This window comes from Streptomyces sp. NPDC111628, from assembly GCF_055635195.1.
In genome coordinates this window covers 202,517-258,556 of the sequence record NZ_JBVKBZ010000001.1, presented here as the reverse complement: position 1 = coordinate 258,556, position 56,040 = coordinate 202,517, and the positions used below count along the sequence as shown (strand labels likewise).

Below are 56,040 nucleotides of genomic sequence, written 5' to 3'. Positions count from 1 at the left end.
CGTACATCGCGTCCGGCCGCTCGAAGGCGCTGCGGCCCGCGCCGCGCAGGAACGTGACGACGCCCAGGGTCCGGCCGCGGCTGCGCAGCACCGCGCACAGGCCGTGCACCGTGTCCTCCGGCCACTGGCGGGCCGTGGCCCACCGGCGCACCTGCTCGGCCGGGACCGCCCGCACACCGGCGCTGGCCCGGACCGAGCCCGCCCGCTCCACGCACTGCACGGCGGGGTGGCCCTCGCCGTAGCGCACCGGCATCCCGGACGTCCCGGACGGCACGCTGGGCCCGGGCGCGCCGGACGGTGTGGCCGCGACCCGGACCAGCCGCACCTGCTCCGCGGCGTCGGTGTCCGACGTCGCGCCGCCCACCACGCGGTCGATGAGGGCGTGGTCGGCGAACCCGGCCAGCGCGAAGTCCAGGTGGACGATCGCGGCCTCGGCCGGGTCCTCGCACTCGGCCGCGGCGCGCGCCGCCCGGTGCAGCTGGTTGGCCCGGAAGCGCAGCAGCGCCGCCTCCTGCTCGCCCTGCTTCGACTCCGTGACGTCCTGGAACAGCCAGCCGACGCCCAGCGGCACCGGCTCCTCCGCGAGCGGCGAGGCCAGCCGCACGAACCCGCTGCGCCAGCACCGGCGCCGCTCCCCCTCGGGGGTGCGCAGGCTCACCCACACCTCGGCGGGTGCGGGTGGCGCGCCCTCGGCCAGGACGTGCGTCAGCGCGTTCTCCAGCTCCTCGACGCCCTGGGCGAGCAGGTCGCCGAGCGGCCGCCCCAGCACGGACGTGCGTCCGGCCCCGAGCGCGTGTGCCGCGTGCGCGTTGACCACGGCGGGGCGCAGGTCCGCGTCCACCAGGACGACACCCCAGCTCGCGTCCTCCAGCAGGGCCTCGCTCAGCGCGATGGACCGCTCCAGGTCGATCTGCGCGTGCACCTCGCTGAACGCGCAGTACACCCCCGCGGGGCGCCCGTCGGGGCCGCGCACCGCCGCGGACTGGGTGCGCACCAGCACCCGGCCGCCGTCCTTGGTCAGCAGTGCGAACTCGTTCACCTGGCGGCCCGGCGCCCGCATGGCGGACAGCAGCCGGTCCTCGACCTCCCCGGCGTCCGCGCTGCGCACGGCCCACCCCGCGAAGCCCTGCCGTCCCACGGCCTCGGCCGCGCTCCAGCCGAGGATCCGCTCCGCCTCGCGGTTCCAATGGGTCACGATCCCGTCCGCGTCGAAGGCGCACAGGGCCGCGTCCATGCCGTCGAGAAGCGCGGCCAACAGGTCCGCGCCGTCCCGCTCGGGCTGCTCCGGCTCGTCCGGCCCCAGCTCGTCGGTGGTCCCACTACGCCGGGAAGCACTCACCTGGACCCCCTGCAGGCTGCGTCCGCCGTACGGTACGTCGGTTCGCTCACTGGCCTTCATTCAACTCGAACGTGATGCAGCACACACCGAGTTCCCGCAAGTTCGCGGAAATCGTTGTACTGCGGAAACTCGGCATACGCCCCCGTCATGACGGGGCATGGCGGGGGCATGACGGATCAGGCCGGAGGGGCGGCGAGCGTCAGATCGACCCACTCGTCGTGCTCGCCGTCGAGCACGTACCGCTCCTTCTCCACGAACCCGCGCGCCCCGGCGAACCGCAACCCGTCGCTGTTGGCGGCCAGCACCACGGTCTCCACCGCTCGGGCACCCAGCACGCGCGCGTGTGTCAGCCCTTCCTCGTAGAGCGCCGTGCCGATCCCGCGTCCCCGGTACGCGGGCAGCGTCCGTGCGATCACGGTGGCGACCCGCTCCTCGTCCCCGGGCGGCCGCACGGTGGAGCAGCCGACGAGCGTGTCCCCGAGGTAGGCGTTGGCCAGGCGGTTGCGTCCGGCGCGTTCCCGCGCCTCGTCGTGGGTCATGGCGGCCGGCGGCACGATCACGTTGTGCACGTGCCGCCACTCCTCGACCATGGCGTCCCCGGCCACCGGCTCGATCCGCAGCGCCGCGCCCGCTCCGGTCGCGACCGTTCCCCGGCGCGCGTACACCTCGACCTCGATCCGCATCCGCTCGTCGGCGAGGCCGCACACCATCATCGTCGCGGCCGGCCGCACCTGTCCGAACGCCCGGCGCAGCACGGGCCAGCACGGTTCGAAGTCCTCCCGCGCGGGCAGCAGGTACCGCACCCGCACCACGTCCGCGAACGTGCATCCCGCTTCTGCGAGCGCGGACCCGATGTTCCGCAGGCACTGTTCGGCCTGCTCCACCACGTCCCCGGAGATCGTCATCGTCGCGTAGTCGAAGCCGGTCGTCCCGGACACGTGGACCCAGTCCCCGTCGACGACGGCGCGGGCGTACCCGATCCGCTCCTCGAACGTCGACCCGCTGGCTATCGCCCGCCTGACCGGCGGCTCCCCCAGTCGTTTCGTCATGAGCGAAACCGTAGGTGACCAGCGAAGACGCGTCCATGGGAGATCAACGACGAATCGGCCCGGAAATTCGATTGATCGGCGGCCGACCGGTTCTTAGGGTGGTGCGTACACAGAAGGGAGGTGGTTCGGCAAATGTATGACATCCGGACGCGTGAGGTGGCTGCGGGCTAGCGGCCCGGCACCACACGGAGTGCGGCGCCGGACCAGCGCGTGACAGACGCGTGCAGCCGGCCCAATCCCAAGCAGTCACCCGACCCGCGAGTCGCCGGTACGTCCGGCCGGCTCCTCCACGGAGGAACCAGACTCGCGGGTCGCCTGCGTTTCAGGGGCGGTCAGCCCGCGATGTCGGCGTAGCCCTCGATCTCGCGCGGGTCGCGGGTGCCCGGGCCCACGTAGCGGGCGGAGGGGCGGACCAGGCGGCCGGTGCGCTTCTGTTCCAGGATGTGCGCGGACCAGCCGGCGGTGCGGGCGCAGGTGAACATCGAGGTGAACATGGGGGCCGGGACCTCCGCGAAGTCCAGCATGATGGCGGCCCAGAACTCGACGTTGGTGGCCAGCACCCGGTCGGGGCGGCGGGCGTGCAGCTCGGCGAGGGCGGCCTTTTCCAGGGCCTCGGCGACCTCGTAGCGGGGGGCGCCCAGTTCGCGGGCGGTGCGGCGCAGGACGCGGGCCCGCGGGTCCTCGGCGCGGTAGACGCGGTGGCCGAAGCCCATGAGGCGTTCGCCCGCGTCGAGGGTCTTCTTGACGTAGGCCTCGGCGTCGCCGGTGCGCTCGATCTCCTCGATCATGTGCAGGACGCGGGACGGGGCGCCGCCGTGCAGCGGTCCTGACATGGCGCCCACGGCCCCGGAGAGGGCGGCGGCCACGTCCGCGCCGGTGGAGGCGATGACGCGGGCGGTGAAGGTGGAGGCGTTCATGCCGTGCTCGGCGGCGGAGGTCCAGTAGGCGTCGACGGCGGCGACGTGCTTGGGGTCGGGTTCGCCGCGCCAGCGGATCATGAAGCGTTCGACCACGGACTGGGCCTTGTCGATCTCGCGCTGCGGGACCATGGGCAGGCTCTGGCCGCGCGCGGACTGGGCGACGTAGGACAGGGCCATGACGGCGGCGCGGGCGAGGTCGTCGCGGGCCTGGGCGGCGTCGATGTCGAGCAGGGGTTTGAGGCCCCAGGCGGGGGCGAGCATGGCGAGGGCGGACTGGACGTCGACCCTGATGTCGCCGGAGTGCACGGGGATGGGGAAGGGCTCGGCGGGCGGCAGGCCGGGGTTGAAGGCCCCGTCGACGAGCAGGCCCCAGACGTTGCCGAAGGAGACGTGCCCGACGAGGTCCTCGATGTCGACGCCGCGGTAGCGAAGGGCACCGCCCTCCTTGTCGGGTTCGGCGATCTCCGTCTCGAAGGCGACGACTCCCTCTAGCCCGGGTACGAAGTCGGACATCAGGCGGCTCCTCGTGATCAGTGGTGTACGGCGACCTGTGCGGAGACGGTGCGGCGCCTCCATGGATCCACGGTCGTGTGGCCGACTCGCGGTCCCGGCGGTCACCCCTGTGATGCCCCGTACGGCGGTCGGTCATCCGGCCGGAGCGGGACCAAGCACCATATCCCCGGGTGCCCCGTTTGGGGAGTGCCTGCGGCACTGAGTGCCACCGGCTGCCCGCACCGTGCCGCCGGTGACCGGACGACCGGCGGCCGGGCGACCGGCGGCAGGGCGACCGGCGGCCGGGCGACCGGACGGATACGGCAGGATGGGCGCCGTGACCGATCGCGAAGCCGATTCCGCCGTCCCCGCCGCCGACCAAGTCCCCTTCGATCTCGCCTCGATGCGCAAGCAGTACCGGGCCGAGGGGCTGTCCGAGACCGAGCTGGCGGCGACGCCCGTCGAGCAGTTCGCGCGCTGGTTCAAGCAGGCGGCGACGGACGGCGGGTTGTTCGAGCCGAACGCCATGGTCGTCTCCACGGCGGACGCCGAGGGGCGGCCCAGCTCCCGCACGGTGCTGCTGAAGCACTTCGACGAGCAGGGCTTCGTGTTCTACACCAACTACGACTCCCGCAAGGCGCGCGAGCTGGACGCGAACCCGCACGTGTCGCTGCTGTTCCCCTGGCATCCGATGGCCCGGCAGGTCGTGGTCACGGGCGTCGCGCGGCGCACCGGGCGGGACGAGACCGCCGCCTACTTCCGGACCCGACCGCACGGCTCCCAGCTGGGTGCCTGGGCCAGCGCGCAGTCCACGGTGGTGGCCGGGCGGCGGGCCCTGGACACGGCGTACGCCGAACTGGCGGCGCGGTATCCGGAGGGCGAGCAGGTGCCGGTGCCGCCGCACTGGGGCGGGTTCCGGGTGGTGCCGGCGGCGGTGGAGTTCTGGCAGGGCCGGGAGAACCGGCTGCACGACCGGCTGCGGTACGCGGCGGAGGTCGGCGGGGGCTGGCGGGTGGAGCGGCTCAGCCCGTGACGGGCCCCGGCGCCGCGTCTAGAACCTGCCCCAGAGATACGTGGTGCGGTGGCCGTCGAGGCGGGCGGCGACGCGGGCCCGGAAGTCGTCGGTGAGGTCGGGCCAGTTCCAGAACTCGAAGCCGAGGTGGCCGAGAGCGAGCGGCGCCTCGTCCCAGGCCCAGTCCTGGACGGGGACCGGCGCGGCGCAGGCCGGGCAGTCCACCGCCGCCGCGCCCGTGTCGTGCCAGGCCTGCATCGCGGTGCTGAAGATCTGCCAGGCGGCCGCGTCGTCGAGGGCGACGGACGCCGCACACCGGGGGCACAGGGCCGCGCCCGGCAGGTCCGCGCCGCTGGTGAAGCCGGTGCGCCGGGTGTGGACGGCGAGGCCGTCCGAGGGTGGGAAGTCCCAGTCGTCGGTCACCGCCCGCTCCCAGTGCGGGCCGGGCGGGTGCCCCAGGGGCTGACCCGGGACGCAGGGGGTGCGCTCGCCGAGGACGACGCCCTCGGCCACGAGCCACTCCCGCACGCGCCGGGCGAGCGGCCCGGCCTCGCTGTCGTCCGCGTCGAGGTCGACGATCACCTGGAACCGGTCCCCCACGGCGTCAGCCCGCCTCCCCGTCCAACTCCTGCTCCAGCAGCCGCGCCCACTGCTCCACCACCCGTTCCCGCCGGGCCCCGTCGTCGGTGAGGAGGTTGGCCAGGCCCAGGCCGCGGGCCATGTCGAGGAGGCCCTGGACGGTTTCGCGGGCGCCGGGGCGGGTCTCGTCGGCGCCGAGGAGGTCGACGGCGATGCGGTGGCTCTCGCGGCCGACGCGGGCCTCCAGCTCGGTGACCCGGCCGCGCAGCTGCTCCTCGTTGGAGGCGGCCACCCACAGGTGCAGGGCGGCGCGGAAGAGCGGGCCGGTGTAGAGGTCGACGAGGGCGGCGACCACCGCGCGCCGGTCGTCGGCGGCGGCTCCCTCGGGGAACAGGGCGCGCAGCGCGACGGAACGTTCCTCGGCGACGTACTCCACGGCCGCGGTGAAGAGGTCCTCGCGGGTCGGGAAGTGGTGCTGGGCGGCGCCGCGGGAGACCCCGGCGTGCTCGGCGACGACGGAGACCGTGGAGCCGGCCCAGCCGCGTGCGGCGAGGCAGGCCACGGCGGCTTCCAGGAGCCGTTGCCGGGTGGCCCGGCTGCGGTCCTGTTTGGGCACGCGCTCGGCGCGGTCGGCCGCGTTCACGGCGCCGCTCACACCACCCATTCCGGATCCCGTCGTTCGAGGAAGGCCGTCATCCCCTCGCGGGCCTGCGGGGAGGCGAACAGCCGGGCCGAGAGCGCGGTGAGGTGGGCCGCGTCCCGGTCGAAGGCCTCCAGCACCCTAGCCGTGAGCAGCCGTTTCGTCTCGGCCAGGCCCTGCGGTGAGGCACGGCGCACACCGTCGAGTACGGGTTCGAGTACGGCGTCCACGTCGTCGCCCGCCGCGGTGACCAGGCCGGTGCGGGCGGCCTCGGCGGCGTCGAAGCGCTCGCCGGTGAGGTAGTAGCGGGCGAGGGCGCGGGGGTCGGCGCGGGGCAGCAGGGTCAGGGAGATGACGGCGGGTGCCACGCCGATGCGGACCTCGGTGAAGGCGAAGGTGGACTCCGTGGACGCCGCCGCGATGTCGCAGGCGGCGACCAGGCCGAGCCCGCCCGCGCGGACGTGCCCGGCGACCCGGGCGATCACCGGTTTCGGCGCCTCGGCGATCAGCCGGAACAGGCCGACCAGGGCGTCCGGGTCGGGCGGGTCGCGCAGGTCGGCACCGGCGCTGAAGGTGTTGCCGGTGTGGGTGAGGACGACGGCGCGGACGCCGGGGTCCTCGCCCGCCTGCGTGAGGGCGTCGCCGAGGTCCCCGACGAGGGCGGCGGACAGGGCGTTGCGGTTGTGCGGGGAGTCGAGGGTGAGGGTCTCGACGCCCCGCGCGCGCGTGCGGTCGACGCGGGCGGTCGGGGTCACTGCCGCTCCCTCAGCTCGCGGCGGAGGATCTTGCCGGACGCGGCACGCGGGACGGCGTCGACGAAGGTGACCTTGCGGACGCGTTTGTAGGGGGCGACGCGTTCGGCGACGTACATCATGATCTCGCCCTCCGCGAGGTCGGGTGCGGCCGGCTGGCGGACGACGAAGGCGTGCGGTACTTCGTTGCCGTCGTCGTTGTACTCGCCGATGACGGCCGTGTCGGCGACGCCGGGGTGGGTGAGCAGGAGGGCCTCCAGTTCGGCGGGGGCCACCTGGAAGCCCTTGTACTTGATCAGTTCCTTGACGCGGTCGACGACGAACAGCCAGCCGTCGCTGTCGGCGTGTCCGACGTCGCCGGTGTGCAGCCAGCCGTCGGTGTCGATCATGGCGGCGGTGGCGTCGGGACGGCCGAGGTAGCCCTTCATGATCTGGGGGCCCCGGATGAGGATCTCCCCGGACTCGCCCGCGGGCAGGTCCTTGCCGGGGTCGGTGAGGGAGACGATGCGCATCTCGGTCCCGGCGATGAGCCTGCCGACGGTGCCGGGCGGCGCGTCGGCCATGGCGTCGAGGGGCACGACGTGGGTGCCCGGGGACAGTTCCGTCATGCCGTAGGCCTGGCCGACGGGCGGCAGGCCGAGCCGCCGGGAGCAGGCGGCGGCGAGGCGGGCGTCCAGCGGGGCGGCGGCGCTGACGATGTACTTCAGCGAGGAGAGGTCGTAGTCGGCGACCAGGGGGTGCTTGGCGAGGGCCAGGACGATCGGCGGGGCGACGTACAGGCTGGTGATGCGGTGGTTCTGGATGGCGGCGAGGAACTGCTCCAGGTCGAAGCGGGGCAGGACGACGACGGTGGCGCCGAGGCGCAGCGGGGCGTTCATCAGGGCGGTCAGGCCGTAGATGTGGAAGAACGGCAGCACGGCGAGGACGCGGTCGCCGGGCGCGGACGGCATCGACGGTTCGAGCTGGGCGAGGTTGGTGGCGATCTGCCGGTGGGTGAGCATGACGCCCTTGGGGGTGCCGGTGGTGCCCGAGGAGTACGGCAGGGCGGCGACGTCCTCGGCCGGGTCGATCGCGACGGACGGTTCGGGCGCGGTCGAGGCCAGCATGTCGACGAGTGAGCGGTGGCCGGGCGCGCTGTCGCAGACCAGGATCTCCTGGACGCCGCCCGCGAGTTCGGCGGCCCGGCGGGCGGTGGACAGGAGCGGTGAGACGGTGACGATCCAGCGGGCCGCGCTGTCCTTCAGCTGCTTGGCGAACTCCTCGGCGGTGGCGAGCGGGTGCACCGTGGTGACGGAGGCGCCCGCGCGGGTGGCGGCGTAGAAGGCCAGCGGGAAGGCGACGGTGTTGGGGCTGTGCAGGGCCAGGACGTCGCCCTTGCGCACGCCGGTCTCGGCGAGGGCGGCGGCGACGCGCCGGTGGAACCGGTCCACCTGCTCGTAGGTGAGGGTGGTGCCGTCGGTGCCGTCGATCAGCGCCGGGGTGCTCCCGAAGGCGGCGGCCCCGCCGAGCACGGCGTCGTGGATGGGCAGGTCGACGGGCGGGACGTCTGCGTACTCGCTGCGGAACACGGTTCCTCCAACGCGGGCTGGATACGGCCTCGTACGGGCCTAGTACGACTTGGGCAGGCCCAGGGTCTGGTGGGAGACGTAGTTGAGGATCATCTCCCGGCTCACGGGGGCGATACGGGCCACGCGCGAGGCCGTTATCAGCCGGGCGAGCCCGAACTCGCGGGTGAGGCCGTTGCCGCCCAGGGTGTGCACGGCCTGGTCGACGGCCTTCACACAGGCCTCACCGGCCGCGTACTTGGCCATGTTGGCGGCCTCGCCCGCGCCGACGTCGTCGCCCGCGTCGTACAGGTGGGCCGCCTTCTGCATCATCAGGCGGGCGAGTTCGAGGTCGATGTGCGCCTGGGCGAGGGGGTGGGCGATGGCCTGGTGGGCGCCGATGGGGGTCTTCCACACGGTGCGCTCACGGGCGTACTCGACGGCCTTCGCGAGCGCGTGGCGGCCCATGCCGATCGCGAAGGCGGCCGTCATCACGCGCTCGGGGTTGAGGCCCGCGAAGAGCTGGAGGAGCCCCGCGTCCTCGTCGCCGACCAGGGCGTCGGCGGGCAGCCGTACGTCGTCGAGGGTCAGCTCGAACTGCCGCTCCACGGCGTTGAGTTCCATCTCGATGGGGCGGCGCTCGAAGCCGGGGGCGTCGCGCGGGACGATGAACAGGCAGGGCTTGAGTTTGCCGGTGCGGGCGTCCTCGGTGCGGCCGACGATCAGGGTGGCGTCGGCGAGGTCGACGCCGGAGACGAAGACCTTGCGGCCGGTGAGGATCCAGTCGCCCGTGGCCGCGTCGCGGCGGGCGGTGGTGGTGATGCGGTGGCTGTTGGAGCCGGCGTCGGGTTCGGTGATGCCGAAGGCCATGAGGCGGGTGCCGTCGGCGAGTGGCGGGAGCCACTCGCGTTTCTGCTCGTCGGTGCCGAAGCGGGCGATGACGGTGCCGCAGATCGCCGGGGAGACGATCATCATGAGGAGGGGGTTGCCTGCGGCGCCCAGCTCTTCGAGGACGAGGGAGAGTTCGGTGATGCCGGCGCCGCCTCCGCCGTATGCCTCCGGCAGGTTGACGCCGATGTAGCCGAGCTTGGCTGCGTCCTGCCAGAGGCGTTTGTTGTCCTCGGCGTTGAGGGTGTGGGGGTGGGTTTGGGCGAATGCCGCCACCGCTTCGCGGAGGGACTTGTGCTCTTCGGATTCGATGAGGGTGGTCACTGTGCTCCTTCGGGTGCGGGTTCGTTGTGGCTGGCCGCGCAGTTCCCCGCGCCCCTACGTCTCCTGCACCACCGCCAGGAGAGAACCGACCGTCACCTGGTGGCCAGGAACGGCGTTCAGAGCCGTCAGTACTCCCGTGACCGGGGCGGTGATCCTGTGTTCCATCTTCATGGCCTCCAGCCACAGCAAGGGCTGGCCCGCCTGGACGGTGGTGCCCTCGGTCAGGCCCTCCGCGATGCGGACGACCGTGCCCGGCATGGGGGCCAGGAGGGAGCCGGGGGCGTGCTGGGTGGTGGGGTCGGGGAAGCGGGGCAGGGCGGTGAGGCGCGTGGTGTTGACGTGGATGTGGTCGCCGTAGCGGGCGATGTCGAAGGGGCGTTGTACGCCGTCCGTTTCGAGGACGACCCGGTCGGGGCCGGCGTGGACGACGCGTACGCCCTCGGCGGTGAGGCCGGTGCGGGTGTGCTCGTAGCGGACCTCGTGTTCCTCGCCCGCCACGGTGTACCGCTTGACCTGCGGTTGCGAGGGCAGGTTCCGCCAGCCGCCGAAGCGGCCCGTGCGGGTGCTCGCGTCGGCGAGGGCGGCGGCCAGCGGAGCGAGGGGGTCGGGGGCCGGCTCGGTGAGGGCGGCGAGGTGGCGGTCGTAGAAGCCCGTGTCCATGTGGCCGGAGGTGAACTCCTCGTGGCGCAGGGAGCGGACGAGCAGGTCGCGGTTGGTGACCGGGCCGTGGACCGCCGCCCGTTCCAGGGCTCCGGCGAGACGGCGGACGGCTTCCGCGCGCGTGGGTGCGTGGGCGACCGCCTTGGCGAGCATCGGGTCGTAGTGGACGCCGATGTCGTCGCCGTCGGTGTAGCCGGTGTCCAGGCGGATGCCGTCGGGCATGGTGAGGCGGTGCAGACGGCCGGTCTGCGGGGCCCAGCCGCTCGCCGGGTCCTCGGCGTAGAGGCGGGCCTCGACGGCGTGGCCACGCGCGCGCGGGGGATCGTTTTCGAGGGCGTGGCCTTCGGCGATCCGGAGCTGGAGGGCGACGAGGTCGATGCCGAAGACCGCCTCCGTGACCGGGTGTTCGACCTGGAGGCGGGTGTTCATCTCCAGGAAGTGCGCCGTGCCGTCGGCGACGAGGAACTCGACGGTGCCCGCGCCGACGTAGTCGACGGCACGGGCGGCGCGTACGGCGAGGTCGTGGAGTTCGGCGGTGAGTTCGGGTGTCAGGCCGGGTGCGGGGGCCTCCTCGATCACCTTCTGGTGGCGGCGCTGGAGGGAGCAGTCGCGGGTGCCGAGTGCCCACACCGTGCCGTGGGTGTCGGCGAGGATCTGCACCTCGACGTGGCGGCCGTTCTCCAGGTAGGGCTCGACGAAGACCTCGCCGTCGCCGAAGGCGCTCGCGGCCTCCGCGCGGGCGGCGGTCAGTGCGGCGTCGAGGTCGGCGAGGCGGCGTACGACGCGCATGCCGCGTCCGCCGCCGCCCGCCGCCGCCTTCACCAGCACCGGCAGGTCGGCCTCGGTGACGTCGGTGAGGGGCGCGAGGCCCATGAGTTCCTTGGCGCGGGTCTTGGACGCCATCGCCTCGATGGCCTCGGGCGGCGGCCCGATCCACACCAGCCCCGCGTCCCGTACGGCGCGCGCGAAGCCGGCGTTCTCGGAGAGGAAGCCGTAGCCGGGATGGACGGCGTCGGCCCCGGCGGCGACGGCGGCCTTCACGATCAGGTCGCCGCGCAGGTAGGTGTCGGCGGGGGCCGCGCCCGGCAGGCGTACGGCGGCGTCGGCCACGCGCGCGTGGAGGGCGTGCGCGTCGGCGTCCGAGTGCACGGCGACGGTGCGGATGCCCGACTCGCGGCAGGTGCGGAAGATCCGGCAGGCGATCTCGCCCCGGTTGGCGACGAGTACGGAAGTGATCACTGGTCTCTCACCCTCACATGCGGAAGACGCCGAAGCCGCCGCGCGCGCCCTCGTAGGGGGCGGTGTGGACGGCGGACAGGCACAGGCCGAGGACGGTGCGGGTGTCGCGCGGGTCGATGACGCCGTCGTCGTAGAGCCGCCCGGACAGGAACATGGGCAGCGACTCGGACTCGATCTGCTGCTCGACCATGGCGCGCAGGGCGGCGTCGCCCTCGTCGTCGTACGGCTGTCCCTTCGCGGCGGCGGACTGGCGGGCGACGATGGACAGGACGCCGGCGAGCTGCTGCGGGCCCATGACGGCGGACTTGGCGCTGGGCCAGGCGAAGAGGAAGCGGGGGTCGTAGGCGCGGCCGCACATGCCGTAGTGCCCGGCGCCGTAGGAGGCGCCCAGGAGGACGGACAGGTGGGGGACGCGGGAGTTGGAGACCGCGTTGATCATCATGGCGCCGTGCTTGATGATGCCGCCCTGTTCGTACTCCCTGCCGACCATGTAGCCGGTGGTGTTGTGGAGGAAGAGGAGCGGGATGTCGCGCTGGTTGGCGAGCTGGATGAACTGGGCGGCCTTCTGCGACTCCTCGCTGAACAGGACCCCTTGGGCGTTGGCGAGGATGCCGACCGGGTAGCCGTGCAGGCTCGCCCAGCCGGTGGTCAGGCTGGTCCCGTACAGGGGCTTGAACTCGTCGAAGTCGGAGGCGTCGACGATCCGGGCGATGACCTCGCGCGGGTCGAAGGGGGTGCGCAGGTCGCCGGGGACGATGCCGAGGAGTTCCTCGGCGTCGTACTTGGGCGGCTCGGCCAGGGGCGGGTCGGCGTACGCCTTGCGGTGGTTGAGGCGCGCGACGACGCGGCGGGCCTGGCGCAGGGCGTCCGGTTCGTCGACGGCGAAGTGGTCGGCGAGGCCGGAGGTGCGGGCGTGCATCTCGGCGCCGCCCAGCGACTCGTCGTCGCTCTCCTCGCCGGTGGCCATCTTGACCAGGGGCGGACCGCCGAGGAACACCTTGGCGCGCTCCTTGACCATGATCACGTGGTCGGACATGCCGGGGATGTAGGCGCCCCCGGCCGTGGAGTTGCCGAACACGACGGCGACGGTGGGGATTCCGGCCGCCGACAGCCGGGTGAGGTCCCGGAAGATCGCGCCGCCGGGGATGAAGATCTCCTTCTGGGAGGGCAGGTCGGCGCCGCCGGACTCGACGAGGCTGATGCAGGGCAGCCGGTTGGCGAGGGCGATGTCGTTGGCGCGCAGGGCCTTTTTCAGCGACCAGGGATTGCTGGCTCCGCCGCGCACGGTCGGGTCGTTGGCGGTGATCAGACACTCGACGCCCTCGACGACGCCGATACCGGTGACGAGGGAGGCTCCGACTGTGTATCCGGGTGCCTCGCTCCCCCAGGCCGCGAGCGGCGACAGCTCCAGGAAGGGCGTGTCCGGGTCCAGGAGCAGCTCGATGCGCTCCCGGGCGAGGAGCTTGCCGCGCTTCCGGTGCCGGGCGACGTACTTCTCGCCGCCGCCCGCGAGGGCCTTGGCGTGTTCGGCGTCCAGCTCGGCGAGCTTGGCGAGCATGGCCTCGCGGTGCGCGCGGTGGTCGGGGTCGGTGAGGTCCAGGGCGGAGGCGAGGACGGTCACGGCAGGACCTCCGGGGCGGGGGTGTACGGCGGGACGGTCACAGCAGGCTCTCCGGGATGTCCAGGTGCCGGGCGCGCAGCCATTCGCCGAGCGCCTTGGCCTGCGGGTCGAAACGGGCCTGCGCGGCGACTCCCTCGCCGAGGATGCCCTCGACGACGAAGTTGAGGGCGCGCAGGTTGGGGAGCCGGTGCCGGGCGACGGGCAGGTCGCGGGCCTCCGGGATCAGTTCGCGGAACCGGTCGGCGGTCAGCTCGTGGGCGAGCCAGCGCCAGGCGTCGTCGGTCCGCGCCCACACGCCGACGTTGGCGTTGCCGCCCTTGTCGCCGCTGCGGGCACCGGCGACGAGCCCGAGGGGGGCGCGGCGGACGGGTCCCGGCGGGAGTGGCCGCGGCAGGGGTGGCTCCGGAACATGTGCGAGTACGACGGTGTCCTCGGCCGGGGGTGGCGGCACGGTCACGCGCCGCCCGTCATCGAGGACGGCCACATGGTCGACGGCCCCATGGGGGACGTACACATCCTCGAAGACCCCATAGGGCGCGCCCTTCCCAGGTGGCGCCAGCACATGGAATCCGGGGTAGCTCGCGAGGGCCAGCTCGATCGCGGCGCCGCTCAGCGCCCGTCCCACGGCCTGCTGGTCGGCGTCCCGGACGACGAGCCGCAGCAGGGCGCCGGCCGTCTCCTCGGTGGGGGCGTCGGGCCGGTCGGTGCGGACCAGGTCCCAGCGGACGTCGGTGATCCTGCCGAGGGCGGGTTCCAGCTGCGTCCGGACCAGCTCGGCCTTGGCCTCGACGTCCAGGCCGGTGAGGACGAAGGCGACCTCGTTGCGGAAGCCGCCGAGGCGGTTCAGGCCGACCTTGAGGGTGGGTGGCGGAGCCTCGCCGCGCACGCCCTCCACGCGGACGCGGTCGGGCCCGTCCTGGCTCAGCCGTACGGTGTCCAGCCGGGCGGTGACGTCGGGTCCGGCGTACCGGGCGCCGCCCGTCTCGTACAGCAGTTGGGCGGTGACCGTGCCGACGTCGACGAAGCCGCCGGTGCCGTCGTGCTTGGTGATCACCGAGGTGCCGTCCGCGTGCAGTTCGGCGAGCGGGAAGCCGGGGCGCCGTACGTCGCCGTCCTGGAAGAAGGCGTAGTTGCCGCCGGTCGCCTGGGCCCCGCATTCCAGCAGGTGCCCGGCGACGACGGCGCCCGCGAGCCGGTCGTACTCCGTGGGCCCCCAGCCGAAGTGCGCGGCGGCGGGCCCGGTGACCAGCGCGGCGTCGGTGACCCGGCCGGTGACCACCACGTCCGCGCCGGCCCGCAGGCACGCGGCGATGCCGAAGCCGCCGAGGTAGGCGTGCGCGGCCAGCGCGCCCGGGTGGGCGGCGGTGAGGTCGTCGCCCTCGACGTGCGCGACGCGCACCGGGATGCCGAGCCGTTCGGCCAGTGCCCGTACGGCGTCGGCGAGTCCGGCCGGGTTGAGGCCGCCCGCGTTGGCGACGATCCGCACACCCCGCTCGTGGGCGAGGCCGAGGCACTCCTCCAACTGCCGCAGGAAGGTGCGGGCGTATCCGGCGCCGGGGTCCTTCAGCCGGTCCCGGCCGAGGATGAGCATGGTCAGCTCGGCGAGGTAGTCGCCGGTGAGGACGTCCAGCGGGCCGTCGGTGAGCATCTCGCGCACGGCGTCGAAGCGGTCGCCGTAGAAGCCGGAGGCGTTGCCGACGCGGAGCACGCTCACCGGGGCTCCCCCTGCGCCGGGCGTCCGGCTCCCGGCGGGCGTCCGGCTCCGGGCGGTCCGGCGAAGGCCTGGGCGATGTCCAGCCAGCGGTCGGCGTCCGGGCCCTCGGCGGTGAGGGCGAGGTCGGCGCGGTGGGCACGCTGGGTGGCCAGGAGGCAGAAGTCGAGCGCGGGGCCGGTCACGCGCTGGGGCGCGTCCTCGGGGCCGTACGCCCACACGTCCCCGCCCGGCGCGGTGAGTTCGACGCGGAACGGCTCGGCGGGCGGGGTGAGCCCGTGGGCGGCGTAGGCGAAGTCCCGGGCGTGGACGCCGATGCGGGCGACGTGGCGCAGCCGGTCGGTGGGCGGGCGGGACACTCCGAGGGTGGCCGCGATGTCCAGGCCGTGGGCCCAGGTCTCCATCAGGCGGGCGGTGGCCATGGAGGCGGTGGCCATGGGCGGGCCGTACCAGGGGAAGCGGGCGCCCGGGGCGGCGGTGCGCAGCGCCCCGTCGAGGGCGGCGCGGCCCTCCCGCCAGGCCGTCAGCAGCGTGGCGGGGTCCTGCTTCGCCCCCTCCTCGGCGCCGTCGTCGACGTACCGGTCGGGTGCGGCGAGCGCCTGCTCGACCAGTCCCCTGAACCCGTCCTCGTCGGTGACGGCGGCCAGGGCGGCGCGGTCGGTCCAGTTCAGGTGCGCGATCTGGTGGGCGATCGTCCAGCCCGGCGCCGGGGTGGCCAGGTGCCAGCTCTCGGGACTCAACTCGGCTACCAGGGCGTCGAGTTCCTCGCTCTCCTCGCGCAGGTCGTCGATCACGGGTGTCGGGTCGGACACGGTCGCTCCCCTCGGGCACGGCGGCGTGCGGCGCGGTGTGGTGAGGAGCATGGCAGGGCGGTGATTAACAATCAAGCACGCTTGCATGATTTTTCCCGGTGCAAGCGAGAGCGGCCCGACATCGATGTGTCAGGCCGCTGAACGACCGCGCGGTCTCAGTTCTGCTCCGCCGGCCAGACCGTCGTGTCCATGGTGACGAAGGCGGACTCCGGCATGGCGGTCGACTTCACCTGGACGACGAACAGGGCGATGTCTCCGTTGTCCCGCCTGACGCAGATCTCCTGTCCGGCGGACGCGGCGGCCAGCGGAAGGCGGTGGGCGTCCTGGTCGGCGGTCATCTGGCGGCACTCCTCGTAGTCGGCGCCAGGGTCACCGAACAGGATGGTGAAGACGCTGGTGTCACTCTCCAGAGCGCAGCTCGCGTTCGCGCAGTCGAAGCGGATGTCCCCCTTGCGGTCCTCGCGCATCGTGCCGTCGGTGAGGCTGATCGAGTTGTCGCCGTTCACCAGCAGGGCGCCGTGGGCGTGGGCCCGCGGCGGCGTCGTACCGGCCGCGGAGCCGCCAGACCCCCCGTCAGGCCGTCCGGCCGACGAGTCGCCCCGCGCATCGGCCCCCGGCGTGGCTTTCCCGGCCGCCGCGGACCCCTCCGCCACCGGACGGGGCGTACCGGATGCCGACGCGGACTCCGACGCCGATGCGGACTCGACCGCGTCCCGGGCCCGGTCCAGGCCGCGTCCCGCCGCGTCGAGGAGGGCCGTTCCCGCCGCGATCACCAGGCCGCACGCGACGACAGCGGCGGCCGTGATCAGGACGGCGTTTCTCCGGCGGCGCCTGCGCTCCTCCGGCCCGTCCGGCCGCCGCGGCACGAACGGGCCGCCCGGTCCGGCGGCGTTCGGCCAGGGCGGGGGGACGGTCCCCTGTAGGACATGGCCCTGCGGGACGGTCCACGGCGTGGTGTGCACGGCGGTCGGGCCCGGGGCCGCGACCGGAGCCGCGGCGGTCGCGGGCCCGGTGGCCGCGACCGGCGGCGGGACCGTCACCGGTGGCCCGGCGATCTCCCGCCACACGGCGGGTCCGGTGTCCTCCCCGCCGTCCCGGCCCAGTTCCCGGCGGCACCACTCGACGATCTCCGCCGGGGTGGCCCGCTCCTCGGGGTCGGCGGCCAGGCACCGGCCGAGCAGGGCACGCAGGCGCTCGGGCAGCGCGGACAGGTCGGGCTCGGAGTGGACGATCCGGTACAGCACGGTGGCTGCCGGACCGTCGCCGTACAGCGGCTTGCCCAGCACCGCGAACGCGGCCGTCTGCCCGAGGGAGAAGACGTCGGTCGCCGCCGTGACGTCACCCCCGGAGGCCTGCTCGGGGGCCATGTACTGGGGCGTGCCGATGGTGGTGCCCGTGGCGGTGTGCGCGGTGCTGTCGGCGGCGAGCGAGATGCCGAAGTCGATGACGCGCGGTCCGTCGGCGGCCAGCAGTACGTTGGCCGGTTTGAGGTCCCGGTGCACGATCCCCGCCGCGTGGATGGCCTGCAACGCCTCGGCGACCCCCGCCATCAGCCAGAGCACCGCGGACACCGGCAGCGGCCCGCTCCGGGCGACGGCGCCCGCCAGGGAGGGCCCGGGCACATACAGGGTGGCCAGCCAGGGCGGGGTGCCGTCCGGGTCGGCGTCGATCAGTTCGGCGGTGTAGGCGCCCTTCACCGTGCGGGCCGATGTGATCTCCCGCCCGAAGCGCCGCCGGAAGGTCGCGTCGTCGGCCAGTTCCGACCGTACGACCTTGATGGCCACGGGACGGCCGCCCCGGGTGTGCGACAGGTACACCCGGCCCATGCCGCCCGCTCCGAGCCGGGCCGCGAGCCGGTAACCGGCCACGGTGCGCGGATCGTCGTCCTGCAAGGGCTGGAAGACCTCGGCCGTGTGATTCATCGGTTCCCTCCCCATGATCCCGATGAGCTGACCAGGTACGCAGCCTATGCGTTGCGGGTGAGGGTCACGCGGGCCGGGGCCGTCACCGGGCGGTCACGTGCGCCGGGGCGGTCCCGTCGGCGCTCACGGCAGTTCGGGCAGCACCTTCGGGCGCCGCCGCCCCACCTGGGTGCGTACCGCGCCCATGCTGGCCGCGATGACCAGGGCGATGGCGGCGGACTGGGTGGCGGTCAGGGCCTGGTCGAGGATGAGGAAACCGGCCGCCGCGGCGATGGCGGGCTCCAGGCTCATGAGGATCGCGAAGGTCGGCGCGGGCAGGCGGCGCAGCGCGAGGAGTTCGAGGGTGTAGGGCAGGACGGAGGAGAGCAGGGCGACCCCGGCGCCCAGCGCGAGCGTCATCGGGTCGATCAGCTTCGACCCCGACTCCACGATGCCCAGCGGCAGGAACAGCAGCGCTCCGACCGCCATCGCCATCGCCAGCCCGTCGGCCTGCGGGAAGCGGCGTCCGGTGCGGGCGCTGAAGACGATGTACGCCGCCCACATGGCGCCCGCCGCCAGGGCGAAGGCGGCACCGGCCGGGTCGAGGCCGTCGAAGCCGCCGCCGCCCAGCAGGAAGACGCCGGCCAGGGCGAGCGCGGCCCAGACCAGGTTGACCGCGCGGCGGGAGGCGAAGACGGACAGGGCGAGCGGGCCGAGCACCTCCAGGGTGACGGCGGGGCCGAGCGGGATGCGGTCGACGGCCTGGTAGAAGAGGCCGTTCATGGCGGCCATGGCGATGCCGAAGACGACGACCGTGCCCCAGTCGGCCCGGGAGTGCCCGCGCAGCCGGGGCCGGCAGACCAGGAGCATGACGACGGCGGCCACGGCCAGCCGCAGGGTCACCACGCCGAGCGCCCCGGCCCGCGGCATCAGGCTCACCGCCAGCGCCGCACCGAACTGCACGGAGATGCCACCGGCGAGGACCAGGCCGACGGGGCCGAGGGCGCCGAACCGCCCACCCGAAGCATCACCCGGCGCACCGTCCGGCACGGACGCGTGACCGACGGCGGACGCGGCGGCGGACGCGGCGGCCGGGGACGAGGTGCCGGGGGTGGCGCTGGGGGTACTCACGGGGGCTCCGGGACGGTGTGCGGGCGGACGTCGTTCAGCATACTGCACTGCACGGTCCAGAGTAATGGACTCTGTCAGGCACGTAGCGCTTTTACGCAACTGTCAGGGCCGGGGTGTCCGGCTGTCAACGCACGTCCGCCAGGCGAGCCGGGACCGCCCCGGCCCGCCCCCGCGCCGAGCGGGTACCGTCCACCGGGTGAGACGACTCCTGACCCGCCTCTGGCGCCTGTTGCGCCCCGTCCAGAGCCGCCTGATGTGGCTGGTGAACGCCAAGTTCGTGGTCGGCGTGACCGGCGTCGTGCGGGACGACGAGGGGCGGGTCCTGATGCTGAAGCACCGGTTGTGGGCGCCGGGCCGCCAGTGGGGTCTGCCGAGCGGCTTCGCGCACAAGGGCGAGGATTTCCGGCAGACCTTCGTCCGGGAGGTCAGGGAGGAGACCGGCCTCGACGTGGAGGCCGGCCGGCTGGTCATGCTCAACAGCGGCCTGCGCACCCGCCTGGAGGTGGCGTACGAGGCCCGGCTCCTGGGCGGCGAGCTGCGCCTCGACCCCTTCGAGATCCTGGAGGCCCGCTGGTGCCGCCCGGACGAGCTCCCCGAGGACGTCCAGCCGGTCTGCCGTCCGCTGGTGCGGGGCGAGACGGTGCCCTGAGCGGCGGGCGGGTCAGCCCATGCGGCGGGCGGGTCAGCCCATGCTCTTGGCGCCGTCCAGGGACTCCCGGATGATGTCGGCGTGACCGGCATGCTGGGCGGTCTCGGCGATGACGTGCATCAGCACCCGGCGCGCCGACCACTCGGTGTCGGCCTCGAACCACGGCGCCTTCGGCAACGGCTGGGTGGCCCCCAGGTCGGGCAGAGTGGCGATCAGCTCCTCGGTCCGCCGGGCCACCTCGGCGTAGGCGTCCAGCACACCGGCCAGCGTCTCGCCGGGCAGCATCTTGAACTCGTCGGCCCGCTGGGCCCAGTCGGCCTCGGTCATGGCCGTGAAGTCGCCCATCGCCGAGGGGCCGTTCACGATGAAGGCGGTCCAGTTCCGCTCGGCCGCGGTCGTGTGCTTGATCAGGCCGCCCAGACACAGCTCACTGACGGTGGTCCGGAGCCCGGCCTGCTCGTCGGTGAGGTCACGGGTGGTGAAGCGCAGGAAGTGCCGGTGCTTGGCCAGCATCTCCAGCAGGTCGGCGCGCTCGCCGGTGATGGGCTCGGTGGTGAGCTCGGTGCTGGACTCGGTGGTGAGCTCGGTGCTGGACTCGATGGTGGTCATGGGTCTCCGCCTTCCGGTGTTCCTGCTCCGTCGTTCGAGGACCACGCTATGGCCGATCTAGGTCAATCCATGTCCTATATCGCGGGTTGGAGCGCCTAGTGGGCGATCTCCCCGCCGCCCATCAGCAGGTCCAGCCCCTCGGTGTCGTCGAAGGTGCCCTCGGTCAGCCGGGTGACGCCGGATGCGGCCGGTCCCTCGGCGGTGCCCCGCAGCAGGTACGCGACGCCCTCGACTGTGTCGCTGCCCGGCGCGGTCACCACGAGGTCGGCGCGACCGTCGCCGTCCAGGTCGGTGAGGCCCACGGCGGCGCCGAAGTCGGCGTCCCCGCCCGGGTCGGCACCGAGGTCGCGCCCGTCGAACAACCGGGCGCCCTCGCCGCCGAGCCCGTCCGGACCGCCCGCCAGGAACAGCATCTGCTCCGGCCCCGGCTCCCCGTACACGTCCCACCGGGGAGCCCCGGCCACCACGTCGGCGTACCCGTCGCCGTTGACGTCCCCGGTGTCCAGACTGGTGAGGACGGCGTCCTCGTCCTGGGGTTCCTCTCCGGGCACGCCGGGAGTGTCCCGGTCGACGGTGGTCGTACGCGGCCCCGGTCCGTCCTCCGACCCGTACACCACCGTCACGGAACTCCGGCTCGCGGCGCCGCCCCGGGGACTGAGGACCAGGTCGTCGATGCCGTCCCCGTCCACGTCGCCGATCGCCCCCTCGCCCGCGTCGGGGAGCCGGGTGTCCCCGGGCTGCGTGAAGCCGTCCCGGCCGCCCCGCAGGTAGCTCACCGGCAGGGTCCGGTCCCGCCAGGGCACCTCGGGTCCGGTGTCGGCGTCGTGGAAGCTCACCAGGTCGTCGATGCCGTCGCCGTCGAGGTCCCCGGCGAGGAGGCCGCCGTAGTTCGCGGTGTCGACGTCGGGGGCGGGCCGACGCGGGGCGGGGACGTGGCCGGTCCCGGCGGGGGTGCCGTCCCGCCCGAAGGGCCCCTTGAGCAGCCCCTTGTCGGAGCCGAGCCCGAAGACCAGGTCGGAGTGCCCGTCCCCGTCGAAGTCACCGGCGGCGAGCTGTTCGTCCAGGATCGGGTCGTTGTCCCAGGCGACGTGGCTGGCGTCCGTCCCCGGCACCCGGACGGCGCGCGAGAGCCCGTCCTCGGACCCCCACATGATGATCACGCTCGGCTCCCAGTCGAAGACGGAGGCGGCGAGGTCGGTGTACCCGTCCCCGTCGAAGTCGCGGGCCACGACGTCCGTCCCGAAGAACGACTCGTCCCGGTTCTTTCCCGGTATCCCGGCGTCGTCCTGCGTCAGGTACTGACACCGGGCGATCCCCGTCCCGTCCCCCGCCCCGTACGCGACCTCGACACTCCCCCCGCCGGCCCCGCCCTCCACGTCCCCCATCGACCCGAGGGCCAGGTCGGGGTGCCCGTCCCCGTCGAAGTCGGCGACGCCGTCCGGCGCGGGCCGGTCCGGCGTGGCGGAGGCGGCCGCGGTGCCGTGAGCGCCGCCGGTCCCGCAGCCGTACGGCGCGGCGATGTCGACGGGCCCGTCGTCGGCGATCACCAGACCCGCGGCGACCGCCAACACGACGAGGACCGCCCCGCCCCCGATCACCCACGGCCGCCTACCGCCCCCTCGCCGCGACGCCGCCTCCACCTGATCACCCGAACCGTCCATACGAACGATCACGCCCCCACCGCGGCAGGCGGTTCCGACGCCACGCCGTGGTGAACGCCTGCTTCCCGTCACGGGCTCCTGGGACGAATATCAGGAGGACGGCGGGCGGGGCGGCCGGACACAATTCGGCCATGGCTGATCATCTTCGTATCGCTCCGCGCCCGGATTTCCTCAGCAAGCCGTCGCTGAGCGGGGAACAGGTGTTGCTCCGGCCAGTCACGGCGGATGACGTGCCTGCGCTGATGCCCATGTTTCTGGACGCTGAGGCATCACGGCTGACCGGCAGTCATGACGACGGCGCACTCGACGAGGCGGCAATACGTACCTGGTACGACAGCCGCCAGGAACAGGACGACCGGCTGGACCTTGCCGTGGTCGAGCCGGCGACGGGGAACGTCATCGGCGAGGCGGTCCTCAACGAATGGGACCCGGGCAACGAAAGTTGCAGCTTCCGCATCTGCCTGGTGCCTGGGAGTTATGGCTCTGGTCTGGGGACCGAGGCGACCCGGCTGCTCGTCGGGTACGGCTTCGAGAAGCTGAGGCTGCACCGCATCTCGCTGGAGGTCTACGCCTTCAATCCGCGAGCTCGACGCGCGTACGAGAAGGTGGGGTTCGTCGCCGAGGGCGTGCTGCGTGACGCGCTGCTCTGGGAGGGCGAACGGGTGGACGCGACGGTGATGTCCATCCTGGCGCCGGAGTGGTCCCAGCACGGTGGACGTCCGGGAGGGTCGGGTCACGCGTCCGTCTGACCGACGCCGAGTGGGCTGTGCTGGAGTCCCTGCTGCCGGTGGGCAACGACCGGTGCGGCCGGTGGCGGGACCACCGCCGGGTGATCAACGGGACCATTCACCGACTCGGCACCGGGGTGCCGCCTACGTCTTCCTCGGGACCGTCACCGCCGTCCGTCCTCGTCCGGCTCCGCTCGCGGGGTGCGACGCTCCGCGGCTCGCGATGCGCCGTCATCTCGCCGCCCCGATGCACAATCGCGGCATGACCGAACACACTGCCCGATACGCCCAGGCCCTGGACAACGCCGAGCGGATCCTCGGCTTCAGCCTGGCGCCGTTCGTCGAACCCCGGCCATCCGAGCCGGCCAACGCCTACGACTTCACCCGGATCGCGACCGAACATGCTTTCAACGACGCCTGGCCCCGTACCAATCATCTCGACCTACGCACCCGTGCACTGATCTCCGTCACCATCACGGCGAGCCTGGGCATCGTGGAGCCGCTCCGCGGCCAGCTGCGCATCGCCCTGCACAACGGCGTGACCAAGGAGGAGATCGTCGAAGCCTTCATCCAGATGGCCGTCTACGCAGGTGTCGCCCGTGCGTTCGACAGCTACACCGTGGCGCGTGAGGTCTTCGCCGAATACGACGGCACGAGCTCTCGATGACGACGAGCGCGAGCTCGTGGCTACCTGATCACCGACGACGGCGGCCCTGTCTCACGGCCGGCCGACACCACTGATCCCACGGTGCCATCCCAGCCGTCGGGATCACCCTCCGGGCGTACGCCCAAGTACCGCCCAGGCCTGACGCGTTGAGCGGGGCCCGGACCCTAACGTCGGCCGTATGACAGTCAGTTCGAGCACCTCACGCAGAACCGTCCTGGCCACGCTGCTCGCGGGAGCCGTGTCCGTCCCCCTGGTGGGGGCCGCGCCCGCGTCGTCGGTGTCCGCCCCGGCGCTGGAGTTGCCCCGACCCTCCGGCCCCCGCCCCGTGGGCCGCCGCACCCTGCACCTCGTCGACCGGCACCGCCGCGACCCCTGGGTGCCGACGGCACGGGGCCGGGAGCTGATGGTGTCCGTGTTCTACCCGGCTCGCTCGTCGGACGGGACCCCGGCGGCGTACATGACCGAGAGCGAGGCGCAGCGGCTCCTGGAGGCCAAAGGGCTCGCCGGGGTCGTCCCGGCCGAGACGGTCGCCGGAACGCGTACGCACGCACGGCTCGCCGCGCCGACCGCAGCGGGCCGCTTCCCCTTGGTGCTCCTGTCCCCCGGCTTCTCCATGCCGCGCACCACGCTCACCGCGCTCGCCGAGGACCTGGCCGCCCGCGGCCACGTGGTGGCCGCCGTGGACCACGCCTACGAGTCCGTCGGGACGGAGTTCCCCGGGGGCCGGGTCCCGCCCTGCGTGGCCTGCGACCGCGTCGGCGCCGATGTCGAGGAGGCGACGGTCGTACAGGGCCGGGCCGCGGACCTGTCCTTCGTGATCGACGAACTGACCGACCGCCGGAGAGCGGGGGTGCTGGCGCGGGTGGTCGACGCGCGCCGTGTCGGCATCGCCGGCCACTCGATCGGCGGAGCGGCCGCCATGGCCACGATGGCGGCGGACCGCCGGGTGCGGGCGGGGGTCAACCTGGACGGGGGCTTCTTCGTCCGGGACGCGGGGTACGGGCTCGACCGGCGCCCGTTCATGATGGTCGGCGCCGAGGCCATCCACGGTCCGGGCAACACCGGCAGCGACTGGGCCGCCACCTACGACCGCCTGGACGGCTGGAAGCGCTGGCTGACCGTGGCGGGGGCCGGACACTTCTCCTTCACCGACATCCCCTGGCTGGCGGAACAACTGGGACTGGCCGACCCAGAAGTTCCGCTTCCGGGTGAGCGGGGTTGGTACATCACCCGCGATCTCGTGCGCGCCTTCTTCGACCTCCACCTGCGGGGAGTTCCCCAGCCGCTTCTCGACGGCCCCCTGCCCTCCTACCCCGAGGTCGATTTCCACCAGCCGTAGGAGACCCACCCGGCGCCCTCACTCCAACGCCTCCGCCAGCACCTCCGCCAGATGCCGCCCCCGCACCCCCGCCAGCTGCTCCAGCTGCGTCCGGCAGGAGAACCCGTCCGCCAGGACCACCGCGTCCTGCGACGCCCCGCGCACCGCGGGGAGCAACTGGTCCTCCGCACAGGCGGCCGACACCTCGTAGTGGCCGTCCTCGAAGCCGAAGTTGCCCGCGAGGCCGCAGCAGCCGCCGCTCAGCTCACCGGTCAGGCCCGCCGACGCGCGCAGGCGCCGGTCGGCCGCGTCGCCCAGGACCGCGTGCTGGTGGCAGTGGGTCTGGCCGACCGCCGGACGGTTCACGGCCGGCGGGGTCCAGTCGGGGGCGTGGCGTTCCAGCGCCTCCGCGAAGGTCAGCACGCGCGCCGCGAGCCGGGCCGCGCGCGGGTCGTCGTGCAGCAGCTCGGGCAGGTCCGTGCGCAGGGCGGCGGCACAGCTCGGCTCCAGCACGACGACCGGTGCGGACGTCTCCAGCACCGGGGCCATCAGGTCGAGCGTGCGGCGCATCACCGCGCGGGCGCGGTCCAGTTGGCCCGTGGAGACGTACGTCAGCCCGCAGCAGACCCGGCCGCCCCGACGGGCCGTCAGCAGCGCCATGGCTGACCGCGACGTACCGTCCCCGATCACCGCACGGCCCCGCAGCGTCGGCGGCAGCGCCACCCGCAGCCCCGCCGCCTCCAGCACCCGTACGGCCGCCCGGCCAACGGAGGGCGAGAGGTGCTCGGTGAAGGTGTCGGGCCAGAGCACCACCAGGTCCCCGCCCCCGGGCGGCCGCCCTCCCCGCCTCCGCCACCACCTGCTGAACGTCTCCCCTGCCAGCCGCGGCACCTCCCGCTCCCCCGCGATCCCGCCCAGCCGCTTCGCCACCGCGGCCAACGGCCGCACCGACGCCAGCGCGTTGACGACCGGCGCGACCCGCGCCCGTGCCGCCCAGCGCAGCCACACCGGCAGCCACCCCATCGCGTAGTGGGCGGCGGGCCGACGGCGCCCCTCGTAGTGGTGGTGCAGGAACTCCGCCTTGTACGTGGCCATGTCCACCTCGACCGGGCAGTCGGAGCGGCAGCCCTTGCAGGAAAGGCACAGGTCGAGGGCGTCCCGTACCTCCGTCGACCGCCAGCCGTCCGTCACCAGTTCCCCGGCGAGCATCTCGTGCAGCAGCCGGGCCCGCCCGCGCGTGGAGTGCTGCTCGTCCCCCGTGGCGCGGAAGGACGGACACATCACGCCCGCCCCCGACACCGACGTCGTACGGCACTTGGCGACGCCCACACAGCGCCGTACCGCCGCCGAGAAGTCGCCGCCGTCGGACGGATAGCCGAACTCCACGTCCACCGGCTCGCGCGGCAGGACGGAGAAGCGGAGGTTCGCGTCGAGCGGGGCCGGGCGGACCAGCATGCCGGGGTTGAGGAGGTCGTCCGGGTCCCAGACCGCCTTGGCACGCTCGAAGAGCGCCACCGTCTCCTCCCCGTACATCCGCGGCAGCAGCTCCGCCCGCGCCTGCCCGTCCCCGTGCTCCCCGGACAGCGAACCGCCGTGCGCCACGACCACGTCCGCCAGCTCCTCCGAGAAGCGACGGAAGCGGGCGACCCCGGCCTCCGACAGCAGGTCGAAGTCGATGCGCACGTGGATGCAGCCGTCGCCGAAGTGCCCGTACGGGGTGCCGCGCAGGCCGTGGGCGGTCAGCAGCGCCCTGAAGTCCCGCAGGTACCCGCCCAGCCGGGCCGGGGGCACCGCGCAGTCCTCCCACCCGGGCCACGCCTCCGAACCGTCCGGCATCCGCGTCGCCGTACCGCTCGCGTCCTCCCGGACGCGCCACAGCGTCCGCTGCCCGGCCGGGTCGGTCACCACCAGCGCGTCCACGACGTCCGCCGCCCGTACGACCGCCTCCGCACGCGCGCGTGCCTCCGCCTCCGTGTCGCCGCCGGTCTCCACGAACAGCCAGGCCCCGCCCCTCGGCAGCCCCTCCGTGGACGGCACCAGGTCCACCGCCATGCCCTCCACCGTCAGCGGGCCGAGCGGCAGCAGCCCGGCCGCCGCCTCCGCCGCCCCGGCCTCGTCGGCATAGCCCAGCACCGCCAGCGCACGCGCGCGCGGGGACTCGACCAGCCGGACGACGGCTTCCGTCAGCACGCCCAGGGTGCCCTCCGAGCCGCAGAAGGAACGGGCCACGTCCGCGCCGTTCTCCGGGAGCAGGGCGTCCAGCGCGTAGCCGGAGATGCGGCGCGGGAGGTCGGGGAAGCCCGTGCGCAGCCGCGCCAGGTCGCTGTCCACCAGCTCGCGCAGACCCTCCGGCGCCCCGGCCCACTCCTGCCCCGGCCGCAGCCGCCGCCCCCGCGCGGTGAGCACGGTCAGCTCGCGCACGCTGTCCGCCGTCGTGCCCCAGGCCACCGAGTGGGAGCCGCAGGAGTTGTTGCCGATCATTCCGCCGAGCGTGCAGCGGCTGTGGGTGGAGGGGTCTGGCCCGAAACGCAGCCGGTGCGGCGCGGCGGCGTCCTGGAGGCGGTCGAGGACCAGTCCGGGCTGGACGACGGCCGTACGCGCTTCCGGGTCGAGGGCGACCAGCCGGTTCATGTGCCGGGTGAAGTCCAGCACCACCCCCGTACCCGTCGCCTGCCCGGCGATCGACGTGCCGCCGCCCCGCGCCAGCACCGGCACCCCGCGCTCCCGGCACACCTCCAGCACGGCCGCCACGTCGTCGGCGTCCCTCGGGGCCACGACACCGAGCGGGACCCGGCGGTAGTTCGAGGCGTCCATGGTGGTCAGCGCCCGGGACGTGGTGTCGAACCCGACCTCGCCGCGGACGGCCCTGCGCAGTGCTGCCTCCAGATCCGTCATGCCCTCCAGCATGAGCGCTTGTGGCTTGGCACAGGTCCGCACGGCGGAGATCTCGTCTCATCGGACGGACATGTCTTCGCCCGGTTTGGCCGAGGCGATACCCTCCGGCTCGTGGCTGAGATCCAGATTCCTGCTGACATGAAGCCCGCGGACGGTCGTTTCGGCGCGGGTCCCTCCAAGGTGCGGGTGGAGGCGCTGGACGCCCTGGCCGCCACCGGTACGTCCCTGCTCGGCACCTCCCACCGCCAGGCGCCCGTCAAGAACCTGGTCGGCAAGGTCCGCGAGGGCATCCGCGAGCTGTTCCGGCTCCCCGAGGGCTACGAGGTGATCCTCGGCAACGGCGGCTCCACCGCGTTCTGGGACGTCGCGACCCACGGCCTGATCGAGAACAAGTCGCAGCACCTGAGCTTCGGCGAGTTCTCCTCCAAGTTCGCCAAGGCCGCCAAGCTCGCCCCGTGGCTGGCCGAGCCGACCGTCGTCTCCTCCGACCCGGGCACCCACCCCGAGGCGCGCGCCGAGGCCGGCGTGGACGTGTACGGCCTCACGCACAACGAGACCTCCACCGGCGTCGCCATGCCGATCAAGCGCGTGGCCGGTGCCGACGAGGGCGCCCTCGTCCTGGTCGACGCGACGTCCGGTGCGGGCGGCCTGCCGGTGGACATCTCCGAGACCGACGTCTACTACTTCGCCCCGCAGAAGTCCTTCGCCTCCGACGGCGGCCTGTGGATCGGCGTCTTCTCCCCGGCCGCGATCGAGCGCGCCGAGCGCGTGCACGCGTCCGGCCGTCACGTCCCGGAGTTCTTCTCGCTGCCGACGGCGATCGACAACTCCCGCAAGAACCAGACGTACAACACCCCGGCGCTGGCCACACTCTTCCTCCTCGGCGAGCAGCTGGACTGGATGAACGGCCAGGGCGGCCTGGACTTCACCACCGCCCGCACCAAGGACTCCTCGTCCCGCCTGTACACGTGGGCCGACGAGTCCAAGTACGCCACCCCGTTCGTCTCCGACCCGGCCAAGCGCTCGCAGGTCATCGGCACGATCGACTTCTCCGACGACATCGACGCCGCCGCCGTGGCCAAGGTGCTGCGCGCCAACGGCGTCGTCGACACCGAGCCGTACCGCAAGCTGGGCCGCAACCAGCTGCGCGTCGCGATGTTCCCGGCGATCGACCCGGCGGACGTCGAGGCGCTGACGAAGTGCGTCGACTACGTCATCGAGAAGCTGTAGCCGCTGCTTCTCGCACGACGACGGAGGGCGCCCGGCGGATCGTCCGCCGGGCGCCCTTCGTGTGGGCGACGCCTGCGCGAACTGGCGCAGGAAGGCCTGCCGGCCCCGCCGGTTCAGGTACGCGGCATCTGATCCGGTGCGCGGAACGCCGCAGCACGGCTCCGTGAACGCCTGACCGTGTCGCGCCCCGCTTCATGTCCGAAGCCCAGCACGACCCGCCGCGCTACATCGGTTCGACGAGGGCCGCTCGCCATTCGGGCCTCGGGTCCGCGCCCAGGCTCGTCCAGTACTCCGTCGCGCGAACGACCTGCCCGTCGCGGACGGTCCAGAACGATGCCGCGCGGAAGACGCCGAGGCTGTCGTGCGGCACTTCCACCTCGGAGACGACCTCGTCGCCCTCGGCCACCACCTTGAGCACCCGAATCGACCAGCCTTCCGGGTATTCACGGTTCACCGCGACGAAGTTCTCCCGGCCGACGATGCGTTCGAGGCTGATCGGCCACTCGACGACGGCGTCCTCCGCGATCAGCCCGGCGACGCCTGCCCAGTCGCGGGCCTGGATCCGGTCCCACAGTGTCTCGATCACCTTTGACGATTCCATCGGCGGAGCCTCCCACACCGGTCTGACAGAAGACTCACCAACGGAGAGCCGACTCAGGCCAGCCCCGCCCCGATGGCCCGGCGGACCGCGTCGGCCCGGTCGCGGATGTGGGCCTTGGCGAACAGGTTGTTGATGTGGGTCTTGACCGTGGCCTCGCTGATGAAGAGCTGCTCGGCGATGCCCCGGTTGGACAGGCCCTGGCCGATCAGGGTGAGGACCTCTCGTTCGCGGGGTGTGAGGTCGTCCGGCAGGGGATGCCGGGCCGCCGCCTGGTCGGGGGCTGGTGCCTGCGCCCTGGCCGTGGCGAGCAGGCGGTCCTGGACCTCCCGGTCGAGTACGGACTGGCCGGCACCGGCGGCCCGGATCGCCCGGGTGATGTCCTTGCGTCCGGCGTTCTTGGTCAGGTAGCCGCGGGCCCCCGCGCCGAGCGCGCCCAGGATCGAGTCGTCGTCGGCGAAGGTGGTCAGGACGACCACCGCCACCTCCGGGTGTTCCTCGGTCAGGCGGCGGGTCGTCTCGATGCCGTCCAGCACGGGCATGCGCAGGTCCATCAGCACCACGTCGACCGGACCGGCGGCCACCGCCGCCAGTACCTCGGCGCCGTCCGCGGCCGCCGCTACGACCTCGATGTCCTCGGCCAGGCCGAGCACCGCGGCGAGCGGTTCGCGCACGGCGGCCTGGTCGTCGGCGACGATCACCTTCAACCGCACGGGATTCCCCACCTGTTCACTCATCCCGGAATCACTACCTCCACCTGCCAGCCGCCCTGATTCTGCCCCTCGGTGACCGGCCCCGCGGTGGCGCTCCCGCCCAGCAGGGCGACGCGCTCGCGCATGCCGATCAACCCCATTCCGCTGCCGACGCCCGGCGTCACCGCGCGGGTGGCGGGCCGGTTGCGGATCCTCAGTGTGATCGATGCGGCGGTGAACGTCAGCTCCACCTCGACCCGTCCGCCCGGGGCGTGCCTGGCCGCGTTGGTCAGGGCCTCCTGGGCGATCCTCAGCAGGTTCTGCGTCACCTGGGCCGGTGCCTCCCGGACGGTCCCGGCGACGGTGAGGGCGTCGTGGTGGCCCGACGACTCGGTCATCGCGGTCAGGCTCTCCAGCAGTGGCAGCGCGTCCTCGCGCAGCGCGTGTACGGTCCACTGGGCCTGCTTCAGGCTCTCCTTGACCAGGCCGTGGGCCTTGGTGGTGGCCTCCCTGACCTTCTCCAGGTCTCCGGTGTCGAGCAGCGCGTCGGCCAGTTCCAGCTGCATGTTGATCCCGGCGAGGGAGTGCGCGAGGACGTCGTGCACGTCCCGGGCGATCCGGCCGCGCTCGGTGAGGACGGCGGTCCGGGCCTCCGCGCGGGCGGCGCGTTCCGCGGACTCGGCGGCCGAGAGCGCCGACCGTACGGCCTTGCGCTGGGTGCGGTTGATGATGCCGACCACGACCGGGACGCCGGTGGTGAGGCCGAGCACCCAGGGCAGCTCCGGGTCCCCCGGACCGAGGTGGAAGTACAGGACGGCGGCGCAGAGCAGGGAGCATGCCGCCGCGAGGGTGAGGGCCCGCCCGGTGTCGAGGCGGTAGCCGATGTGGCCGGCGAGGAAGTACGCGAACAGGTAGCCCGTACCACTGTCGCTGACGCCGAGCAGGGCGGCCGCGGCGACGATGCCGAGGGTGAGCCAGGTGAGCGCCACCCGCGGGGGGACCCGGTGCTCGGGCACGCCCCGGCCGAGCAGCGCCGCGGAGTTGAGTACGAAGAGGAGGGCGACCGCCAGGCCCTGGCCGCTGAACCCCATGGGCCGGATCGTCAGCGCTCCCACGGCGACGACCGCGAGGCTCAGGCCCCACTGCACACGCGGGTCCTGGCCGGGGACCGGACCCGGACGCGGGTCCGCCCCCGGGGCCGGGGGCGGAGGGTTCTCGGTGGCGGCCACCGGCAGAACATAGCGCACGGTCAGGCCGTACGGTCGAGGACGGACGCGGCGGGGGCGGCGGAGGCGGAGTGGGCCACGGCCCGGACCCCGGCCCGGCTGCGCAGGTAGATCGTCGCCACCCGCGTGACCACCTCGGTGACCGCCATCAGCACGAACGCCGTCACCCAGGCCTGGTCGCTCGTGATGTGGTGGGCGATGCTGAACCGGGCGACGTCGTCGGCGCCACCGCCGTGCTCGACCCAGACCTGGAAGCCCATGCGGGCGCCCATGCCCAGCACCCACAGGATCGCCGACACCGCCCCGGCCTTGATCATGAGGTGCCCGTCGAGTGCCCTGATCCGGGTGTAGACGCCGCCCGCGACGCCGAGTACGGCGCCCGTGCCCGCCAGGGCCGCGATCAGCACCAGGTCGTTGCCACCGGTCGGGACGGAGTCCAGGTACGAGTACGCCACGAAGGCCACGATCCCCAGCGGGATCAGGAAGGTCCGGTGGTCGAGCCGGCCTTCCCGCAGCTGCCGGAAGACGACGAGAACGAGGGCGATGTCGGTGATCCACTCAGTTGCTGTCATGCCCTCAAGGCTCCTCGGAGCAGGGCCGCGGCACCTGGACCCATGGGTGGAGCCGGGGGTGGAGATCCGCCGCTCCCCCGGTCTCCACCCCGGCCCGGACGCCCTGGCCGCTCCTACCGGCTCAGCCGCTGGAACCGCCGTACCGCCAGCGGCAGGAAGATCGCCGTCAGGACCACCGGCCACACGCCCGCCATCAGCAGCGCGTGCTGTTCGACCCACGAGTCGCCGCCGCCGACCGGCGTGCCGAACAGGTCGCGGGCCGCCGCCGCCGTGGACGAGATCGGGTTCCACGCGGCGACCCAGCCCAGCCAGTCGGGCATGAGCTGCGGGGCGACGAAGATGCTGGAGATCATCGTCAGCGGGAAGGCCACCGCGAACAGGCCGCCCGCCGCCTCCGGGTTGGGCACCAGGAGGCCGAGCCACACGCCGATCCAGATCAGCGCGAACCGCAGCCACAGCAGCAGTCCGAACGCGGCCAGGAAGCCCCAGCCGCCGTCCGGGCGCCAGCCCATGGCCATCGCCGTCAGCATCATGATGGCCAACTCCGCGCAGGCCACGACCAGATCGGTCACCCCGCGCCCGGCCACCACCGCGGACGACGCCATCGGCATGGAACGGAACCGGTCGATGACCCCCTTGGTGGAGTCGTACACGACGACGGTCGCGGTGTTGATGAAGCCGAACGCCATGGTCATCACGAACATGCCCGGCATCAGGAAGTCCTTGTAGTCCCCGCCGCCGGGCACCGTCATCGCACTGCCGAAGACATAGCCGTAGAGGAGGACCGACAGGATCGGGAAGCCCAGCTGCCAGGCGATGTTGACGGGCTGGCGCTGGTAGTGGGTCAGGCCGCGGCGGACGATGTTGCCGCAGTCGGCGAGCAGCCAGTAGAGGCGGCCGCGCTCGGGCGGGGCCGTCGCCGCACGGGCCGCGCTGTCGACGTCGAGGGCGCTCATGCCGCCACCGCCTCCTCCTTCTTCTTCTCCTTCTCCTTGTCCTTGTCCTTGTCCTTGTCCTTGTCCGCGTGCCGCGCGGGCTCGGCGCTCGTGCGGTGGCCGGTCAGGCGCAGGAACACGTCGTCGAGGCTCGGCCTGCGCAGGCCGATGTCCTCGACGGCGACGCCCTCGTCCTGGAGGGTGCGCGCCACCTCGGTCAGGGCCGACACCCGGTCGGTGACCGGGGCGTGCACGCGCAGCGCCTCGTCCTCCACCTCCGGTTCGCCCTTGCAGACCCGGGCGACGGTCTTCACCACCCGCGGGATCTCGCTCCGGTCGGCGACCACGACCTCGATCCGGTCGCCGCCGACCAGGTTCTTCAGCCCGTCCGGGGTGTCGTCGGCGATGGCCCGGCCCCGGTCGATGACGGTGATGCGGGAGGCGAGCTTGTCGGCCTCCTCCAGGTACTGCGTGGTCAGCAGGACCGTCGTGCCGCTCGCCACCAGCGCGCGCACGGAGTCCCAGACCTCGCCGCGGCTGCGGGGGTCCAGGCCCGTCGTCGGCTCGTCCAGGAACAGGACGGCCGGGGCGAGGATCATCGAGGCGGCGAGGTCGAGGCGGCGCCGCATGCCGCCGCTGTACTTGCCCACACCCCGGTCGGCGGCGTCGGTCAGGTCGAACTGCTCCAGCAGCTCGACCGCGCGGGCCCGGGCCCGCCTGCCGCCCAGGTGGAACAGGCGCCCGAACATCTCCAGGTTCTGCCGGCCGGTGAGCACCTCGTCCACGGCCGCGTACTGGCCGGTGAGGCCGATCCGCGCGCGCACCTCACGTGCCTGCCGGGCGAGGTCGAGGCCCGCCACCTCGGCCCGTCCCCCGTCCAGCCGGATCAGCGTGGACAGGATGCGCACGGCCGTGGTCTTGCCCGCGCCGTTCGGCCCGAGCAGGCCGTGCACGGTGCCCTCGCGGACGGTCAGGTCGAAGCCGTCCAGGGCGCGTTTGTCGCCGTAGCGCTTCTCCAGGCCCTCGGCCCGTACCGCGTGTCGCTCGCTCATGGGTCCCAGTCCCCCTTTCGTTCCCTAACTGAGTACACCGTACCCGATTACGCGTACACCGTACTCAGTTTTGCGGCGCGGACTTAAACTGACCCCATGGCAAGCGGTACGGAGACCAGCGGCAGCGGCGACATCGGCCGCACCCTCGAACTGTTGTGGGACACCGGCCGACGCCCCAGCCGGGGCCCCCGGCCGGGCCTGACGCTGGACCGGATCGTGGAGGTGGCCGTCGAGGTCGCGGACCGGGACGGTCTGGGCGCGGTCTCGATGCGCCGGATCGCCACCGAGCTGGGCACCGGCACGATGTCCCTGTACCGCTACGTCCCCGGCAAGGGCGAGCTGCTCGACCTGATGCTGGACCGCGTGCAGCGCCCGCCCGACAACCCCGCCGGCCTCGGCGACGGCGGCTGGCGCTCGGCGCTCCAGGCCCTCGGCCACGCCACGCTCGCCCTCTACCGCCGCCACACCTGGCTGCTGGAGGTCAACCAGTCCCGCCCGATCCTCGGCCCGTCCGCCCTGGACGGCATGGAGAAGGTACTCACCCGGATCAAGCCGATGGGACTGACCGACCCCGAGCTGATCTCGGCGATCGTCATGATCGACGGATACGTCGTCGGGGCCGCCCGCACGCAGGTGTACGAGCGCGAGGCCGAGCGCAGCTCCGGGCTGACGGACGCGCAGTTCTGGGCGGCCCAGGAGCCGGCGCTGGTGAAGGCCATGACCAGCGGGCGCTACCCGGTGCTGTCCTCCCTCTCCGAGGACGCCTTCGGCACCGGCTTCGACCACTTCGAGTTCGGGCTCCAGCGCATCCTGGACGGGCTGGAGGTGCTGGTGACCGCGCGCCGGGCGGCGGCGGACGGCTCAGCGGCGCCGGAACAGCCGGCGTAGGCCGAGCAGGGCCGCGAGGGCGAGGAGCAGCCCGACCGCGCCGACCTTGAGCGTGACCCCGCCCGGGCCGTCGGACCCGGCGGAGTCCCCGCCCGAGGCGTCGGAGCCGCCGCCGGAACCGCCACCCTTCCCCGGCACGTCCTCGGCCTTCACCGGGCTGTTGGCGCCCTCCATGCCGAGCAGCAGCTTCCTGCCGTCGGTGGTGTAGGTGGCGGACTCGCCCTGCCCGAGGGGCACGCTGATCCGCTCCCCGCGCTTGATCTTCCCACCGTTCCAGTCGTACCAGATGCCCCCGAGGTAGCCGCGCACGGCGAGCTGCTCACCGTCCGGGGAAAAGGCCGCGTCGGTGGCCCAGAGGTCGACGGGGACGGTGGGCTTGAAGACGTTGGTGCCGGAGGAAGAGAGCTTGGCCGGGCCCTCGTACAGGTGCCCGCCGTCCTCGTGCTTGTCGATGAGGTAGACCCGCCCGGTCTTGGGGTGAACCACCATCGACTCCGCGTCGCGGGAACCGTCCGTGTACTTCACGACGTACTGCGTCGCCTTGACGGTCTGGTCCTTCAGCTCCGTCGGCTCGGGCAGCTCGTAGATCCACACGTACGGCCAGGTCACGCCGTCGTTGTCGCCGATGTCGCCGACGAAGATCTTGTTGCCGGGGCCGATGGCGATCGCCTCGACGTCGCGGGGCGTGCCGACGCCGGACAGCGCGACGCGGGCGACGGTCTCGCCGGTGGCGCCGTCCACGGCGTAGAGGTACGGGCCGGTGTCCTGGTCGTTGTGCGTCCAGTAGATGCCGGGGTGCAGACGGGAGGCGGCGAGGCCGCTGGACTCGGTGATGCGCGGGTCCTTGATCGTGAAGCCGTCGCTCCCGGCGGGCCCGTCGTCCGCGTCCGCGGCGGAGGCGGGCACGGCGAACGCACCCACGAGAAGGGCCGAGGCGAGGAGGGCGAAGGGTCGGCGCATGCGCCAAGCCTGCCATCCCGCGCGGGCGTTCACGTCGGCGGTCACCCCCTCGGTCACCCTGCGTGGTCGGGCTCACATCGCGTCGACCAGGCCGATCGTCCATGATGAGCGGATGCTCAGGTTCATGTTCGTCGGCGACTCCATGACGATCGGGAGCGCAGGCGAACACACGTGGCGCTACCGGCTGTGGCAGCACCTGCGCGACTCCTGCGGCCGCCCCTTCACCTTCGTCGGCCCGCGCGAGACCCTCCACGACCAGGTGACGGACGCCCCCACCTCGTGCGCCTACGCCGAACCCGGCTTCCCCCGCGCCCACCTGGCCGGCTGGGGCGAGGGCTGGCACCACATGACCCCGCTGATCGCGGAGACGGTACGGTCCTGCCGCGCGGACGTGCTCCTGGTCTCGCTGGGCCTCATCGACCTCGGCTTCTACACCAACGCCGAGCAGACCGCCGCCAACGTCCACGCCTTCGTGGCGAACGCGCGCTCGGCGAACCCACGCGTGCGCGTGGCGGTGATGCCGGTGCTGCCCAACATCCGGGTGGACGCCGACGAGACCTTCGCCGAGCAGGTCGCCCACTTCAACGAACTCCTCGTGAAGACCCTCGCCGACCTCGACGACGCGGGCTCCCCGCTGCTGCTCGTCCCGCCGCCGCCCGCGTACGACTTCCACACGGACACCTACGACGGCACGCATCCCAACGAGAGCGGCGAGCACCGGATCGCGGAGGCCTTCGCGACGGCGATGAACGAGGAGTGGGGGCTCGGCGGGCCCTACTCCCCCGGCCCTTCCCCTTCGTCCCTGTAGGCCGCCCGGATCTCCCGGATCTCCCGGACCAGACGGTCGGCACAGGCCCGCACCGCCCGGCCGCTCCAGTTCTCCGTCTCCTGCCCGAGGTAGACGGCGCGCGCGTGGGCGAGCGGCGGCCGGTACGAGACGGGCAGCCGCCCCAGGGCCCAGTCCGCCGCCGCGTCCTTCGACCGGATGTCACCGGTGACGAGCGTGCTCCAGACGCGGGCGAGGGTGAGCAGCACGTTGCGCGTGTCCGACTCCAGCTCGGCCAGCAGCTCCGGCACCCCGGCGGCGATCGCCCGCCGCAGGTCGCCGTGGGGCACGGGGTCCAGGAGGGTTGCGGGCGGCGGGCCGTACAGCGGGGCGTCGGCGCGCAGCACCATGGTCAGGAGCGGGGCCAGGTCGGGGTCGTCCTCCGGCTCCGGGACGGCGCCGCGCTCGTAGGCGTCGCGCAGCCACTCGCCGTACAGGTACTCCCGGCGGGGCGGATACCGCCAGGGCCGGACCTCGTCCCGCACGACGGCGATCAGCTCGACTGGGCGCCCCTCACCGCCGGACACGCCGAGCAACTCCCCGGTGAGCCGCTCGCGTTGCCCGTACGTGGTCGGACGTCCCAGGACGACGAGGAGATCGAGGTCGCTGTACGGGCGCAGCCCGCCGAGGGTGGCCGAGCCGTGCGCGTAGACGCCGAGCACGTCGCCGTCCTGGTCGAGGTGCCGCCGGACGAGGGCGACGAGGTGATCGGTGCGGTCCCGGTCCCGCTCTGGCATATGCGCGTCCTCCCGTGTCCTGGTCGCCGTGCGTATCGTTGTACCGCGCGGCTGTACTCGTCGTTGGGTCAGCCGGGGAGGAGCGCCACGATGACCGTCCTTGAAGACAGGATCGCCATGGCCGACATCAACACGGAGCGCTTGGACGAGTGGTTCGAGCGGCTCGAACGGATGCCTGTCCCCGAAGGATTCAGGGCCGAGATCGTCGGGGGCAACGTCCACATGACACCGCAGCGGGACACGCACTGGGAAATCATCCGCCGGATCGTACGGCCCATTGAGGACCGGTTCGGCATGAACGTCGCCGTCTTCTCGGACGTGCGCATCGACTTCCCCGGCCATGAGAACGGCTTCTGCCCCGACGTGGCCAAGCTCTGCGACGGGGCGAAGCGGGACGAAACGGGCCACTGGCGCTACGAGGACGTCGAGTTCGTCGCCGAGGTCATCTCCCAGGGCACCGCCGCCAACGACTACGGCCCCAAGAAGGCCGCCTACGCGGCCGCAGAGGTCCCCCTCTACCTGATCGCCGACCCGTACCAGGGCCGCTGCCACATCTTCACGCACCCCAAGGACGGCGAGTACACCACCGAGACCAGGGTCGCCTTCGGGCAGGACCTGGACCTCACCGACACGGTCCTCGGCCTCACTCTCAGGACCGACGCCTTCCCCCGCGACTGAGCGCCCCCGCTTGCCTGGAGCGCACTCCAAGTCGTTGGCTTGGGAACCATGAAGTACACGCAGCTCGGACGCACGGGACTCAAGGTCAGCCGGCTCGTCCTCGGCACCATGAACTTCGGTCCGCAGACCGACGAGGCCGACAGTCACGCGATCATGGACGCGGCGCTGGACGCCGGTATCAACTTCTTCGACACCGCCAACGTGTACGGCTGGGGCGAGAACAAGGGCCGTACCGAGGAGATCATCGGCAACTGGTTCGCCCAGGGCGGCGACCGGCGCGACAAGACCGTCATCGCCACCAAGGTGTACGGCAACATGGGCGCCGACGGCGAGGCGTGGCCCAACCACGACAAGCTGTCCGCCGTGAACATCCGGCGTGCGGTCGACGCCAGCCTCAAGCGGCTGCGGACCGACCACATCGACCTCTACCAGTTCCACCACATCGACCGCGCCACCGGTTTCGACGAGATCTGGCAGGCCATCGACACGCTGATCCAGCAGGGCAAGGTGCTGTACGCCGGGTCCTCGAACTTCCCCGGGTACAAGATCGCGCAGGCCAACGAGACCGCCGCCCGGCGCGGCGGGACCATCGGCCTGGTCAGCGAGCAGTGCCTGTACAACCTGGCCGAGCGGCGCGCCGAGATGGAGGTGATCCCGGCCGCGCAGGAGTACGGCCTCGGCGTCATCCCCTGGTCGCCGCTGCACGGCGGGCTGCTCGGCGGGGTCATCAAGAAGGAGGTCCAGGGCGGTCGCCGGGCCTCCGGACGGGCGGCCGACGCCCTGGCCGACCCGGCGAAGCGGGCGCAGATCCAGGCGTACGAGGACCTGCTCGACAAGCACGGCGTCGAGCCGGGCGAGGCCGCGCTGGCGTGGCTGCTGACCAGGCCCGGCGTGACCGGTCCGATCGTGGGTCCGCGCACCGCCGAGCAGCTCGCGTCGGCACTCAGGGCCGTGGAGCTGGAGCTGTCGGAGGAGCTGCTGGCCGGGCTCGACGAGGTCTTCCCGGGGCCGGGGCCCTCTCCGGAGGCCTTCGCCTGGTAGCCCGGAGGCCTCCGCCCGGCAGCGGGGTGAGGTGGTGAGCAGGGCGACGGCCGCCGCACGGGCCGGTCAGCCGAGGGCCGCCGCCAACGCCACCACCACGAGCATCAGCACGAGCACACCGGCCATGATCCGGTTTCGGGTCTTCGGGTCCACGCCCCCGAGCCTAACCGGAGGCGCCGAGCGGGCTGCGGGCGACCGCCTCGTAACGGGGCTGCTCGCCCGGCACGCCCGACTCCGGCAGGTTGCTGCGGACCAGGGCCAGCTCGGTCACGGTCCAGGTGGGGCCGGTGAAGCCGGACAGCGCCTCGACGTAGGGGCGGACGTCGAACGCCCGCCCGCTGCGGGCCAGGGTCAGGTGGGGCTTGTAGCGCCGGTGCTCGCCCGTCCCGACGCCCGCCCTGCGCCCCGCGGCCTCCGCCCGGTCGGCCAGCAGCCGCAGGGCCGCCACGCCGCCCTCCGCACCCGCCCACAGCGCCCGCCCGCGCCCGAACTGGCCGCCGCCGCGCAGCGCCAGTTCGAAGGGCGCGGTGCGGTGGGCCGCCCGCTCCAGGCGGGCCGACAGGTCGGGGACGAGTCCGTCGTCGACCTCGCCGTAGAAGGCGAGCGTGAGGTGCCAGCCCGGACGGCCGGTCCAGCGCAGCCCGTCGGCGCCGGGCAGCCCCCGCAGCACGGCCACCTCCGCGGCGAGGGCGGCGGTGACGTCCTCGGGCGGCAGTACGGCGGCGAACAGTCTCATGGGGCCAGCCTGGCAGAGCCACCCCGCCCGGACCCCTGGATTTCCGTCCCTACGCCGCCGACGCCAGGGCCTCCTGCCGCTCACGCGGCACGAACCGGACCTGCGGGTGGCCGCGGTGCCAGCCGACCGACAGGCGCAGGTTCCCGACACGGGCCAGGACCAGGCCGATGACGAGGGCGGCGGTGGCGGCCACCGCGCCGCCCGCGGCGAAGCCGACCCGGGCGCCGTAGGTGTCGGTGACCCAGCCGACGATCGGGGCGCCGACCGGGGAGCCGCCGAGGAAGACCATCATGTACAGGGCCATCACGCGGCCCCGCATGGCCGGGTCGGTGGACATCTGGATGCTGGTGTTGGCGGTGACGTTGACCGTCATGCTGAAGACGCCGATGGGGACCATGAGCAGCGCGAAGAGCCACAGCTCGGGCGCCGTCGAGGCCACGATCTCCAGGGCGCCGAAGCCGAGGGCCGCCGCGATCAGCACGCGCAGCCGGGCGGTGCCGCGCCGGGCGGCGAGCAGGGCGCCGGCCAGCGAGCCGACGGCCATGAGGGTGTTGAAGAGGCTGTACGCCCCGGCGCCCGCGTCGAAGACGTCGTCGGCGAAGGCGGACAGGAAGACCGGGAAGTTGAAGCCGAAGGTGCCGATGAACCCGACCAGGGTGATCGTCCAGATCAGCTCGGGCCGCCCGGCGACGTAGTGCAGGCCCTCGCGCAGCTGGCCCTTGCCGCGCGGGGTGGGCCGGCCGGCGTGCAGTTCGCGGGCGCGCATCAGCAGCAGGCAGGTGAGCGGCGCGACGAAGGACAGACCGTTGGCGAGGAACGCCCAGCCGGTGCCCACGCCGGTGATCATCAGACCGGCGACGGCGGGGCCGACCAGGCGGGCGGACTGGAAGTTGGCCGAGTTCATGCTGACCGCGTTCTGCAACTGGTCGCGGCCGACCAGCTCGGAGACGAAGGTCTGGCGGGCCGGGTTGTCCATGACGGTGGCCAGGCCCATCGCGAAGGCGGCGACGTAGACGTGCCAGACCTGGACATGTCCGCTCAGGGTGAGGACGGCGAGGGCGAGCGCGGTCAGGGCCATCGCGGACTGGGTGACCAGCAGCGTGGGCCGCTTGGGCAGGCGGTCGACGAGGACGCCGCCGTAGAGGCCGAAGAGCAGCATCGGAAGGAACTGCAAAGCGGTGGTGATGCCGACGGCGGCCGAGGAGCCGGTGAGGCTGAGCACCAGCCAGTCCTGGGCGATGCGCTGCATCCAGGTGCCGATGTTGGAGACGACCTGGCCCATGAAGAACAGGCGGTAGTTCCTGACCTTCAGGGAGGCGAACATCGACGTCTTGCGAGGGGCGTCGGGGGTGGTGGTGGTCGGTTTGTCGTGGCCGTCAGGTGCGGGGGCGGAAGCTGCTCCGGATCCCGTACTCAAAAGGTTCGCCTCCTCGCGAGAACTGCTTACTTGTGGGCGAGCTTCTCCAGCACGGGGGCGGCGGCGCGCAGTTTCGCCCACTCGTCCTCGTCGAGGCCCTCGACCAGCGTGGCCAGGAACGCGTTCCGCTTGCGGCGGCTCTCCTCGAGCATGACCACGGCCTGCTCGGTCTGCGTCACGACCTTCTGGCGCCGGTCCTCGGGGTGCGGCTCCAGCCTGACCAGGCCCTTGGCCTCGAGCAGCGCCACGATGCGGGTCATCGAGGGCGGCTGGACGTGTTCCTTGCGGGCCAGCTCGCCCGGGGTCGCGCTGCCGCAGTTCGACAGGGTGCCCAGCACCGACATCTCGGTGGGGCTGAGCGACTCGTCGACCCGCTGGTGCTTGAGCCGACGGGACAACCGCATCACGGCGGAGCGCAGGGAGTTCACGGCGGCGGCGTCGTCGCCATGGTTGAGGTCCGGCATGTTCCTTAGCGTAACTCATTAGGCTGGCGAAATACCACCGCACTTCCGCCCCGGTGCCCGTGACACCCGCCACTGAAACCCGCAGTTCACCCGTACGAGTGAGTCGTTTCCGGAAATGGAGGCATCACCCGGCCGGCCGGGGCGACCCTCGTGCTCATGGGGACCAGCGTGCTCAGCCTGCGGATAGACGGGGAGCTGCTCGACCGGCTCCGGGACCATGCGGCCAAAAGAGGAATGAGCGTCCAGGACTATGTCGTCCGGACGCTCATCCGCGATGACTTCGACGAGCGGTTCCAGTCCGCCGTGGAGGAGACGGAACGGTTCTACGGGGTGCCCTGACCCCGCGGGATCAGGTCAGACCCAGGGCCGGCATCAGGTAGTAGAAGGCGAAGACCGCCGACACCACGTGCATCGCCACCGGCACCTCGCGGCCCCGTCCGGCCGCCAGGCGCAGCACCGAGAAGGTGATGAAGCCCATGCCGATGCCGTTGGTGATCGAGTAGGTGAACGGCATCATCAGCATCGTCACGAAGGCCGGGATGGCGACCGTGAAGTCCGACCAGTCGATCTCCCTGATCGAACCGGCCAGGATCAGGAAGCCCACCGCGATCAGCGCCGGGGTCGCCGCCTGGGACGGGACCATGGTGGCGACCGGCGTGAGGAACAGCGCCAGGGCGAACAGCCCGCCCGTGACGACGTTGGCGAAGCCGGTGCGGGCGCCCTCGCCGACGCCGGCCGTGGACTCCACGAAGCAGGTGGTGGCGGAGGCGGAGCTGGCACCGCCCACGGCGACCGCGACGCCGTCGACGAACAGGACCTTGTTGATGCCCGGCATCTGGCCCTCGCCGTCGGTCAGCTTCGCCTCGTCGCTGATGCCCATGATCGTGCCCATCGCGTCGAAGAAGCACGACAGCAGCACGGTGAAGACGAACAGCACGCCGGTCAGCACGCCGACCTTGTCGAACCCGCCGAACAGGCTGACCTCGCCGACCAGCCCGAAGTCGGGCGTGGCCACGGGGTTGCCGGGCCACTCGGGGGTGGTCAGGCCCCAGGACGGGATGTCGGTGACGGCGTTGATGATCATCGCGACGCCGGTCATCACCACGATCGAGATGAGGATGGCGCCCGGCGTCCTGCGGACGATCAGCGCGAGGGTCAGCAGCACGCCGAGGACGAAGACCAGGACCGGCCAGCCGTGCAGGTGCCCGCCGGTGCCGAGCTGGATCGGGACCGTGGTCTGGGCGACGTCCGGCATCCGGGTGATGAAGCCGGAGTCGACCAGACCGATGATCATGATGAACAGGCCGATGCCGATCGCGATGGCCTTGCGCAGGCTGTAGGGCACGGCGTTCATCACGCGCTCGCGCAGCCCGGTGGCGACCAGCAGCATGACCACGAAACCGGCCAGCACCACCATGCCCATGGCGTCCGGCCAGGACATCCGCGGGGCGAGCTGGAGCGCGACGACGGAGTTCACGCCGAGACCGGCGGCGAGCGCGATCGGCACGTTGCCGATGACGCCCATCAGGAGCGTGGTGAACGCCGCCGTCAGCGCGGTCGCGGTGACCAGCTGACCGTTGTCGAGCTGGTTGCCGTACATGTCCTTCGCGCTGCCCAGGATGATCGGGTTCAGCACGATGATGTAGGCCATCGCGAAGAAGGTGGCGAAGCCGCCGCGGATCTCACGGGGCAGGGTGCTGCCGCGCTCGGAGATCTTGAAGTAGCGGTCGAGGCCGTTCTGCGGGGGCCGCCGGTCTTCCGGCGACTCGGGGGACGGGGGGACCTTGGCGGAGGCCGAGGTGGACATGCGGGGACCTCATCACCAACAGGTTCCCCCACGGCCTTGTCGGTGTTCCTATTGGTGTTTTCTACGAATGAAAGCGGTCAGAGACAAACGGGTTCAGTATGAACGTATGAGCCCCTGATCGCTATCTCCGCGCGTAGACCCCTGTCGTCACCGCGTGGCGCCGCGCCGTCAACCCGTTCGCACGCTCCTCGTAAGCTGTACGCATGAAGAAGTGGACACCCACGCACGAGGCGCCGGAGCCCCTGGAGGGCCCCGTGGTTCCGACCATCGTCGGCGGCACCATCCTCTGGTTCGTCCTCTTCCTGGTGCAGCTGCCCTTCTACGGCTGGTTCGACGAGAACGGGCACACCTGGTGGGTGTGGACCTGCCTGGCCGGCGCGGGTCTCGGCCTGATCGGCATCTGGTACGTCCGGGGGCGCGACGCCGCGATCAAGCGGGACACGGCCGCCAAGGCCGAGAACTAGTACCAGGGCAGCACACCGCACCCGCCCGTCTCGTACCCAGGTCGGATCTTCGCCGCACTCGATGGGTGAAGCCGTAAATCCGCACGTACCGTCGAATCCATGACGCATCTCGACGCGGACAGACTCGACCCCGGGCATCCCGCGCACCCCGTTGACGCCCCTTCGCCCGCGACCGGGCTCACGGCGGCCGGGGTCGCCGAGCGGATCGCCCGCGGCCAGGTCAACGACGTGCCGGTGCGCAGCAGCCGCTCCCTGGCCGACATCGTCCGCGCCAACGTCTTCACCCGGTTCAACGCGATCATCGGCGTCCTCTGGGTGATCATGCTGTTCGTCGCGCCGATCCAGGACAGCCTGTTCGGCTTCGTGATCCTCGCCAACACCGGCATCGGCATCGTTCAGGAGTGGCGGGCGAAGAAGACCCTCGACTCCCTGGCCCTGATCGGCGAGGTCCGCCCGACGGTGCGCCGGGACGGGAAACCCGCCGAGATCAGTACGTCCGAGATCGTGCTGGACGACGTCATCGAGATCGGCCCCGGCGACAAGGCCGTCGTCGACGGGGTGTGCGTCGAGGCGGACGGGCTGGAGATCGACGAGTCCCTGCTGACCGGCGAGGCCGACCCGGTGGTCAAGCAGCCCGGCGACCAGGTCATGTCGGGCAGTTTCGTGGTCGCGGGCGGCGGCGCCTTCCGGGCCACCAAGGTCGGCCGCGAGGCGTACGCCGCGCAGCTCGCCGAGGAGGCCTCCCGCTTCACGCTGGTCCAGTCCGAGCTGCGCTCCGGCATCTCCACGATCCTCAAGTACGTCACCTGGATGATGGTCCCGACCGCGATCGGCCTGATCCTCAGCCAGCTGCTCGCCAAGGACAACGAGCTGGACGACTCGATCGCGCGCACCGTCGGCGGCATCGTGCCCATGGTCCCCGAGGGACTCGTCCTGCTCACCTCCGTCGCCTTCGCGATCGGCGTCGTCCGGCTCGGGCGCAAGCAGTGCCTCGTCCAGGAACTGCCCGCCATCGAGGGCCTGGCCCGCGTCGACACCGTCTGCCTGGACAAGACCGGCACCCTCACCGAGGGCGGCATGGACGTCACCGACCTGCGCCTGCTCGACGGCGCCGACGAGCGTCACGTCCGCACCGTGCTCGGCGCCCTCGGCGCGTCCGACCCGCGCCCCAACGCCTCCCTCCAGGCGATCATCGACACCTACCCGGCCGACGGGTCCGCCGGGGCGTGGCGGTCCACGGGGGCGCTGCCCTTCTCCTCCGCCCGCAAGTACAGCGGCGCCACCTTCGACGAGGGCGACGGCTCCTCCCGCACCTGGCTGCTGGGCGCCCCGGACGTCCTGCTGCCCGAGGACCACCCCGCACTCGCCGAGACCGGCCGGCTCAACGAACAGGGCCTGCGCGTACTGCTGCTCGCCCGCGCCCCCCGCGAACTGGACGACCCCGAGGTCGCCGAGGACGTCGAGCCCACCGCCCTGGTGGTCCTGGAGCAGCGGCTGCGCCCGGACGCCGCCGACACCCTGCGCTACTTCGCCGACCAGGACGTGCGCGCCAAGGTCATCTCCGGCGACAACGCGGTGTCGGTCGGCGCGGTCGCCGCCAAGCTCGGGCTGTCCGGAGCCACCGTCGACGCGCGCCGGCTGCCCGCCGAGCGGGAGGAGATGGCGGCCGCCCTGGACGAGGGCACGGTGTTCGGGCGGGTCACCCCGCAGCAGAAGCGGGACATGGTCGGCGCCCTCCAGTCACGCGGCCACACGGTCGCGATGACCGGCGACGGTGTCAACGACGTCCTCGCGCTCAAGGACGCCGACATCGGCGTGGCGATGGGCTCCGGGTCGGAGGCGACCCGGGCGGTCGCGCAGATCGTGCTGCTCAACAACAGCTTCGCCACACTGCCCTCGGTGGTGGCCGAGGGCCGCCGCGTCATCGGCAACATCACGCGCGTGGCGACCCTGTTCCTGGTCAAGACCGTGTACTCGGTACTGCTCGCGATCCTGGTGGTCTGCTCGCAGGTGGAGTACCCGTTCCTGCCCCGCCACCTCACCCTGCTCTCCACGCTCACCATCGGCGTCCCGGCCTTCTTCCTGGCCCTCGCCCCGAACAAGGAACGGGCCAGGCCCCACTTCGTCCGGCGCGTGATGCGGTACGCGATCCCGGGCGGGGTGGTGGCGGGGGCGGCCACCTTCGTGACGTACCTCGTCGCGCGGCAGCACTACACCGGCCCCGGCGCGCTGGACGCGGAGACCAGCGCGGCGACGCTGACGCTGTTCCTGATCTCGATGTGGGTGCTGGCGATCATCGCCCGGCCGTACACGTGGTGGCGGGTGCTGCTGGTGGCGGCGATGGGGCTGGGCTTCGTGATCGTGCTGGTGGTGCCGTGGCTGCAGGAGTTCTTCGCGCTGAAGCTGGTGGGGGTGACGATGCCGTGGACTGCCGTCGGCGTTGCGGTGGTCGGGGCCGGCGTTCTGGAGTTCACCTGGAGGTGGGTGGACCGGCGGTTCCCAGTGTGACGGTTGGGGGTTCGTTGCCGACTGCTGCGTCGTCGTGGCTGGTCGCGCCCACGCGGCGGAGCCGCATGTCGAACACGGCCCCGCGCCCCTTTGGGGCGCGTTGCACTCCCGTCAGTCGAACCAGCGGTCCCTCGCCAGTTCCTCCGTCCTCGACTCGTCCTCCAGGAGGGCGGCGACCTCGAAGCGGCGGGGCCACTGGCCCGCTGCCCAGGCGAGGCCGGCGGCCACGCCCTCCAGGGTCGCCGCGTGCAGCGCGCCGTCGTCCGTCAGGCGCCAGTCGATCTCCACGCCGTCGACGAGCAGTTCCTCGTGCTCCACGTATGAAGCGGGGGTCCGTGCCCCCAGCAGCACCCGCACCGGCTCCGGTACGTCGTGCTCGGCGCCCTCGGAGTCGACGCGGCCGGTGACGGACTCGCTCAGCCGCCGCACCTGGAACAGCTCCGCCAGCTCGGCGGCCCGGGCCGGACGGACCGGCAGCAGCGGCACGCCGGAGGTGAAGGGCAGCAGGTCGGGCGAGTCGACCACGACGGCGTCGGCGGCGTCCACCACACGCACCTCGCCGTCGACCACGGCCCGCACCTCGTCGGGCAGGGTGACCTGGTCCGGGTCCAGGTCGGCCAGCGCGCCGTACAGGGCGTGCAGTTGGGCGGCCGTGACCGGGCGGTCCGGGTCGGCGAGGCGGTCCAGGAGTTCGGCCGCGCCGCCGGGCTCGTCGAGGAGCGCGGCGACCGACGTGCGGACGCCCAGGGCCCGCAGCACCTGCTCGTCCTCGAAGCCGGTCGCGTCGGCCTCCTCGTACAGGCCCCGCAGCAGCGGGTCGCCGCCCGCCGCGCGCAGACCGGCCGGGCGGCGTCCGCCGAGCACCGGGTGCCCGCGCAGCCACCACGCGGTGTAGGGCCGTACGACCTCGTGGGTGCCGTCGGGCAGCAGAATGCGCACCGGCTGGACCAGCGCGTCGCGCAGCGGCGGCCGGGACAGCAGGGCCAGGGCCTCGGGCCAGTGGTCGTCGTCCACGAGGTCGAGGTCGCGCACGGCGACGATCTCGGTGGCGACCGGCGGGACGGGGGTGTCCGGGAAGCGGTCGAGGACGTCCTCGCTCCACACGTCCACGGCGTCGAGCAGTCCCGCGTCGTCGGGCTCGGCGAAATCTCCTTCGCGGGGCTCCAGTTCGTCGGGGTCCAGGACGACGTCGGTGGCGCGGACGAGGGCGAAGGTGACGAGGACGCCGCAGGCGGCGAGCGGCTCGGGGCCCCACTTCTCGGCGAGTTCGGCGTCCACGGCGGCGAGTTCGTCCTCGCGCATGACCCGGGCGAACGGGCCGCCGGGGAAGACGAGTTCGCCCGCCGGGGAGAGTTCGCCGTCCTCGTCGGGCACGGCGAGGGCGCCCAGCCAGGGCTCGTCGCCGGAATCGAGTCCGGCGCCGCGGACCAGGCCGAGCACGGTGTCGGCCAGTTCCTCGGCGTCGAGGGCGTCGTCCTCCCAGTTGGTTCCGCCCTCGTCGTCCAGGGAGGCGGCGACGGCGGCCCTCACCTGCGGGGTGGTGAGGACGGCGCGCGGGGTGGCCGGGAGGGCGCCGAGCTTCTCCAGGAGCGGGTGCGCGGCGTCCGGGTGGGCGACCTTGAGGCCGAGCCGGGTGAGGACCTCCGGGTCGAGGGAGGCGGCGTCCGGGGAGGGCAGCAGCACCTGCCGGGGCCCGATGGTCGTACGGCTGTCGGCGAGCGGCACCGGCAGCCCCGACAGCCGGTCGGGGTCGACCCCGGCGAGGCTGTCGTAGAGGCTGCGCCACCAGGCGGGGGCCTTCTCCAGCCCCGCCAGCCGGTCGATCGCGTCGGTCAGCGGCACCCGCGCCACGCCCAGGGTGCGCAGTTCGGCGCGGCGCTCCAGACCGGCGGGCAGCAGGGTCGGCAGCACCTCGGCCAGCACCCGCACGGTGTCGGCGCCCGCACCCTCCACCACCTCGGCGTCGCGGGGGCGCAGGGACTCCGGAAGGTCGTCCTCCGCGTCCTGGCCCCCGGAGGGGAGGGCGGGCGGCAGGAAGGACGTACGCGGCAGCCGGTCGAGGATCGCCTGCCGCAGCGCGCCGTCCAGTTCGCCCCGGCCCAGCGCGCCGGGCACCAGGTCGATGAGGCCGACGCCGACCGGCCGCCAGTCGGCGAGCAGTCCGGCGTAGGCGTCGGCGGCCCGTTCCGTCAGGAAGTCGGTCAGCGGTCCCGGCGCGGTGTGCCGGCGGGTGGCGTCCAGCGGGAAGGAGGCGATGAGCAGGGCGGGCACGCCGAGGGGCTCGTCGCTGGGGGTCGGGGCGTGCACGACGGGGCTGGTGCGCGGGCGGGCGGGAGCGCCGTCGGCGTCGACGGGCACCGCCCAGGTCACCGACCAGTGGGGGCGCAGCCGCTCCTCCACCGGCCGGTCGGCGAGGAGGTCGGGGGTGAGGGGGCCGTGCGCGGCGGCGGTGCGCCAGCGGGTGACGCCCTCCCGCGAGTCCTCCACCACGGTCAGGGCGTCCTCGGCACGGCGGGAGAGGGTGCGCACCTCGTCGCCCGCCTCGATCACGACCTCCGCCAGGCCCGGCAGGGCGAGGAGCAGGGCGTCGTCCACGGCGCGCAGGAGCCGTTCGGCGAGGTCGGCGGCGGCGGTGTCGCGCAGCGGCAGGATGACGGCCGTGTCGTACGGGGCGGGGGCGCTGCCCTCGGCGGGGAACGGCAGCCGCAGCAGCGGTACGTGCCCGTCGCGCCGGCGGATCTCGTCACCCAGGCCGGGGCTGTGCCGGGCGGTGTCGGCGGCCAGGTCGCGGGCCTCGGCCAGGGACCAGCGCACCCCGCCGTGCCGGCCGACCACGGCGGGCTCGTCGGTCACGGCCAGGACGGCGGCGAAGCCGACCCCGAACCGGCCGACCGAGCCGTCCACCGCGTCCCGCTTGGCGGAGGCGCGCAGGGTGGACAGCGACTCGACGCCGGTCGCGTCGAGCGGGGCGCCGGTGTTGGCGGCGACGAGGACGCCGTCGCGCAGGGTCAGCCGGAGCCGGCCGGGCACGCCGGCCCGTGCGGCGGCGTCGGCGGCGTTCTGCGCGAGTTCGACGACCAGCCGGTCGCGGTAGCCGCCGAGGACGAGGTCCTCCTCCGCGTTGGCGTCCTCACGGAACCGGGCCGGGCTCGTCGCCCAGGCGTCCAGCACCCCGCGCCGCAGCCGTGCCGTACCGAACGGATCGGCACCCTCGGCGGCAGGCCGTACGAACATGCTCACGGTGACTCTCCTCATCGACGGACCACGAAGGTACCGCCCACTCAGCCCGTCCGATGCCGTGTGCCCCCGGCCGGCACCATCCAGCCCGTCCGATGCTCTGTGGCCCCGGCCGGCATCACCCAGCCCGTCCGGCGTTTGAGGACGAGGCCGTCAAGGCCGAAGGGGGGTCTGGGGGCGCAGCCCCCAGGGACCTCAGCCACCCACGACGGGCCTCAGGAGTGCCCCAGCTCCGCCACCGCCTGGTCCTCGGCCACCGGCACCGACCCCGAGTCCGCGGCCGGCCGCAGCGGGAAAGGGTCCACCCGCGTCTCGTCGATCACCGGCGGAGCCACCCGCGGCGGCTTCGGCATCACCGCGGCCTCGGAGTGCCCGCCGCACCCGTAGGCCAGCGACACCACGTGCCCGTCGGCCGGGGAGAACTCGTTGGCGCACACGCCGAAGGCCTGCCCGAGCGAGCCGCCGATGCGGGCGAGGAAGCCACAGCTGACGCAGGAGGCGGGGGCCGCCTGGGCCATCGCGGTCTTCGGGCCGTAGCCGTCCTCCCAGCGGTCGGCGGCGACGTGCAGGCCGTACCGGGACAGCACCCGGGTGCGGCGCAGGCCCAGCTCCTCGGCGACCGCCGAGATCGTGCCGCGGGCCGGGACGGTCGACAGCTCGGCGGGCGGCCCGGCGGTCACCTCGGCGTCCTCGGCCTCGACCAGGTCGGCCATCTCGTGCGAGACGGCGGAGTTCGGCGGCGGCTCGTCCTCGCCGGTCCAGCCGGGCTCCAGGCGCAGGTCCTCCGCGTCGGTGGGCAGCAGGTCGCCGGGGCCCATGTCGCCGGGGCGCAGCCGCTCGCTCCACGGCACCCACTCGGGGGCGAGGAGCGCGTCGGGGCCGGGCAGCAGCACCGCCTCGTCCACCGTGACGATCTTGGCGCGGGAGGCGCGGGCCACCGTCACGGCCCAGCGCCAGCCCCGGTAGCCCATCTCCTTGCAGGCGAAGTAGTGGGTGACGACCCGGTCACCCTCCGACACCAGGCCCTCGTGCTCGCCGACGACGCCGGGTGCGGCGGCCTCCTCGGCCGCGGCCCGGGCGAGGTCGACGGCCTCGGCGCACAGGCGGTCAGGGGTGCGGCTTCGCGTTGTCGCTGCGCTCACAGGTATCGCTTCTCTCCATACGCCGTCTCACGAGTGCGCCGCTGTGTGCGAGGGGCGGACGGAGCGGACCTGTGGACCGCGTCGACGTCCGCGCCCGATCGCGCTCGGGCGCACCTACGTCATCCATTCTGCGGGATGGCCGTACGGCGCGCGGCCGAGAACGTTCGCCACGGCGCGCTACGCACGCTACCTGCTCATGTGCCCTGGGCCTACACCGACGGGGATTTCGGCGGGGTACGGCCACGCGTTCCCGGGCGGGTCGCGCCCGACTCGATCACCGCCATCCGTGCCGTATCGACGCTACAGCCGCCTCTGACGGGGCACTATGACGGGGTGGCAGCCGCACGGACGGAGTTCAAGCGCGGGAGCCGGTGGCGCGGTCCCGGCTCCCGGTTCCGTGCGGTCGGCCGCGCCCTGCGCCTGCCGGTGACCGGTACCGCGCGCGGCATCCGGCGGGCGACGCACGCGCACGGCGCGGGCGAGTCGGGCCTCGGCAAGCTGATCGAGCTGCACGGGGTGAACGGCGCCGGCGACGTCATGATCACCGTCGCGCTCGCCTCCACCGTGTTCTTCTCCGTCCCCACCGACGAGGCACGCGGGCGGGTCGCGCTGTACCTCGCCATCACCATGGCGCCCTTCACGCTCCTCGCGCCGGTGATCGGCCCGCTCCTGGACCGGCTGCCGCACGGCCGCCGCGCGGCGATGGCGACCGCGATGGGCGCCCGCGCGGTGCTCGCGCTGGTGCTGTCCGGCGCGGTCGTCACCGGCGGCATCGAGCTGTACCCGGCCGCGCTCGGCGTCCTGGTCTCCTCGAAGGCGTACGGCGTGGTCAGGAGCGCCGTGGTGCCGCGGCTGCTGCCGCCCCGGGTCTCGCTGGTGAAGGCGAACTCGCGGGTCACGCTGTGCGGGCTGCTGGCCACCGGCGTGGCCGCGCCGATCGGTGCGGGGCTCCAGCAGGTGGGTCCGCGGTGGCCGCTGTACGGAGCCTTCGTGATCTTCGTCGCGGGCACCGTGCTGTCGTTCACGCTGCCGCGGAAGGTGGACTCGGCGCGCGGCGAGGACCGGGCGCTGCTCGCCGCGGACGAGGGACATCTGCCGGGGCCGCTACGCAAGCGGGGCAAGCGCCCCGGCCTGCGCACGGTGGGCCCGGCGGTGACCCACGCGCTGGCCGCCAACGCCGCCATCCGCTGCCTGACCGGCTTCCTGATCTTCTTCCTGGCGTTCCTGCTGCGGGTGCACCCGATGACCGGCCAGAGCGCGGCGGTGTCGCTGGGGATCGTGGGCGTCGCGGCCGGTGCGGGCAACGCGCTGGGCACCGCCGTCGGGGCGTGGCTGCGGTCCCGGGCGCCGGAGGTGATCATCGTGACGGTGGTCGTGATCGTGCTGGGCGCGGCGGTGGTCGCCGCGGTGTTCTTCAGCGCCTTCCTGGTGGCGTGCCTGGCGGCGGTCGCCGGGTTCGCGCAGGCGCTGGCCAAGCTGTCCCTGGACGCGCTGATCCAGCGGGACGTGCCGGAGCAGGTGCGCACGTCCGCGTTCGCGCGCTCGGAGACGCTGCTCCAGGTCTCCTGGGTGCTCGGCGGCGCGGTCGGCATCGTGCTGCCGCTCAACGGCACGCTGGGCCTGTCGGTGGCCGCCGCGATCATCGCCACCGGGTGGCTGACGACCGTACGGGGGCTGCTCGACTCGGCGCGGCACGGGGGACGGACTCGGCCGAGAGTGGCGTGACCACGCCACGCCGTACCCAGGTGGGGGACGGGGCTCAGGCGCCGTATAGCCTTCCGCCATGACCACGTTGCCCCGCGGCACCGCCGCTATCGGACACCGCGTTGTGCGACGCCGCCGCGCCGTCGCCGCTGTCGGCGCCGTGTCCGCCGGACTTCTCCTGCTGTCCGCCTGTGACGAGCCGACCCCGATCGCGACGATCACGGTCGGCAGTGACTCGGTCAGCTCCGAGGCCACCTGCGGCGGAGAGGGCAAGAACCTTTCCCCCGACGAGATCAACAAGTGCCTGAAGGACAAGGACGCCAAGTCCATCACCGTCGACCAGGACGAGACCGTGCGGTTCGGCGTCGACCCGGACATCGCCGACAAGCACTGGACGATCCTGATGAACGGTCAGCAGCTCGTCGAGGACAGCGACAAGACCTACCGCACCGTGCCGGGCAGCGTGTTCTTCAACGCCCAGTACGGCGCCCAGGGCGACTCGACGAACGTCGCCGTCGCGGTCCGGGACGGCAAGGACGACAGCCAGAACATCACCGGTGTGTGGGTCTTCGAGCTGAAGAAGGACTGACCGCCCACGTCCTCCGTGCACCTCCTCGTGGCCACCGCGGTCCCCGTCGAACGGGACGCGGTGGCTCGGGCGTTCCCGGCGCCGGGCACGGAGCTGTCCCGCCCCGGGATCACCCTGCACCGGCTTCCGGGCTGCCGGGACCTGCTGGCCGCCGGGGTGGGCCCGGCCCGCGCCGCCGCCTCCACGGCCGCCGCCCTGACCGCCGCCGCCCTCGACGGCAGGCCCTACGACCTGGTCGTCTCGGCCGGTATCGGCGGCGGCTTCGCGCCCGAGGCGCCCGTCGGCTCACTGGTCGTCGCCGACGCGATCACCGCCGCCGACCTGGGCGCCGAGACCGCCGACGGCTTCCTGCCGGTCACCGACCTCGGCTTCGGCACCGTCACCCACCTCCCGCCGGCCGCTCTGGTCCGCGCCGCCGCCGAGGCGACCGGGGCCCGGCCGGGCACCGTCCTGACCGGGTCCACCGTCACCGGCACCGCGGCCCGCGCCGCACTGCTGCGCGAGCGCCACCCGGGTGCCCTGGCCGAGGCCATGGAGGGCTTCGGCGTCGCCGAGGCCGCCGCCGCGCACGGCGTGCCGGTGCTGGAACTGCGCGCGGTCTCCAACCCGGTCGGACCGCGCGACCGCGCCGCCTGGCGCATCGGCGAGGCGCTCGCGGCCCTGACGGACGCCTTCGGGAAGCTCGCACCCGTCCTTGAGAGTTGGAAACCGCATGAGCGCTGACACCCTGCAGATCGCGTACTCCCCCTGCCCGAACGACACCTTCGTCTTCGACGCCCTCGCCCACGGCCGCGTCCCCGGCGCCCCCGCCCTCGACGTGACCTTCGCGGACATCGACATCACCAACGGCATGGCCGAGCGCGGCGAGTTCGACGTGCTCAAGGTGTCGTACGCCGTGCTGCCCTACGTCCTCGACGACTGGGCCCTGCTGCCCTGCGGCGGCGCGCTGGGCCGGGGCTGCGGCCCGCTGGTGCTGACCCGGGAGGCCGACGCCGACCTGCGGGGCCGCACGGTCGCGGTGCCCAGCGAGACCTCCACCGCGTACCTGCTCTTCCGCCTGTGGGCGGCGGACACGGTGCCCGGCGGAGTGGGCGAGATCGTCGTCATGCCCTTCCACGAGATCATGCCGGCCGTGCGGGACGGGAAGGTCGACGCGGGCCTGGTGATCCACGAGGCCCGCTTCACGTACCAGAACTACGGGCTGCACAAGCTCGCCGACATGGGCGAGCACTGGGAGCACACCACCGGGCTGCCGATCCCGCTCGGCGCGATCATCGCGAAGCGCTCGCTGGGCGGGCCGACGCTGACCCGGCTCGCGGACGCGGTGCGCGCCTCGGTCCGCGCGGCCTGGGACGACCCGGAGGCGTCCCGGCCGTACGTCATGGAGCACGCGCAGGAGATGGACCCGGCCGTCGCCGACCAGCACATCGGGCTGTACGTCAACGAGTTCACCGCCGACCTCGGCGAGGACGGCTACGCGGCGATCCGGGGCCTGCTGACCCGGGCGGCGGCCGAGGGACTCGTACCGGCCCTCGGCCCAGACGCGCTGGCGTTCCCCTGACCCAGGGGGCGGATCAGACGTCGAGCTGGTCCGCGACCGCGCGGAGCAGCCCGGCGATCTTCTTGCCCGCCGTCTTCTCGGGGTAGCGGCCGCGCTCCAGCATCGGCGTGATGTTCTCCAGGAGGGTCGTCAGGTCCTGCACGATGGAGGCCAGCTCGTCCGGCTTCTTGCGCTGCGCGGCCGCGACCGAGGGGGCCGGGTCGAGCAGGGCGAGGGAGAGGGCCTGGTCGCCGCGCTGTCCGGCGACGACACCGAACTCGACGCGCTGTCCCGGCTTCAGGCTCTCGACTCCGGCAGGGAGGACCGAGGAATGGACGAAGACGTCACCGCCGTCGTCGCGGGAGAGAAAGCCGAAGCCCTTCTCGCTGTTGAACCACTTGACCTTGCCGGTAGGCACGTCTGTCCTCGTCCTCGTACTCGTCGGGAAAAATGCTCGGAAATATGCTCGGAAACGGCTCTTGATAGCACTTGGGCGGGTCGTCCGGACCCGCCGGTACCAAGACTATGGGTCTTCAGTCGGGTGACAAGACGTCCCCCGGCTGTTCTCCAGGCCTGGGAACTACCCTGGTCGGGTGCGTGAACAAACCCAAACGAATTCCGCCGCTCCCGGCGACCGGCTGATCCGCGCCGGTGCGATCGTCTTCTTCGTCGGCGCCCTGGCCACTCTGGTCACGGTGGCCCCGCTGCTGCTGGACACGACGCCCTTCCCCACCTACATGTTCGGGCTGAGCATGCTGATGGGAGTGGGCTTCCTGGTCGCCGGTGCCGGGGTGCTCCGGTCGGTCGCCGCCGGGCGGCGTCAGGCGCGGGCCGGGTCGAGCCCCTCGGCGTCGCCCTCGCCGTCCGCGTAGGCCGCGAGCCACTCCGGGAACTCCGTGAGGTCGGCGAGGACGACGTCCGCGCCGGCCGCGCGCAGCTCCTCGGCGTCGCACGGTCCGCTGGCCACGGCCACCGAGCGGGCCTCCGCGGCGCGGGCTCCGCGTACGTCGCCGACGTGGTCGCCGACGTAGACGTCCGCGTCGTGCTCGCGCAGCGCTACGGCCTTCTGCTCGGCCCACAGGCCGCCGATCACGGCGTCCGGTTCGATGCCGAGGTGGGCCAGGTGCAGCTTCGCGTTCGGCTCGTACTTGGCGGTGACGACGACCGCGCGCCCGCCGGCCTCGCGCACGGCGGCCACCGCCTCGCGGGCGCCGGGCAGCGCGAGCGTGGGCTCGATCGCGTACGCCGGGTAGATCTCCCGGTACAGGTCGGCGACGGCCTCGATCTCCTCGGCCGGGAACCAGTTCGCCAGCTCCTCGGCCAGCGGCGGCCCGAGCCGGGTGACGGCCAGGTCGGCGTCCACGTACGTCCCCGTGCGCGCGCTCAGCTCGAGGTAGCAGGCGCGGATGCCGGGCCGCGAGTCGATCAGCGTCATGTCGAGGTCGAAACCGACGGTGGGCGCGGGGCGGGTCGTGGAGGCCATGGCCCCCATTGTGCCGGGCCCACGACAACGGCCTACGGGCACCCGGTGCGGCCGGGGCAAATCGAATCCACCGCGCACTGTGGACGCGAAAGCACCGCCCAGGCCGAGCAGCCCCGGAACCCGACGAGCACCCGCCAGCGGGCACGGAGGCACCGCCCCAGGTCGGGCGGTCCCGGAACGGGACGGACACCCGCCAGCGGGCACGGAGGCACCGCCCCAGGCCGAGCAGCCCCGGAACGGGACCAGCACCCGCCAGCGGACACGGAAGCACCACCCACGCCGAGCAGCCCCGGAACGGGACCAGCACCCGCCAGCGGACACGGAAGCACCACCCACGCCGAGCAGCCCCGGAACGGGACCAGCACCCGCCAGC

Annotated in this window: 51 protein-coding genes (1 of these 51 running past the window's edge); 18 read left to right on the top strand and 33 right to left on the bottom strand. The window is 73.0% G+C overall.

Going from position 1 to position 56,040, the window contains the following annotated elements; translation table 11 throughout:
- From ACZ7MF_RS01275 to ACZ7MF_RS01265, 3 genes are all read right to left on the bottom strand, one after another.
- Positions 1–1,339, bottom strand: the 5' portion of a protein-coding gene (locus ACZ7MF_RS01275) for a PAS domain-containing protein (protein ID WP_471473820.1). 65 nt of this gene lie to the left of the window's left edge; the window shows 1,339 of its 1,404 coding nt (coding positions 1–1,339); it begins with the start codon at positions 1,337–1,339; its stop codon lies off the left edge, out of view.
- 176 nt (positions 1,340–1,515) lie between these two features.
- Positions 1,516–2,388, bottom strand: a complete 873-nt coding sequence (locus ACZ7MF_RS01270; RefSeq protein ID WP_471473818.1) for a GNAT family N-acetyltransferase — start codon at positions 2,386–2,388, stop codon at positions 1,516–1,518.
- 332 nt (positions 2,389–2,720) lie between these two features.
- Complete coding sequence (locus ACZ7MF_RS01265; protein WP_030399319.1) at positions 2,721–3,821, bottom strand: citrate synthase 2; 1,101 nt, start codon at positions 3,819–3,821, stop codon at positions 2,721–2,723.
- Positions 3,822–4,128: 307 nt separating this feature from the next.
- Here ACZ7MF_RS01265 and pdxH point away from each other — a divergent pair, with 307 nt between their 5' ends.
- Positions 4,129–4,833: a pyridoxamine 5'-phosphate oxidase gene (pdxH, locus tag ACZ7MF_RS01260; protein WP_471473817.1), complete on the top strand. Its 705-nt coding sequence runs from the start codon at positions 4,129–4,131 to the stop codon at positions 4,831–4,833.
- A gap of 18 nt (positions 4,834–4,851) precedes the next feature.
- Here pdxH and ACZ7MF_RS01255 read toward each other — a convergent pair whose 3' ends face one another.
- The 11 genes from ACZ7MF_RS01255 to ACZ7MF_RS01205 form a co-directional block, all read right to left on the bottom strand.
- Positions 4,852–5,412, bottom strand: coding sequence for a hypothetical protein (locus ACZ7MF_RS01255; RefSeq protein WP_471473815.1), 561 nt, complete (start codon positions 5,410–5,412; stop codon positions 4,852–4,854).
- A gap of 4 nt (positions 5,413–5,416) precedes the next feature.
- Positions 5,417–6,055, bottom strand: coding sequence for a TetR/AcrR family transcriptional regulator (locus ACZ7MF_RS01250; protein WP_356863272.1), 639 nt, complete (start codon positions 6,053–6,055; stop codon positions 5,417–5,419).
- Complete coding sequence (locus tag ACZ7MF_RS01245) at positions 6,043–6,786, bottom strand: enoyl-CoA hydratase family protein (protein WP_471473813.1); 744 nt, start codon at positions 6,784–6,786, stop codon at positions 6,043–6,045. Before ACZ7MF_RS01245 ends, ACZ7MF_RS01250 begins: the two co-directional genes overlap by 13 nt.
- On the bottom strand, positions 6,783–8,351 hold the full coding sequence (locus tag ACZ7MF_RS01240; protein WP_471473812.1) for a 4-coumarate--CoA ligase family protein: 1,569 nt from the start codon (positions 8,349–8,351) through the stop codon (positions 6,783–6,785). The genes ACZ7MF_RS01245 and ACZ7MF_RS01240 overlap by 4 nt, the downstream gene beginning before the upstream one ends.
- A 39-nt stretch (positions 8,352–8,390) precedes the next feature.
- On the bottom strand, positions 8,391–9,539 hold the full coding sequence (locus ACZ7MF_RS01235; protein ID WP_471473810.1) for an acyl-CoA dehydrogenase family protein: 1,149 nt from the start codon (positions 9,537–9,539) through the stop codon (positions 8,391–8,393).
- A 54-nt stretch (positions 9,540–9,593) separates the two neighbouring features.
- Complete coding sequence (locus tag ACZ7MF_RS01230; protein ID WP_471473809.1) at positions 9,594–11,438, bottom strand: acetyl/propionyl/methylcrotonyl-CoA carboxylase subunit alpha; 1,845 nt, start codon at positions 11,436–11,438, stop codon at positions 9,594–9,596.
- Between the two features lie 13 nt (positions 11,439–11,451).
- The gene (locus ACZ7MF_RS01225) at positions 11,452–13,059 is read right to left on the bottom strand and encodes an acyl-CoA carboxylase subunit beta (protein WP_471473807.1); all 1,608 of its coding nucleotides are present in this window, start codon (positions 13,057–13,059) and stop codon (positions 11,452–11,454) included.
- Between the two features lie 37 nt (positions 13,060–13,096).
- Positions 13,097–14,773 (bottom strand): acyclic terpene utilization AtuA family protein, encoded by a 1,677-nt coding sequence (locus ACZ7MF_RS01220; RefSeq protein WP_471473806.1) that lies wholly within the window; start codon positions 14,771–14,773, stop codon positions 13,097–13,099.
- Positions 14,770–15,582, bottom strand: a complete 813-nt coding sequence (locus ACZ7MF_RS01215; RefSeq protein ID WP_471473804.1) for a TIGR03084 family metal-binding protein — start codon at positions 15,580–15,582, stop codon at positions 14,770–14,772. Before ACZ7MF_RS01215 ends, ACZ7MF_RS01220 begins: the two co-directional genes overlap by 4 nt.
- 155 nt (positions 15,583–15,737) lie before the next feature.
- Positions 15,738–17,504 carry a serine/threonine-protein kinase gene (locus tag ACZ7MF_RS01210; RefSeq protein WP_471473803.1) on the bottom strand — a complete coding sequence of 589 codons (1,767 nt, stop codon included), beginning with the start codon at positions 17,502–17,504 and terminating at the stop codon, positions 15,738–15,740.
- A 123-nt stretch (positions 17,505–17,627) separates the two neighbouring features.
- Positions 17,628–18,614 (bottom strand): EamA family transporter, encoded by a 987-nt coding sequence (locus tag ACZ7MF_RS01205; protein WP_471473801.1) that lies wholly within the window; start codon positions 18,612–18,614, stop codon positions 17,628–17,630.
- A 196-nt stretch (positions 18,615–18,810) separates the two neighbouring features.
- Between ACZ7MF_RS01205 and ACZ7MF_RS01200 the strand changes: the two genes are divergently transcribed.
- Positions 18,811–19,263: an NUDIX hydrolase gene (locus tag ACZ7MF_RS01200; RefSeq protein WP_471473800.1), complete on the top strand. Its 453-nt coding sequence runs from the start codon at positions 18,811–18,813 to the stop codon at positions 19,261–19,263.
- Between the two features lie 33 nt (positions 19,264–19,296).
- Here ACZ7MF_RS01200 and ACZ7MF_RS01195 read toward each other — a convergent pair whose 3' ends face one another.
- Positions 19,297–19,872, bottom strand: a complete 576-nt coding sequence (locus tag ACZ7MF_RS01195) for a DinB family protein (protein WP_471473799.1) — start codon at positions 19,870–19,872, stop codon at positions 19,297–19,299.
- Between the two features lie 95 nt (positions 19,873–19,967).
- Positions 19,968–21,470: an FG-GAP-like repeat-containing protein gene (locus ACZ7MF_RS01190; RefSeq protein ID WP_471473797.1), complete on the bottom strand. Its 1,503-nt coding sequence runs from the start codon at positions 21,468–21,470 to the stop codon at positions 19,968–19,970.
- Positions 21,471–21,664: 194 nt separating this feature from the next.
- Here ACZ7MF_RS01190 and ACZ7MF_RS01185 point away from each other — a divergent pair, with 194 nt between their 5' ends.
- The 3 genes from ACZ7MF_RS01185 (at position 21,665) to ACZ7MF_RS01175 (ending at position 24,267) form a co-directional block, all read left to right on the top strand.
- Positions 21,665–22,282: a GNAT family N-acetyltransferase gene (locus tag ACZ7MF_RS01185; RefSeq protein ID WP_471473796.1), complete on the top strand. Its 618-nt coding sequence runs from the start codon at positions 21,665–21,667 to the stop codon at positions 22,280–22,282.
- A gap of 241 nt (positions 22,283–22,523) precedes the next feature.
- Positions 22,524–22,928, top strand: a complete 405-nt coding sequence (locus ACZ7MF_RS01180; protein ID WP_471473794.1) for a carboxymuconolactone decarboxylase family protein — start codon at positions 22,524–22,526, stop codon at positions 22,926–22,928.
- Between the two features lie 178 nt (positions 22,929–23,106).
- Positions 23,107–24,267, top strand: coding sequence for an alpha/beta hydrolase family protein (locus ACZ7MF_RS01175; protein ID WP_471473793.1), 1,161 nt, complete (start codon positions 23,107–23,109; stop codon positions 24,265–24,267).
- Between the two features lie 18 nt (positions 24,268–24,285).
- On the opposite strand, the gene ACZ7MF_RS01170 is transcribed toward ACZ7MF_RS01175, so the two are convergent.
- The gene (locus ACZ7MF_RS01170; protein ID WP_471473791.1) at positions 24,286–27,141 is read right to left on the bottom strand and encodes an FAD-binding and (Fe-S)-binding domain-containing protein; all 2,856 of its coding nucleotides are present in this window, start codon (positions 27,139–27,141) and stop codon (positions 24,286–24,288) included.
- 111 nt (positions 27,142–27,252) lie between these two features.
- On the opposite strand from ACZ7MF_RS01170, the gene serC reads away from it, so the two are divergent.
- The gene (serC, locus tag ACZ7MF_RS01165) at positions 27,253–28,371 is read left to right on the top strand and encodes a phosphoserine transaminase (protein ID WP_471473790.1); all 1,119 of its coding nucleotides are present in this window, start codon (positions 27,253–27,255) and stop codon (positions 28,369–28,371) included.
- A gap of 223 nt (positions 28,372–28,594) precedes the next feature.
- On the opposite strand, the gene ACZ7MF_RS01160 is transcribed toward serC, so the two are convergent.
- From ACZ7MF_RS01160 to ACZ7MF_RS01135, 6 genes are all read right to left on the bottom strand, one after another.
- Entirely contained in the window at positions 28,595–28,972 is a 378-nt protein-coding gene (locus ACZ7MF_RS01160) for a nuclear transport factor 2 family protein (protein WP_471473789.1), read from the bottom strand.
- 53 nt (positions 28,973–29,025) lie between these two features.
- On the bottom strand, positions 29,026–29,706 hold the full coding sequence (locus ACZ7MF_RS01155; protein WP_471473787.1) for a response regulator transcription factor: 681 nt from the start codon (positions 29,704–29,706) through the stop codon (positions 29,026–29,028).
- Positions 29,703–30,908: a sensor histidine kinase gene (locus ACZ7MF_RS01150; RefSeq protein ID WP_471473785.1), complete on the bottom strand. Its 1,206-nt coding sequence runs from the start codon at positions 30,906–30,908 to the stop codon at positions 29,703–29,705. The genes ACZ7MF_RS01155 and ACZ7MF_RS01150 overlap by 4 nt, the downstream gene beginning before the upstream one ends.
- 2 nt (positions 30,909–30,910) lie before the next feature.
- Entirely contained in the window at positions 30,911–31,459 is a 549-nt protein-coding gene (locus ACZ7MF_RS01145) for a hypothetical protein (protein WP_471473784.1), read from the bottom strand.
- A gap of 113 nt (positions 31,460–31,572) precedes the next feature.
- Complete coding sequence (locus tag ACZ7MF_RS01140) at positions 31,573–32,415, bottom strand: ABC transporter permease (RefSeq protein ID WP_471473782.1); 843 nt, start codon at positions 32,413–32,415, stop codon at positions 31,573–31,575.
- On the bottom strand, positions 32,412–33,446 hold the full coding sequence (locus ACZ7MF_RS01135) for an ATP-binding cassette domain-containing protein (protein ID WP_471473781.1): 1,035 nt from the start codon (positions 33,444–33,446) through the stop codon (positions 32,412–32,414). Before ACZ7MF_RS01135 ends, ACZ7MF_RS01140 begins: the two co-directional genes overlap by 4 nt.
- Before the next feature lie 96 nt (positions 33,447–33,542).
- Between ACZ7MF_RS01135 and ACZ7MF_RS01130 the strand changes: the two genes are divergently transcribed.
- Complete coding sequence (locus ACZ7MF_RS01130) at positions 33,543–34,334, top strand: TetR/AcrR family transcriptional regulator (protein ID WP_471473779.1); 792 nt, start codon at positions 33,543–33,545, stop codon at positions 34,332–34,334.
- Here the strand turns inward: ACZ7MF_RS01130 and ACZ7MF_RS01125 are convergent.
- Entirely contained in the window at positions 34,308–35,294 is a 987-nt protein-coding gene (locus tag ACZ7MF_RS01125) for a WD40 repeat domain-containing protein (RefSeq protein ID WP_471473778.1), read from the bottom strand. The genes ACZ7MF_RS01130 and ACZ7MF_RS01125 overlap by 27 nt on opposite strands.
- 112 nt (positions 35,295–35,406) lie before the next feature.
- Here ACZ7MF_RS01125 and ACZ7MF_RS01120 point away from each other — a divergent pair, with 112 nt between their 5' ends.
- Positions 35,407–36,102: a GDSL-type esterase/lipase family protein gene (locus tag ACZ7MF_RS01120; RefSeq protein WP_471473776.1), complete on the top strand. Its 696-nt coding sequence runs from the start codon at positions 35,407–35,409 to the stop codon at positions 36,100–36,102.
- Here the strand turns inward: ACZ7MF_RS01120 and ACZ7MF_RS01115 are convergent.
- Positions 36,069–36,857, bottom strand: coding sequence for an aminoglycoside adenylyltransferase family protein (locus ACZ7MF_RS01115; protein ID WP_471473775.1), 789 nt, complete (start codon positions 36,855–36,857; stop codon positions 36,069–36,071). The genes ACZ7MF_RS01120 and ACZ7MF_RS01115 overlap by 34 nt on opposite strands.
- Before the next feature lie 90 nt (positions 36,858–36,947).
- On the opposite strand from ACZ7MF_RS01115, the gene ACZ7MF_RS01110 reads away from it, so the two are divergent.
- Together ACZ7MF_RS01110 and ACZ7MF_RS01105 are read left to right on the top strand one after the other, a co-directional pair.
- Complete coding sequence (locus ACZ7MF_RS01110) at positions 36,948–37,535, top strand: Uma2 family endonuclease (RefSeq protein WP_471473773.1); 588 nt, start codon at positions 36,948–36,950, stop codon at positions 37,533–37,535.
- A gap of 48 nt (positions 37,536–37,583) precedes the next feature.
- A complete protein-coding gene (locus ACZ7MF_RS01105) occupies positions 37,584–38,576 on the top strand; it encodes an aldo/keto reductase (protein WP_471473772.1) in 993 nt (330 codons plus the stop codon).
- A 163-nt stretch (positions 38,577–38,739) separates the two neighbouring features.
- Here ACZ7MF_RS01105 and thpR read toward each other — a convergent pair whose 3' ends face one another.
- Genes thpR through ACZ7MF_RS01090 form a run of 3 tightly spaced genes read right to left on the bottom strand, consistent with a single transcriptional unit; the run spans position 38,740 to position 41,193 of the window.
- A complete protein-coding gene (gene thpR, locus ACZ7MF_RS01100; RefSeq protein WP_471473770.1) occupies positions 38,740–39,312 on the bottom strand; it encodes an RNA 2',3'-cyclic phosphodiesterase in 573 nt (190 codons plus the stop codon).
- A gap of 49 nt (positions 39,313–39,361) precedes the next feature.
- On the bottom strand, positions 39,362–40,729 hold the full coding sequence (locus tag ACZ7MF_RS01095; protein WP_471473768.1) for an MFS transporter: 1,368 nt from the start codon (positions 40,727–40,729) through the stop codon (positions 39,362–39,364).
- A 26-nt stretch (positions 40,730–40,755) separates the two neighbouring features.
- A complete protein-coding gene (locus ACZ7MF_RS01090; RefSeq protein WP_153179291.1) occupies positions 40,756–41,193 on the bottom strand; it encodes a MarR family winged helix-turn-helix transcriptional regulator in 438 nt (145 codons plus the stop codon).
- Positions 41,194–41,343: 150 nt separating this feature from the next.
- Between ACZ7MF_RS01090 and ACZ7MF_RS01085 the strand changes: the two genes are divergently transcribed.
- On the top strand, positions 41,344–41,532 hold the full coding sequence (locus ACZ7MF_RS01085) for a hypothetical protein (RefSeq protein ID WP_003974640.1): 189 nt from the start codon (positions 41,344–41,346) through the stop codon (positions 41,530–41,532).
- A gap of 10 nt (positions 41,533–41,542) precedes the next feature.
- On the opposite strand, the gene ACZ7MF_RS01080 is transcribed toward ACZ7MF_RS01085, so the two are convergent.
- Positions 41,543–43,000, bottom strand: a complete 1,458-nt coding sequence (locus tag ACZ7MF_RS01080; protein WP_471473766.1) for an NCS2 family permease — start codon at positions 42,998–43,000, stop codon at positions 41,543–41,545.
- A 203-nt stretch (positions 43,001–43,203) separates the two neighbouring features.
- Here ACZ7MF_RS01080 and ACZ7MF_RS01075 point away from each other — a divergent pair, with 203 nt between their 5' ends.
- Both ACZ7MF_RS01075 and ACZ7MF_RS01070 read left to right on the top strand, forming a co-directional pair.
- Positions 43,204–43,464 (top strand): DUF2530 domain-containing protein, encoded by a 261-nt coding sequence (locus ACZ7MF_RS01075; RefSeq protein WP_471473765.1) that lies wholly within the window; start codon positions 43,204–43,206, stop codon positions 43,462–43,464.
- Between the two features lie 99 nt (positions 43,465–43,563).
- Entirely contained in the window at positions 43,564–45,972 is a 2,409-nt protein-coding gene (locus tag ACZ7MF_RS01070; RefSeq protein WP_471473763.1) for an HAD-IC family P-type ATPase, read from the top strand.
- Between the two features lie 111 nt (positions 45,973–46,083).
- Here the strand turns inward: ACZ7MF_RS01070 and ACZ7MF_RS01065 are convergent, their stop codons facing one another.
- Positions 46,084–49,212 (bottom strand): sacsin N-terminal ATP-binding-like domain-containing protein, encoded by a 3,129-nt coding sequence (locus tag ACZ7MF_RS01065; protein WP_471473762.1) that lies wholly within the window; start codon positions 49,210–49,212, stop codon positions 46,084–46,086.
- A 212-nt stretch (positions 49,213–49,424) separates the two neighbouring features.
- Positions 49,425–50,351, bottom strand: a complete 927-nt coding sequence (locus ACZ7MF_RS01060) for a DUF3027 domain-containing protein (RefSeq protein WP_471473760.1) — start codon at positions 50,349–50,351, stop codon at positions 49,425–49,427.
- Between the two features lie 333 nt (positions 50,352–50,684).
- Between ACZ7MF_RS01060 and ACZ7MF_RS01055 the strand changes: the two genes are divergently transcribed.
- Genes ACZ7MF_RS01055 through ACZ7MF_RS01040 form a run of 4 tightly spaced genes read left to right on the top strand, consistent with a single transcriptional unit; the run spans position 50,685 to position 54,205 of the window.
- On the top strand, positions 50,685–52,076 hold the full coding sequence (locus ACZ7MF_RS01055; RefSeq protein ID WP_471473759.1) for an MFS transporter: 1,392 nt from the start codon (positions 50,685–50,687) through the stop codon (positions 52,074–52,076).
- A 58-nt stretch (positions 52,077–52,134) separates the two neighbouring features.
- Positions 52,135–52,644: a DUF2771 domain-containing protein gene (locus ACZ7MF_RS01050; RefSeq protein ID WP_205351035.1), complete on the top strand. Its 510-nt coding sequence runs from the start codon at positions 52,135–52,137 to the stop codon at positions 52,642–52,644.
- Positions 52,645–52,671: 27 nt separating this feature from the next.
- Positions 52,672–53,367 carry a futalosine hydrolase gene (locus tag ACZ7MF_RS01045; protein ID WP_471473758.1) on the top strand — a complete coding sequence of 232 codons (696 nt, stop codon included), beginning with the start codon at positions 52,672–52,674 and terminating at the stop codon, positions 53,365–53,367.
- Entirely contained in the window at positions 53,357–54,205 is an 849-nt protein-coding gene (locus ACZ7MF_RS01040; RefSeq protein ID WP_471473756.1) for a 1,4-dihydroxy-6-naphthoate synthase, read from the top strand. Before ACZ7MF_RS01045 ends, ACZ7MF_RS01040 begins: the two co-directional genes overlap by 11 nt.
- A 13-nt stretch (positions 54,206–54,218) precedes the next feature.
- On the opposite strand, the gene ACZ7MF_RS01035 is transcribed toward ACZ7MF_RS01040, so the two are convergent.
- Entirely contained in the window at positions 54,219–54,602 is a 384-nt protein-coding gene (locus ACZ7MF_RS01035; RefSeq protein ID WP_003974650.1) for a cold-shock protein, read from the bottom strand.
- Between the two features lie 175 nt (positions 54,603–54,777).
- Between ACZ7MF_RS01035 and ACZ7MF_RS01030 the strand changes: the two genes are divergently transcribed.
- Positions 54,778–55,056 (top strand): hypothetical protein, encoded by a 279-nt coding sequence (locus ACZ7MF_RS01030; protein WP_471473755.1) that lies wholly within the window; start codon positions 54,778–54,780, stop codon positions 55,054–55,056.
- On the opposite strand, the gene ACZ7MF_RS01025 is transcribed toward ACZ7MF_RS01030, so the two are convergent.
- Positions 55,005–55,667, bottom strand: a complete 663-nt coding sequence (locus ACZ7MF_RS01025) for an HAD family hydrolase (protein WP_471473753.1) — start codon at positions 55,665–55,667, stop codon at positions 55,005–55,007. The genes ACZ7MF_RS01030 and ACZ7MF_RS01025 overlap by 52 nt on opposite strands.
- Between the last annotated feature and the right edge of the window lie 373 nt (positions 55,668–56,040).

Excerpts from the sequence above, each read along its gene's own strand:
- ACZ7MF_RS01025 (WP_471473753.1), bottom strand. The coding sequence starts at position 55,667 with ATGGCCTCCACGACCCGCCCCGCGCCCACCGTCGGTTTCGACCTCGAC.
- ACZ7MF_RS01180 (WP_471473794.1), top strand. The coding sequence starts at position 22,524 with ATGACCGAACACACTGCCCGATACGCCCAGGCCCTGGACAACGCCGAG.
- ACZ7MF_RS01210 (WP_471473803.1), bottom strand. The coding sequence starts at position 17,504 with ATGAATCACACGGCCGAGGTCTTCCAGCCCTTGCAGGACGACGATCCG.
- ACZ7MF_RS01050 (WP_205351035.1), top strand. The coding sequence starts at position 52,135 with ATGACCACGTTGCCCCGCGGCACCGCCGCTATCGGACACCGCGTTGTG.
- ACZ7MF_RS01090 (WP_153179291.1), bottom strand. The coding sequence starts at position 41,193 with ATGCCGGACCTCAACCATGGCGACGACGCCGCCGCCGTGAACTCCCTG.
- ACZ7MF_RS01130 (WP_471473779.1), top strand. The coding sequence starts at position 33,543 with ATGGCAAGCGGTACGGAGACCAGCGGCAGCGGCGACATCGGCCGCACC.
- thpR (WP_471473770.1), bottom strand. The coding sequence starts at position 39,312 with ATGAGACTGTTCGCCGCCGTACTGCCGCCCGAGGACGTCACCGCCGCC.
- ACZ7MF_RS01075 (WP_471473765.1), top strand. The coding sequence starts at position 43,204 with ATGAAGAAGTGGACACCCACGCACGAGGCGCCGGAGCCCCTGGAGGGC.
- ACZ7MF_RS01135 (WP_471473781.1), bottom strand. The coding sequence starts at position 33,446 with ATGAGCGAGCGACACGCGGTACGGGCCGAGGGCCTGGAGAAGCGCTAC.
- ACZ7MF_RS01175 (WP_471473793.1), top strand. The coding sequence starts at position 23,107 with ATGACAGTCAGTTCGAGCACCTCACGCAGAACCGTCCTGGCCACGCTG.
- pdxH (WP_471473817.1), top strand. The coding sequence starts at position 4,129 with ATGGGCGCCGTGACCGATCGCGAAGCCGATTCCGCCGTCCCCGCCGCC.
- ACZ7MF_RS01185 (WP_471473796.1), top strand. The coding sequence starts at position 21,665 with ATGGCTGATCATCTTCGTATCGCTCCGCGCCCGGATTTCCTCAGCAAG.
- ACZ7MF_RS01145 (WP_471473784.1), bottom strand. The coding sequence starts at position 31,459 with ATGACAGCAACTGAGTGGATCACCGACATCGCCCTCGTTCTCGTCGTC.
- ACZ7MF_RS01195 (WP_471473799.1), bottom strand. The coding sequence starts at position 19,872 with ATGACCACCATCGAGTCCAGCACCGAGCTCACCACCGAGTCCAGCACC.
- ACZ7MF_RS01040 (WP_471473756.1), top strand. The coding sequence starts at position 53,357 with ATGAGCGCTGACACCCTGCAGATCGCGTACTCCCCCTGCCCGAACGAC.
- ACZ7MF_RS01265 (WP_030399319.1), bottom strand. The coding sequence starts at position 3,821 with ATGTCCGACTTCGTACCCGGGCTAGAGGGAGTCGTCGCCTTCGAGACG.
- ACZ7MF_RS01070 (WP_471473763.1), top strand. The coding sequence starts at position 43,564 with ATGACGCATCTCGACGCGGACAGACTCGACCCCGGGCATCCCGCGCAC.
- ACZ7MF_RS01115 (WP_471473775.1), bottom strand. The coding sequence starts at position 36,857 with ATGCCAGAGCGGGACCGGGACCGCACCGATCACCTCGTCGCCCTCGTC.
- ACZ7MF_RS01110 (WP_471473773.1), top strand. The coding sequence starts at position 36,948 with ATGACCGTCCTTGAAGACAGGATCGCCATGGCCGACATCAACACGGAG.
- ACZ7MF_RS01120 (WP_471473776.1), top strand. The coding sequence starts at position 35,407 with ATGCTCAGGTTCATGTTCGTCGGCGACTCCATGACGATCGGGAGCGCA.
- ACZ7MF_RS01170 (WP_471473791.1), bottom strand. The coding sequence starts at position 27,141 with ATGACGGATCTGGAGGCAGCACTGCGCAGGGCCGTCCGCGGCGAGGTC.
- ACZ7MF_RS01270 (WP_471473818.1), bottom strand. The coding sequence starts at position 2,388 with ATGACGAAACGACTGGGGGAGCCGCCGGTCAGGCGGGCGATAGCCAGC.
- ACZ7MF_RS01140 (WP_471473782.1), bottom strand. The coding sequence starts at position 32,415 with ATGAGCGCCCTCGACGTCGACAGCGCGGCCCGTGCGGCGACGGCCCCG.
- ACZ7MF_RS01105 (WP_471473772.1), top strand. The coding sequence starts at position 37,584 with ATGAAGTACACGCAGCTCGGACGCACGGGACTCAAGGTCAGCCGGCTC.
- ACZ7MF_RS01160 (WP_471473789.1), bottom strand. The coding sequence starts at position 28,972 with ATGGAATCGTCAAAGGTGATCGAGACACTGTGGGACCGGATCCAGGCC.
- ACZ7MF_RS01155 (WP_471473787.1), bottom strand. The coding sequence starts at position 29,706 with ATGAGTGAACAGGTGGGGAATCCCGTGCGGTTGAAGGTGATCGTCGCC.
- ACZ7MF_RS01250 (WP_356863272.1), bottom strand. The coding sequence starts at position 6,055 with ATGGGTGGTGTGAGCGGCGCCGTGAACGCGGCCGACCGCGCCGAGCGC.
- ACZ7MF_RS01080 (WP_471473766.1), bottom strand. The coding sequence starts at position 43,000 with ATGTCCACCTCGGCCTCCGCCAAGGTCCCCCCGTCCCCCGAGTCGCCG.
- ACZ7MF_RS01125 (WP_471473778.1), bottom strand. The coding sequence starts at position 35,294 with ATGCGCCGACCCTTCGCCCTCCTCGCCTCGGCCCTTCTCGTGGGTGCG.